Genomic DNA, 40,538 nt, shown 5'->3' with positions numbered 1-40,538 from the left:
TCGCCAGCCCGTTCTTCCTCGGCCTTGATCACATCGTCGGCCGATGAAGACCGAGACCGCAGCCCGCGAAGCTGACCGGCCGCTACGGCACTGTTGGGGGTGCGCGTCCGGTCAGCTTCGCTCCGTCGAGCAACACCATCAAACACCAGGCGCGATCTCTTCGGCAGCCGCTTGACCACGGGCTAACGATAGTGCCAATTTGCCTTTAACGATCGGGTACTTCACCTGCGCGCGATCAGATCGGAACGCTGCGCGGCATCAGATTGGAATACCTGCGCGCGATCATTGGAATCCGCAGTCATTCCGCCGAAATTCAACCTGGACGAGTTCGACGCCTTGTTTCTATGGTGCTTCGCCGGTCCTGCTCGGGATCGGACCGATCATGCGCGAGATGTGACCGCCGTGAACGCGACAGGAAGCGAGGACATCCGGGTTGCGGTGGACGACGCACTCTACGGCTCGATCGTGGATCCGTTCATGCGGCACTTTGTGAAGACGATCGTCCACTCGTTGTCCGACGCCGAGCTGATCGATCCTAAGAATGCGGACGGTGGCACGGAAGACACGGTCTACGCGCTCTGTTTTGCTGCGCTTGCAAGTTTCCGATCTGGGACTGGCTCCGAGTGCGATCAGTTGGAAAGCCGAATTTGCCAATCTCAAGATTCTCCAAAGAACCGGGGACCCGGCTGACCGAATCTCGGCGCAACCGCTTTTCGCAAATCCTTCAGGCGACGGAGGCGGGTTCTCCTTACGGAGCTCTTCGAGCTCCATGCGCGTGTTGCTGTCGCGGTCGATCAATGCTGCGAGTATGGCTTGCTCTTTGGCAAAGCTCACTGCGTTCTCGTCAAGCATTATTTGCAGGAGCTGGGAAAGATTGCTCGCGGCGCTGACGACGTCGAGGTGAGCTCGCCACCGATCCATTTCGCGTTCGGGCAGGGTGAGATTGTAAGATAGTTCATATGGCGGACCTGCCTTAAGTCCGCTTTCCTCAAGATCAAGTTCGACCAGCAACTCGCCGATGGACTTCAGATGGCTCATTTCGCTGAAAGTTGCGCTGACCAGCCAGCCGTGACTCGTACGACTTCCGTTCGGTGAAAAAAGGTCTCCATCCGAACTCAGGAAATGCCAGAGATACCCCAGTAACAGCCGATAACGAAGGTTCAACAACTGCGCCCAAGCGCGCGGGCGTGGGGCTACGATGGGCGAAACGCCCGGCCGCGACAGTTCGGTCGTCGGGTTAGTCGGCACGCGATGAAGATAGACTTGCTTTCCTTGAACTGCTCCAGCTTCTTGTAAATGGACAAAAATCGCTGGAAGTGTGATGCGATCGGCCCGGCTTGATGGCCTTCACCCTGTTTAGCGATTTCCGCAAGCAATGCGCGCGCCTCAGCCAGGCCTTTTACGGGACGCACAAGGGGATCGAACGCAATCGCACCGTGATCCGTGCCGCCCCATTCCTTGTCATGGCCTTGAGAGTCGACTCTCGCGCCGTCGAAGTCAGAATCGACAAGTCCGCCACCAGCTCCTGCGTCAAACAATGTCAAAAGGCGTTCGAACAGAAGCCCGACGCGATTGACCTGCTGACCATGCGTTAGATCAGCCACAAGCTGCCGATCGGCCTCCGGAATCTCGCTGAGCGCCGGCATTTCAGCGGCAATGTATTTGTTGAGGGACGCCGAAAAGAGTTCCGCTAGATTGTCCGTCGTTTCGTCGACAGAAAATTGCGCGCTGAAGTAGCTCGCCGCGTATTCGTCCCAGCATGCAGCAGCAGTGCTACCGAGAACATTACGCCAAGGGTTTGAGTATCGCGTCTGCATCAAAACGTTCGGGAACGCTTCGTCGCGTGCTTTCAGGTCATGGACGTGGCTGCTCTCATGCGCGATGAGGTGAAAAAGCTCGCGATTAATCTCAGCAGCCTCGATCCCACGTACAACATTGGCATCGTAGACCATATGAGCTTTGACAACTCAGTTCCGTAGTACGGCTGGGGTCATTGCAACGCCCAGGCCGTAGGCCGCCGACGTTGGGGTGAGGGTTGCTGTTCCTCAACACCCCTGTCAACGTTTGCTAGCGCCTCTTGATAATTGTACGCGACGCACACTGCATCCAAACGTTCCAAATCCAAGCGTTCCCCGATCACATGCAGGTAGGCTTGCAGCCTCCCGGCAAATGTGTGTGCTGCTTCCCCGCTTTCGAAGCCGCTAAGCGTCATCGGGAGCGCATCGGGCACCGTGGACGGAGCCGCAGTGGTCATCGCTGCTTCTTCCATTGGCATCTGCGCATCCTGGCTATCCAGAATAAGTATTGAACCTGCCGTGTTTCACGCCCCGCATATACGCTCGTCATTCCTTGGAGCGCAACACCTCTCCGGCTATGTAGGCTCAATGCTAGGCCCCGATGATGTCCGTTGGCAGGTCAACCCGCGATCTCGATCGCTCTTGAAGTTGGGTGCCGGAGCGCTCGTCTGAGCTCAGCGAACTGGTGGAACATGACAAACAGCGCGATCACTCCGGCGCCGAGCTCAGCGATTGCCTGACTGGCCAACAGTCCGTTGAAACCCGATATGACCGGGAACAACAGTACGGCCGGTATGAAGAGATAGCCGTGCCTCGCCAAGGACACAACCAGACTAAGGCGTGCTCTCCCGAACGACTGAAGCATCGTCGTCACGAAACTCTCAATACCAAAAAGCCCAAAAAAGAAATGGAAGACGATACAGGTCGAGACGGCAATTTCCGTAACCTTCTCGCTATCGCTGAACAGCCCGACCAAGGGTCGGGCAAAAATCACAACGGCCGCAGAGTACGCAACCGAAAGGGCGACAGTCATGGAGAGTATGAACTTCGCGGCCTTCAATACGCGAGCAAAGTCGCCTGCGCCCCAACCGAAACCCAGGATAGCTTGAGAGCCTATACAAAGGCCGGTGACAGGTAGTGCGCCGATCGTCAGAAATCGCACGGCTATTCCTACGGCCGCGATGGAATCGTCGCCGAACGGCGCAGCAGCTCCGTACAAGAGCATAGAGGCAATGGCTGATAAAATACTTGTCATGGTTGCTGGCGCTCCTATGAACGCGAGCTGTCTGATGCGACTTGTTCGCAATGAGATGTTAGATATCTTGACGAGGACTATCCCGCGTCGCTTCGAAAAATACGCGATATAAAGGCTAATAGCGGCTATCTGAGATACCAGTGTTGCGAGGGCTGCGCCTCGCACACCGAGGTCTAGTAAGAAGATGAAGGCCGGATCGAGCATGCCATTCAGCATGAAGGCGGTGATCATCGTCCACATGCTGAATCGTGTGTTGCCCTCGGCTCTGACGATGAAGCCGTTAATGATGTTTAGAAGCATCAGGGTGTATCCGAACAAAAGCGTCGCCGCATAGTCGAGCGCCACGGGCATGATGGTTGGAGTTGCCCCGAGCGTCGCAAAGATCCCTCGCAGGTTGAGAAGCAGAGCAGCCGTAAACATGATACCGATCGGAGCGGCGAGCGCGAGTGCAGTACTCGCGCCTCGACTCGCCTCCAGGTACTCACCAGCACCAAGATGCCGAGATATGAACGACGCTGTTCCAACACCGATCCCCTGACCGACTGCCGTGAGCAGGACCACGACAGGCAAGGTCATGCTGACAGCTGCGATCGCCTGCGCGCCAAGTGCGCCAACAAAGATCGCGTTGACGACCTGCTGTAACGCGTTGATCGATAAACCAACAATAGACGGAATGGCGAGCCGCAGGATAAGGCTCGACAGATTAGGATCCGATAGATCGATGTGCTGTTTCTTCTTTGCCATCCCATCGCGATTGTTCTCGATGGCGAGTTCCGCATCCGGCTCATTCATGGATGAAAGTGTCGCCAGCTCTTCCGAATTCGCTGATCGTCTGCAACAGCTCCTGTTGCAACACCGTGCAAAGATTACGGGTCACCTCATAGCCGACCTGGGTTGGATCATACCTCGTTTCGATCTGTAGATGGCCGGCTTGATAACCGACATCGAACCAGAAGAGGTGACTCACGGCCGCTTCATCCATGTCTTCGCCGATCCAGAGTGGACAAGGTTCCTTGGCTAGGAGACGGCGAGGAAAATGGCGCTGCAAACCCGCTCGATAATTCACTCCTATTCTGGGTAAGGGCAGACGATCGATCCGGCTCCGCACGGCTGGATCTCGGTTTAGGAATTTCATGGCCCGAAAGCCTATTCCCCTGCGCGGCAGGGCATTGCGCTGGCGGTATATTGAACGAGCACGATCGAGACGGGGCTCCGTTCCGGTGAGACCCAAGGGAAGCGGAACGAGCTCGCTGATATGGCCGATGATCTGCGATGGATCGAGATCGTCGAACAGCCGACCTCGGGTCGAGGTAAGGCTATCAATCCAGAGCGAATAGTTGCCGAAAACGCGTCCACAGGCGCCAGATATGGCGGTAAGAAACACGTCAAAGTCCTGACAATGCGCCGATCTGGCTGCAATATTGAGGAGATCAGCTGTCGCTTCTTTGTCAATCTCCAGATGGTACTTGGCCTGATCTTCCCAAAGGGATCGGCAATTCGCTTCATCCATGCGACCTTCAAGGCGTGCATAGTGAAGCTCTCTCGCGGTCAGTTCCGAAAAGCTCGCGCCGCCCGATGACGTGTCGCTGACGTGCAAATTGAACTGATGGTAGTCAATCCTCTCCCAGTATTCGAGTTCGGCTGGCGCTTCGCTGTTCGCGTAGTGCTCAAGGCGCTTTAACCATGGAGAGAGCATTTGTATGTTCTCGGGACTACTCACAGCGTGGCCTGAGGCAAGGGCGTTGTACGCCGCATCCAATGCTTCCAGGAACAGTCGATAGCCTATCCCGTCGGCTACGAAATGATGCATCAGAACCAGCAGATAGCAATCGCCGCTTTCCGATGTGCGGAACACTGTGACGTTAACAAGAGGCGTCTGGCCGTCAAACCGAAACATATGTTGACGTCTTGCTGAGATGCTCTCGATTGCCTTACGCTGCCGTAGGCTGGTCATTCCGACAAGATGGATCTCCTCCACGAGGCGTTCGGCCACGGAAGCTCCGATCGTCAGACGTAGACCATCGTCGGTTCGGGCAATACGGAGCCTGAGGCCTTCGTGCCTATCCATGACATGGGCAAGGGCGCGCTCCAGCAGCTGGATATTCAGGACGCCGCCGGGCAGGAAGAACAGATCGCCTATGTTGTAGTGCTCATCGAAGCCGACAAGAGGGTTCCAAGATGCGATTGCGGGGATAACTGGCAATGAGCCATCTGCGGAAGGGAAGGTAGGGATTGCAACCGCCGCTCCATCTGCCGCCAATTCCCTAATGGTCGGTGTTCGATAGAGTTGGTCAACAGTAAGAGTCAGCCCGGCTTTGCGCGCCAGCGTGACGCAGCGCACGCTCAGAAGAGAGTCTCCGCCGATATCAAAGAAGCTCCGATCAATTCCGACCGACTTGGCGCCTAATAGATCCTGCCAGATCCCAGCAAGAATACGCTCCTTCCTCGTACGGGGCTCAGCAGACGGATCAGGCCCGACCTCGTGGTAACGAACGGACGACAGGCGAGCACGATCTATCTTTCCGTTCGTCGTAACGGGGATACTGTCAACCAAACGGAAGGCGGTGGGAATCATGTAGGACGGCAATGTGTGCCGCAGGTGGGTGACAATATCTCCAGAGCTTAGACGGTCGCGAGCGGGAATCACGCTGGCGATCAAGCGACGATGGTCATCCATGCCTTCTGCGACGACCGCGGCCTTTGCGATTGCCGGATGAGACTCAAGGGCCTTTTCGACCTCCTCCAGCTCAATGCGATAGCCCCGTACCTTGATCTGATTGTCCGATCGGCCACAAATCTCGAGAAGGCCTCTGGTTGAGATGCGTGCGATATCGCCGCTTCGATAAAGAACGCTGTATTGTCCGTCACCATAAGGATTCGGCACGAAACAACGGCTTGTCCGCTCCTGATCCCGCCAGTACCCAGCGCTCACGCAGCGTCCAGCGATGCAGAGTTCGCCGGTGGCTCCGACGGGGACTCTCTTCAACCGGGAATCGAGCACATAGAGTTTGACGTTATTGATCGGGCGCCCAACCGGGACGAGCGACGAGCCGTCGTCGGCATCCGATGTCTTGTAGACTGCGGCGTTGGACGCACATTCCGTAGCACCATAGAAGTTCCACAACGGCACGTCCGGGAAATACGCACGCCAGCGAACGGGGAGCGAGGAAGGCATCGGTTCGGCGCTGCTTGTGACCAACCGCAAGGCAGTCGGTCGCGGCTGCCGTTCTTGGGAAGCAATGAGGCCGGACAGGAGTGGCGGTGAGGCAAATAAGTGTGTCACGCGATGTCTCGCCAACGTGCTCAACAACAGATCTGGATCCAGCAACTGCTTTCGGGTCAGGATCAGCGCGGACACACCTCTCAGAAGCCCCCCAAAATACTCCCAAGCAGACGCAACAAGTGAGGCGGACTTCTGGACAACCATCACGTCGGTACCGTCGAAGGGAGCGCTTCGCCACATCCAGTTCAGTCGATTGAGAATTGCCGATTCCGGTATAAGGACCCCCTTCGCCTTTCCGGTTGAGGACGACGTGTATATAAGGCTTGCAATTCCCTGATCTGATGGTTTGTCGCTGCACTCAAAATCGTGCGCGGGCGCGCCGCACCATTCTAGCGTCAATAGACAAATCGACGGCATTTCAAAACCAAGGTCTGTGGTATTTGCGTGAACCAAAAGCTTTGCCTGACTATCTCGCAGGATATGTTCGATCCGATCACGCGGATAATCCGGCGATATGGGGACAACGATGGACTGCAAGGCTCGTGCCGCAAGAATAACAGCGGCCACGTCAGGCGACCGGTCGACCAGCATGGCGACCATATCGCCAGCCCCCACGTCAGAAGCCCGCAGTAACGACCTGATTGCTGTTACGCGCTCACGCAGCTGGCCAAATGTGATCTCACCGAAATCACCAAAATATGCCACCTGGCTGCGATTAGAGACGCTGATTTGCTCGAACGCTTCGACGAGCGGACATTCAGTCTCATATGGCTGCGCCGAGCCATCCAGCGAGTCCAGCATAGTGACGTCCGACGCGCTGAGGCAGCTCAGATCTTTAATGGGCGCAAGGGGCTTCTCAACGCAGGCTGCAATCAGACACCGCAGATTGTCGGCCATGCGGACAATCAGATCGCTGGAAAATATGTCCCCCGCATACGCTAGCTGGAGGGCAATTTCATCGCCCTGATCTTGTGCGTACAATGTCAGATCGAATTTTACATAGCCGGTATCGTATTCGCGGAATCTCAGATCCAACTCATGTTGGCCAGGTGGCTCCGCGGCCTCGGAGTACATGTTGAACATGACCTGGAAGATCGGTGATCGTCCCGCTTCGCGATATAGCCGGGTATCCCTTACCATCCAGCCGAACGGATATGCCGAATTTGCGATGGCATCGCTGACCAGGCCCTGGATGCGCAAGGCATGAACCGCAAAGGACTGGCCGACATCGATCGCGGTGCGGATTGGCAGCATATTCAGGAAAAAGCCAACAATGTCAGCGCTGCTAGGTTGATCCCGTACGACGTGCGGTATGCCAATGATAATATCGTCCTGACCGCTATACATTTGCAGCAGCAGCTTGAAGCATGCGAGGAGGGTTGTCGACGTGGTGCACCTATGTCGGCGCGCAAACTCCCGTACCTGATTGGAGAGCTCTCTGCCAAGCAGCACCGCATGCGAGGCGCCGCGGTGGGAATTTGTCTGCGGCCGCGCTCGTCCCGTTCCAAGCGAAAGCACCGGCGGATCATCACCAATCTGACGGCGCCAATAGCTACGTTGGTTCGCCAGCGCCTCTGGAGAAGCGTGTTGTTTTTCCCAGACCGCGTAGGTCGAGAGTGAGGCGCGGTTCTCTGGCAAAAACGCCGCGGCATCTACGTACGTTTGTCGAAGGTCCCTGAGCAGAACGGAGATCGACCAGGCATCGATAATAATTTCGTGAGCGGTGATCAGTATGAGATGGTTGTCAGGACCAAAACGAATCATGCGCGCGCGAAACAGATGGCCTTGTCTGAGATCAAAGCTGCCGTTCAACTCTGTTCGGCGTAACTCTGCGATCAGCTCCTCAGCTTCCTGCGCCGTGAGATGAGATGCATCAGCCAATTCAAGACGTGCGCATTGCGGAGCCTCAAAAAGCTGAACCGGACCGTCCTCGTCGATGAAGCGTGCCGAAAGTGCCTGATGGAAATGAACGACATCGGTCCAGGCGCGATTGAACGCGGCCAGATCGATGATGCCTCTTATTCGTAGGCCGCCTTGAATGATGTAGTTCCTAGCAGACGGATCGAGCTGGGAGAGAAACCATAGGTGCTCCTGAACTCGCGTCAGAGGCGATCGCGTGAGCTTTCCGTACGTCGGGGCTGTGCACGGTTTGAATTCGAATCGGGTCGAGATCGAAGCCCCAAGAGATCGTATCGTTCCATTCAGGACCAGCCTGAAATCCGTTCTCACTCCGAGCTGGGTCTGCAATTGGCCCAATATGAGCATTGCCCGGAGCGAGTCTCCGCCGAGGTTTATGAACTGGTCATTCACGCCAATGTTCTCAATACGCAGAACGCCGGACCAAATTTGACACAGCTGGGCTTCGAGCTCTGTTCGCGGCCCCTCGAATGGCGTCGGTAATGGAGGGCGAACACTGGTCGGGTCCGGCAATGCTCCAAAATCGACCTTTCCGTTTCTGGTCCGTGGAATACCGGCGACGTGGATGATCCTTTCTGGGAGCATGTAGGTGGGAAGCGCTTCGGCAAGAAAGTTCTGAAGCTCGCCTTCCGTCACTTCAGCCGGAGCTGACACATACGCGATGAGTCGTCTCGATCCAGTTTCCCCCTCGGCACTGGTTATGTCTCTCGCCATAAGCTTTACGCCTGCGCAGACGGAGGCGACCGCGACGGCGCCACGTACCAAATGATGAGCGGAGAGGCGGGCCTCGATTTCTCCCAGCTCAATTCTGTGCCCACGGATTTTGACCTGACGGTCCCGTCGACCGAGACATTCCAAAAGGCCATCGGAACGAATGCGCCCGAGATCACCTGTCCTGTATAGGCGCCGGAACGAGGGGTCGTTCGAGAACGGGTTTGGCCCAAAGGCATCCTTGGTGCGGACATCGTCATTGACGTAACCAGCAGCGACACCAACGCCGCCAACACAGATTTCACCGACCTCTCCCGTGTTGCATAGCCGCGATCCGTCGGCGACATAAACCTCAAGGTTAGAAATCGGCCTGCCGATCGGCACATAAGTGTCAGCCACCGCAGGCGGTACGGAAACCAGATTATGCGTAACGCCGTCCGCGCACTCGGTCGGCCCGTAGTGGTTGAGAATGGGGACCCGCGGATATAAGGCAAGCCACGCGCGCGCCAGTCCGGGTGTTAGAGGTTCTCCAACCGTAGAAATAATCCGCAGACTGTCCAGAGCTCGCTCAGCCGCCGCAAGCGACTGCAGATATTCAACAAATATTGCAAGCATAGACGGAACGAATTGAACAACCGACACGCCGTATCCTTGAATTGCTTTGAGAAGGGATACTGGCGATTTCAGTGTCGCATCATCAATGATCGCGATACAGCCTCCGACGCAAAGCCCTGCCAGAAGCTGCCACAGCGAGATGTCAAAGCAGTGCGATGCGGTCTGCGCGATGCAATCCGTCTGAGTGAGGGGTAGGGCATCAATCTTTGCCGCCAAATGATTGTTTAGGGCTGCGCGCGCGATCATTGCGCCCTTAGGCTGGCCCGTCGAACCAGACGTAAACAGAATGTAGGCGAGTCCATCCGCGCTCGATGATGGCACGAAAGACGAAGTCTGGCCCTCACGGAGCGCCGCCTCTATCGGCATGAATTGCGTGGTGCCTTTGCTGCTCGCCTGGAACAGGCTGGGCGAATCCTGCTGGTCCGGGCCAATAATCAGAGCGCAGCGACTCTGCTCAATCATGAACGATGTACGCGAAGCCGGTAACGATGGATCGAGCGGTAGGTACGTTGATCCGGCCTTCAAAATTGCGACGACCGCCGTCCCCCAGTCGAGGTCCCGCTCACCCCAATAGCCGACGACCGCACCCTGAGCGCCATGCTCTCGTAATCTCCTTGCGAGGGCATCCGATCTTAATCGCAGCGCCTTGTAGGTGAGTTCGTCTGCGCCGCACCTCAGCGCAATCCTCTCCGGATCCGATCTTGCAAGGCGATCGATCGCCGTGATCGCGTCGATCGGTTGACGTTCCACAAACTGAGTTTTGCCGGATAGATTTCCGGTAGGCATACGCGTCCCCTCATTCATCGCCTTCTGGGGCCCTTAACGCAGAACACCGATGATCCTGATTGAGGGTGTGCATTGCGTAGCCACCCTGGTGTCTGCCGGTCATAGTGTGCCGTTTTGCCCGTTTCTTAGCTTCCCATCCTTTGCGTTCACTACTGTTTCCTCGATGATCGGTAGGGGACCACGGCGCACGCTAGGGCCTCAAGTTGGCGTTGGCATCTACCGGATCTTGTAGTAGACGAGCGATAGTCTGCATGGTACCCGCAACCAACGCGCCCAGAGACTCGTTCCGGCTTGTGATTTCTTGCGTTTGTAGGCGCCTGGACTATGGTTTGGTGCTCTCCTCATGAAAGCGGACTTGGCGCTCGCCGGGCTGCAGATGCCTGCGGCGCCCAAGCGGCGACATCGATTGTGCAAGGACCAACACAGACGCGTGTTACCGTTTCCACGAGGCCGGCGTTGTTTGCATAGCCGCTGAAGGGCAATCGTTAAGCGCTCAAACGTTTTGACGCTCTTGGCTATAACGAGATAGCTATGGGCAGCGTAACGTGTCGTGGGCATGCAAAATCATCCACCGCGAGGTCCTTGGTCTGCTGATGTTCGCAGTCGTCCGCCTTGGTGCACACGAAAACGCGCTCAGAAGCGTTTGGTGTGGACGCGCAGGCAACGTCCAGTCTACCCGAAAGGGCGTACCTATACGGCTTTCCGAACCGGAATTGAGTGTAGCCTCCACGAGATGCATGCTCGGCAAATCATTTTCGCGCGCGTCAAAGAAGCTTCCGTCTCACCGCCTAGAGCAGAACCGATACGAATAATGTTGCGGCAAAGCCGCTTAGCACTACGGCGAAACCGGAGCCGGACTGTTATTACCGCGCGGGTATTCGTGGTTAGGTGGAAGACGCTGATGACGAGCCTTTCCTGCGTGTGCTGCGTTGCGTGACTGATCGCTCGTGACGATTTTTCCCATGAGCCGGAGTTCGATAACGCGCGGCGTAACCGGTGCGATCCCTGTGCGGGTAGACGGGCCCAGCGTCCAGGCCGGCTCCGCTCGTCGGTAATGTCCATTGGCTTTCACCGTTTCGCATGAGCCTCGATAGGTGAGATCGAAATTCTGTCCAGGCCAACAAAAGTCTCCGTACTGCTGCAGCGGGAAAGGCGGCTTTCTGCTGCGCAGCATACTGTCGGACGCGCTACAGCGTGATTGTCAGCTTCAAGACCACTGTCCACAACTTGACGCATGCACCGGGTACGAAGTAGCTGGAGACCCCTCAATTTCCAAGCGGCACGCTGCTTGCTTCATTCGCAGTGCGATCACCGATGCCAGCTCGAAGGCGCTCGGTTGTGGATCGGGAGAGCGCCGCGGAGTGTTTGATGCGATCTGGAGTTCGTTTTTGGGGAGCGACAACGATTGCGCTGGTTGCAAGCGGTGCAGCCAATTCGGCGGACCTTGAGCCAGCAATACAACTGCCACCAGCCCTGTGGAGCTGGTCCGGAGGATATATAGGCGGGCACGTCGGCGGTGGTTACGGCCAAAAATCCTTCAGTAGTCCCTACGGTCCGTCAGCCTACAGCGGCGTCGTCGATAGTCCTGTGTTCCTGGCAAGCGGCCGGATCGGCTACAACTGGCAGAAGAATAGCTGGCTGTGTGGCCTCAAACTCGATGCCAGCGGTGTTGTCTCGAACGGCACAAATACCTACCCCGCCGCCTGCGGCACAGTACTGAACGCAAACGGGGCCGGTCGCCTCGGTTACGCTTTTGGCGGGCAAGGCCACACGCTGGCCTACCTCAAGGGAGGCGTGGCTTGGCAAAACAATCGAGGCGACGTCATCAATAACAACGAGTTTGGCCAATGTGGGCGGCGGCACGCTCGACTTTTACAAGGCGCTCGACGAGGTCTTTCCCGGCACACGCCACCAGCGATGATGGGTGCACAAGACCGTGAACGTCCTGGACAAGGTCCCACTCTCGGTGCAGGCCACCATGAAGAAAGATTTGCGCGAGGTCTATTGGGCGCGACCCGAGCATCCGCAGAAGGGGCGATCAACGTCTTCCGAGAAGTATTGCGCCAAGTACGGCCGGGTCGTCGAATGCTTGGTCAAGGATCGCGACGCACTGCTGGCCTTCTACGATTTCATTGCCGATCATTGGATCACTTGCGCACCACGGATCCCATCGAGAGCGTGTTCGCCACCGGGCGACGCAGAACCGTGCGGACGAAGGGCTCCTTGTCGCCAATCACCGTCAGGCCGATGGTGTTCAACCTGCTGATCGCCGCATCAAGGACCTGGCGGCGGCCCAAAGGCACAAATCAGTTGCCCAAGGTCATCGCAGTTGTCGGATTCAACGGCGGCATTGAGGTCATGCAAGTGCCGGCAAACCACGCCGTCTGATCACCTCGCCACCTAAATCCCGAATGGCTCATCTTATTGGGCCGATAATTCAATGGAGATTGCTTAATGATTATCGATAACGAGAAGGAAGCCTCACCGGCTCTGTCCACCGGTGCGACGCATATGCTCATCGACCTATGGGGAGCGAAGAACCTCGACGATCCGGCAGTTGCGGAAGAGGCAATCCGAAAAGCCATCCGTGCGGCGAGTGCGACATTACTGCACCTTCAGGTTCATGAGTTTGGTCCGGGTCACGGTGTCTCCGCAATAGCCTTGTTGGCTGAATCGCACATTACCTTACACACTTGGCCTGAGAGGTCCTACGCTGCCGCCGATGTTTTCGTATGTGGCGACAGCAATCCTGCGAGCGCCGTGCCAGTTCTAGTTGAGGCCTTTCAGCCCGAACGGTCTGACGTTCGCAGCTTCCGGAGAGGTGTGTCAATCAAGCCAACCCGTTGAAGCAGATGGTCGATCTCCTTGGAATAGCCGGTCATATTTCCGACCGCCCGGCTGAGGGTATCGAGCTCACTGCCGCAATCGAAAAACATCTTGGGCTAACCTCTAGCCGAAATGGACCCCGGTTTTGGGACCACGTGCTTAGTTGGAAGGGGCTGCTCCGTTTGATAGACGGAGCGCATGATGACGACGAAGACGAGACGCAAGATCGACGCGGCACTGAAGGCAAGGATCGCGCTGGAAGCCGTATCGAAATAGAGTTCCTACCGATCGGCCCGACACCGGCGATGCGATCGTGGTGCGCGAAGACCCGTTGTTCGGTCACAGGTTTGGGCGGCTACGCATCGACCTCGGATTCGATCGCAAGGTCACCGACGTCGGTCGACCGATAAAATCTTCCCAGAAGCGCGCGTTGGGATCGCGCGCAAAAGGTCAGCCGCATCGAATACCGAGAGCCAAGCCAAGGAGCTCAGGTATTGACGCGACTCAAGATGCTCATGTTGACCGCTTCGCTATCGGGGCTGGCCTTGTTCATTGCCTTGGGGGATTGTGAGGTCAGTCTGCAAGAGAATTGCTCAATGAAGGCTTTTCTCGATCCCTTGCGGTGGCCTCGATCTTTTTTGCGCCGAGATCGTCACCCTAGCCGCGCAGTTCGGAGACATTTATGACGAAGGTAGATACCGTCTTGTCTTTCCATCGCTGGAGGATTCGGACGACTCTAGCGATTGCGGCCGCATTCTGCAGTTCGCTGGCTTGGTCGGCTGAGCCGGCAAGAAGGAGCGGCTACGCAATCGGTTCGGAGCAATGCGGCAGCCGAGGGCTGTCTTTTCCCAGGCTGAAGATCGACATGAAGAAGGGGTTTTGTGCGGGACTGGTCCTGAGTGAAGAGGACGGGCTGAGGTTTCCGCGTTCCATCGTGCAAATCCCGGGTCACGAGCAATTCGTTATTTCCGACATGGGAGGGTGGAATCGCTCGGATGGCCGGATGCTGCTGCTCGACCCGCGCGCGGCGGAAGGCAGGCGGATCAACGAAGTTGTCACCGACCTAGAGTATCCGTTCGGTCTTGCGATCGGCCCCGACAAGAAAGTCTATGCTTCAACGGCCGAGACGATCTTTCGTTTTGATCCGCTCGCGGCTGACCCGAAGAGCACGATTGAGACGATCATTCACGGCCTTCCGGGCCGCCGGATCGCGCTTCCCGACGGGACCAAAGTCGCGGAGAGCAGCCATTCGCTCAAGCATTTCATCTTTGACAAAACGGGGCGCATATTCGTCAATGTCGGATCGCACAGCGACGACTGCATCACGAAGCCTCCGATCACCAAGCCGTGCCCGGCCGGCGAGGGCTCATCGCCTCTTGCTTCGATCTGGATGTTCACGCCGCCGTCGGGGGGCGTCTTCCCCGCTCTCAGGCCCAACGATCCCAATCCGCCGCGCGAGATTTACGCGCGGGGCCTCCGCAACTCGATGGCGCTCGCCGTCCACCCCCGCTTCCCCGACGCGGGCTATGCCTTCCTACAAGGCGAGAACGCGAGAGACTTGCCGGACATCTTCAAACCCAACGAGGAGTCAATGTGATCGAGAAGGGAAAGCACTACGGCTGGCCGTATTGCTACGACCTTTCGACGCCAAGTCCCGAATTCAAGATCGTGCTGCAGGCGGGGCCCTATAAGGATCTCTGCAACAACGCGGCGGTCTACAAGCCGCCGCACACGCTGCTGCCGCCGCACGGCGCGCCACTCGGTATACTGTACTACCATGGCAGCAAGTTTCCGGAGCTTGAGGGGAAGCTTCTCGTCGGACTGCACGGCTACCGTCCGACGGGAAGCCGTCTTCTCATCTGCAATGTTGACGGCTACGGCTTGCCGAAAGTCAGCCCGCCGCCCGTGCGCTATCAGGTGAGCTGCGGCGCGGAGCCAAGCCGCGCCTTTCAGACCGACGCGGGGAACGCCGCGGCCGCTGCCTATGAGGAGCTGATATCCGGCTGGTACAGGGTGAACGGCGCGCGGCCGCAAGGCGCGCCCGTTGGCATGACCGTCGCGGCCGATGGCGCGATCTGGATCGTCGAGGACAAGAACAAGTCTGTCATCCGCATCGACCGGGCCTCGGGCGATCCGCCTGATTCGCTGCCATGCGGCATGCGGACGTCGCAACAGATTGATGAGCTAGCGGACTTCGTCGCGAACGATCCCAAGAACCGGACGCGGCTCACCGCGATCCGGACGGGGCTCATCGAGAAGCATTGTGTTGGATGCCATTCGGATTTTGGCCTGAAGCAGGGACAGCCGGACGCAGAGAAAGATCAAACCGTGCTGCGCTTCATGCTGACGCAGGACGGATGGATTTATCCGGGCGACCCGGACTCCCGCAAACTACGCACCCGGCTGCGCGGATTTGGCACGGAGAAGCTGATGCCGCCGGGCGGTGAGAAGCTGCCGCAGACGGAGCCGGGCTATGCCCGGGTTTTGGACCTTGCCGATTATCTGGCCGGCACGATGGTTCCCGGAACAAGAATGAGGATCAAGCCCGGCACCGTTCAGAGGACATTTTTCAGCAAGACCGATAAGGAATGCGGCGAAATTCCGACAACAAAGGTCGTCGTGGTGACACAAAAGAACGCCGTAGCTAAACCCGGCTTCAGCCGGTTCTATCGGCCTGCCGATATTTTCCTCAACGGCGAGTGTACCGATGCAGACGGCTACTACATCAGGCAGGAGCTTCTGGTGCCTTTGCTGTAGCGCAATTCTGATGCTGGCCGCGGCGACATCTACGCCGGCCGAAGAGAAGCTGTTCGAAAGCGTCCAGGTCACGCCGGTGGGCGAATACACGTTCGGCATCGAAGGGCCCGCCGTTGATCTCGACGGCAATCTCTTCGTCGTCAATCTCGGCAGGCAGGGCACGATCGGAAAGCTTGCGCCCGGAAGTGCGGCTTCCGGGAAGTTCATCGATCTTCCTAAAGGTAGCGTCGGCAATTCGATTCGCTTCGCCCGCGACGGGACGATGTTCATCGCGGACTACAAGAACCACAACATCTTCGTGATGAAGAAGGGCAGCATGAAACCCGAGGTCTGGTTTCGTTCCGACCTCATGAACCAACCCAACGACATTACCATCACGCGCGACGGCACAGTCTACGCGAGCGATCCGAATTGGAAGGGTCGCAGCGGCCAGATTTGGCGGATCGCGAAGACAGCAGAAGGATCCGTCCAGGGCTAGGTCATGACCGCGCCGCGCGCCCTGGGGACAACGAACGGCATCGATCTGAGTCCCGATGAAAACACTCTCTATGTCGGGGAATCAGGCAGTGGCCAAATATGGGCGTATGACATTCGCGGCAACGAACTCGCCAATCCAAAACTCGTCAAGACATTCGAGCGCGACACGATCGATGGGGTGCGTACAGACATTGCCGGCAAACTTCTGATTGCCCGTATCCTGAAAGGATCAATTGCCGTCTTAACGCCTGACGGGACCGTGCAGAGAGAAATCATACTCAAGGGCAAAGAGCCTTCAAACCTCGCCTTCGGCGGCAATGACGGCAGGACTGTCTTCGTCACGCAGCGGCACGGCGGCTACATCGAATCTTTCCGCACAGATCGAGAGGGTCGCGAGCATTGCCTCCAGAGGCCCGATTGCTAGGCTTGGAATTGCTTACGCGGTGGTGTTCTTTCATGCCAGACTGGCAATCGTGAGGTTGGCGTGTCGCGTGACGGAAATGGGCGTGACCAACCGCCATTGCCGTTGGGAATGGATGCACCACGACGATCTTGTCAGCATCTTCTCACTCCACTGGAATTAGAGCGGGTTCCGACAGGTTGAATCGTTTGGGATTCCCAAATCAGGCTGGTTCTGATTCAAGCTGCCTGCTGGCGAAGGAGGCCGGCGGGTATGGCAACATCTCTTTCGGTCGATCTTCGTAGGCGTGTGGTCGCCGCCGTTGAGGGCGGCATTGCGCTGCCTTGAATCCGGTAGGCGCGAACCGCACGAAGCGACGCTGACGGTCTTGATGAATGAACTGGCGGCGGCGGGAATCGTGTTCACTGAAAAGGGCGTCGAGTTTCGGAAGTGGCCGCCGAAAGCGTAAGTGCCGACCGGAATCAAACGTTTTCTTTGGACGGCGAGTAAGGGATCCTAAGCTGCGAGCTATCACGTACAAAAACGCCAAAACGACTCTACCAGGGCCGAGGACGAAGAAAGCGGACAAGCCGGTCGCTGAAGGCGAAGAAGGGAGTGTAACCCAAGCGGGCGTAACCCGCAAAAAGCAAAATGACTCAGAGCGATTTCCGCTCTGAGTCATTTGCCGTGACGAGCTTACATCCGGCTTCGTCACGCACGATTCATGAACTCTAGGGCGCTAATAACGGCGAAATTTTGGAGTTGCCTACATTGCCATTCTCGATGATCGTGTTAGAAACCCGTTTCGCAAAAAGCTAGGAACGACAATGGCGAAGCAGGCAAAAAAGATTGCTCCTCGCGAGTATACAAGGGCCGATGTCAAAGAACTACGCGCGCATTCCAAGGCGAAGACGCCCATAGCTAAGATCGTAAAGCAAACCAAGCGCACCGAAGGCTCGTTGCGCCAGAAGGCGCGAAGGCTAGGTATCCGATTAGGTCATCGTCGATAGGTTAGCGGGTCGCGTCGACACCGTTTCCGCGACAGGAGTCGCGGGTTGTGTGTGGGTCATGAATTGCCTTTGAAATAAAAAGGGTCGCCAAGGCGACGGCCCTTCTTACCGAGTTACTTCGATGAGTCCCAGCCGTAGATGTTGCCCGCCCATGAGCTGAATGAATCAGCCTATTCGTAGGTTTTCCGCTGACTCTTTGCCTCGGCTTGTGACGACATCAAAGCTAACCTTGGCGCCTTCGGCGAGGGAGGTGAAACCTGCCTTTTCGACTGCCGAAATATGAACGAAGACGTCCCTGCCGCCAGCATCCGGCTGAATGAATCCATACCCCTTAGTTGAATTGAACCACTTTACCGTCCCCATCGCCACTGTAACTTCTCCATGTTAAAAACAAAAGTAGAACCAAAAATTCGTACAAAAGTGAGGCCAGCTGAGGCAATGCGCTTGACGCTAGCGGATCTGCCTCGGTTGCAGCCCCCGATTACTTCCGGCCGTCTCATTCCTAGGCGCCAACAAAAATCTCTTTTTCTCGCCTGCTCGTTCCAGAGGTTTTGCTTTTCGTCGTCGCTGTAGAATCGATACACAAAATAGCTGTACGAGCCGTATTCGTCGGTCTCGCCGCTGTTCAGCCACGCGCTCTCGATTGCTTCCAACGCGTCTAGCGTGATCGGCCGTAACATGTCGCGCCGCCAGAACATGGAGTCAGGATAGCCGTGCTCATTCCACAACGCCTCTAGCTCGTCGTCAGGGCGGAACATAAAGAGTCCTTGCGTTCTTCACCATCGAGCCATGCGCGAGCTTCGGGAGTCAAACCAGACTTGCTGTTAGTTCGCTTCTTCATTGCCTCGCCTCCTCCTAAATGCTAGTTTTCGTTGATGCCCGCCGCGCGCTATCTCGCAACGCCAAAGATCATCCAGAAACGTTTTGCGAGCGGCTTTTGCGTCAATGTCACGCGCCATGTACCTGAAAGCCTGCTACTCCCGAGTAGCGCCCGCCGCACGACGCACGACGTTCCCTGATCAATCCCTGAAATCTCTCGTCTTGGCCGATCGCTGCGGCGCAACGGGTTAGCGTCGAGTCGTACATTCCTTCGACGCTCGCCGATATTCCCAGTTCGCGCGTTCAAGTTCGGGTCGATCAAAGTCGATCTGGGGATAGCCAACGCAGAGATAGCCGATGAATTTCCAGGACTCCGGCACTTCAAGGATCTCGTTGATGCGGGCTGGGTTCAGGATCGACACCCAGCCAAGCCCGAGGCCTTCGGCGCGCGCGGCAAGCCACATCGAGCAGATGGCCGCAACGACGGAATATTCGACCGTTTCCGGCATCGTTGCTCGCCCGAGGCCATAGCCCATATCGCTGGCCTTTTCGGCGAACACGGCCAGGTGACCCGGCGCCTCTTCGAGGCCGGCGAGCTTGAGCATCGCATACTGCGCCGCGCGTTCGCCTGAATAGGATCGCAACGCATCGGCGTTGCACGCCTTGAAATCCTCGATCGCGTCGCGGCGCCTCGCTTTGTCCTCGACGATGACGAATCGCCAGGGTTGGCTCAGGCCGACCGACGGGGAGAGACAGGCGATTTCGATAAGCCGCTCCATCGTGCCGCTCGGGAGCGGATCGGCACGAAAGCGCCGCACGTCGCGGCGCCATACGAACAGCTCACGCAGTTGCCGGCGAAAGGATTCGTCGAAGGAAACCATCGGGACTCACGGTGCTGGATGAAATAGTGATGCGGCGATCAGCAGCATGACGATTTCGCCGATCTGTACGAAGGCGCCCAATATATCACCCGTTTGCCCCCGATTTGTCGTGTGGCAAGCCACGCCATCATCACCCGGCCAGAGAAAGCAGGATTGGGACAAGCACCGCATTGCCCGGTCCGAGACCTGAAGCGAGGCAGAGCGCCGCGAAGCCAAGAGCGATGAGAGCACTTTGCGATGGCGGTCGTCCGGCCTGGGCCGAAAGCCCATCCGATCTCGACGGCGGGACCGGCCGCATGAACGCCGGTACGCCCGCGCGCGCTGCTGCATGCGCGAGGAGGAGGGTGATCGCGACCTGTCGCGGCTCGGCAATGGTCGCCAGCGCGCTCCACCGTAAGGCGAGCAATGTCACGAGCGCGCACACGCCGTAAGTCCCAATGCGGCTGTCGCGCATGATCTCGAGCTTCCGGCCCGGCTTCCACCGAGCCCGTCGGCGGTATCGGCAAGGCCGTCCTCGTGTATGGCGCCGGTGACAAAAACCGTGGCCGCCAACGCAAGCATGGCGGCCGGGCCAGGCATCAATTCCAACCAGCGCGCAATCGAATATGCTCGATCTCGCCAAGCACATCGTGAACCAGAAGTCCGGCCGCATTGTTCGACATGTTCTGCGGCTTGAACGGAAGCACCCGATAGCCGCGGCGGGTCGCCGCCCGCAAGGCCGGCGACAATGAGCGACTTGCCCACGTCGGAGCCCGCCCCCTGGATCATCAATGCGCGTGCCATGGAATCGGATTCTTGGTTGCTTCTCAGAATTCGACGCTGGGCTGAGCCTTGATGCCGGATCGGAAGGGATGCTTCACCAGCGTCGTCTCGGTGACGAGGTCGGCGCGTCGATCAATTCTTGCTTGGCATTGCGCCCAGTGAGGACGATATGCGTCCTCGGCGGCTTTGAATTCTTCAGGAATTCAACGACTTCTCCGATCTCGAGATAGTCGTAGCGAAGCGCAATGTTGATCTCGTCGAGAATGACCATACGCAGGGCTTGATCGGCGATAAGTCGCTTGGCCTTCTCCCGTGCGGCGCGGGCGGCCGCGATGTCGCGGGCGGTCCTGTGTTTCCCAGCCTTCACCCTTCGCATGGAACTGGCACAGTTCGCCAAAATGTCCGGTCAGGCGACGCTCGCCGGTGTCCCATGCCCCTTGATCAATTGCACGACGGCGCAGGGAAAGCCATGCGCGACGCACCGCATGATCATGCCGAAAGCCGACGAGGATTTCCCCTTGCCCGCGCCGGTATGGACGATGATGAGCCCCTTCTCGCCGCTCATGGCGGCCATCATCCGGTCACGCGCAACTTTTGCTTCGCTTTTTGGTCGCATGGCGGGCATCCAGCCAGGTTTCGGAGATCACGGTTTCGTCCTCAGCGGCATCAGATTTGCCCGTCATCTGAACGTTCCTTTGGCTTGACAAGTTGCGCGCTTGGGCAAATGGTGGGGTGGTGTTGGTTCCTGTCCTACGACAGGCGAAGAGGGAATGCGATAGGGCTCTAGGCCTCGAAGCTTGAGCCTGATACGCAGCCGCCCCCGCGACCGTGACCGGAGAGATCTCCAAGAGCCACTGACCCGTTAGGGGTTGGGAAGGTGGAGATCGAAGGGAAAACCTGCTCCGCAAGCCGGGAGACCTGCCAACGCAGAGATTTGAGACCGGCGGACGGGGTGCTCCGCGACGGCTACGAACCGCTATGTCTACGGTTCGTGCGCCTCATCGCCTCCGCCAAAATGTCGAGGAGGGCGATGACCGTCACGCTTCACGTCTGCATCACCTGCCGTGCCGGCCAATCCCTAAGAGAAGGCGAGACCACGCCAGGCACGCGTCTGCACAGCGCCATCCTTCAGGCTGGCGTGCCGGAAGGCGTGAACGTCGTTCCGGTCGAGTGCCTGTCCGCCTGCGGCCAGGGCTGCTCGATTGCTCTCAGCGCGCCGGGACGCTGGTCCTACGTCTATGGACGCCTGTCCGATGCTAACGCGCCGGATGTTGTTGCCGGAGCTGCGGCCTATGCAGCGACGCCCGACGGCATCGTGCAGTGGCGCAGCCGGCCGGAGATTTTCCGCAAGCAATCGCTTGCCCGCATTCCAGCCATCGCCGTCCTGCCGGTGGCCGCAGAATGAACGCGCTCGCCAAGGTCCCGGTGACTGTCGTCACCGGCTTTCTCGGATCGGGCAAGACGACGCTGATCCGGCACCTGATCACGAACGCGAATGGCAAGAAGCTCGCGGTGCTCGTCAACGAGTTCGGCAGCGAAGGCGTGGACGGAGAGATCCTGAAATCCTGCGCGGATGCCAATTGTCCGGCGGAAAACATCGTCGAACTCGCCAATGGCTGTATTTGCTGCACGGTGGCCGACGATTTCATTCCCGCCATGGAGCAATTGCTGTCGCGCCGCGTGAAGCCTGACCATATCCTGATCGAGACATCGGGGCTGGCCTTGCCCAAACCGCTACTCAAGGCGTTCGACTGGCCGGAGATCCGTTCACGGATCACCGTCGATGGCGTGATCGCACTGGCCGACGCGGAGGCCGTGGCGGCCGGCCGCTTCGCGCCGGACCCCGCCGCGTTGGAAGCCCAGCGCGCCGATGAAAACGTCGATCACGAGACGCCGCTTTCGGAAGTGTTCGAGGATCAGATCGCTTGCGCGGATATCGTGCTGCTCACCAAGGCGGACCTTGCCGGCACGGAAGGGCTTGAAGCGGCCAAGGCGGTGATTGCCGCCGAGATGCAGCGTCGTGTCCCGATGCTGCCGGTCGTCGACGGCGCGGTCGATGCGCGTGTAATCCTTGGTCTCGAAGCGGCGGCAGAGGACGATCTCGCCGCGCGCCCCTCTCACCATGACGGCGAAGAGGAGCACGAGCACAACGACTTCGCCTCCGTTGTCGTCGAGCTTCCGGAGGTCGGGGATCTCGATGCGCTGGTCGCGTCGATCCAGGGGCTTGCGCGGGAACAGAACGTGCTGCGCGCCAAGGGCTACATCGCAGTCGCGGGCAAGCCGATGCGATTGCTGCTGCAATCGGTGGGCGAGCGGGTGCGACACCAGTTCGACATGCCCTGGGATGCGCGGCCAAGGCAGTCGAAGCTGCTCCTGATCGGTGAACACGACGATATCGATGAGGCCGCCATCAGGGCGGGACTTGGTGTCTGATGCACGTCGTCTTTCGCGAGAGCCGCGGTCTTGAGGAGACCGCGACGCCTAGAGATCTCGGTCAGGACCCGGCCGACCTTGTCGTGCTCTCGTTCTCGGACAGCGATCTCGCCGCCTTCGCCGCCGGCTGGCGGCGCGGCCGCGCCAGCCTGCCGTCGCTCCGGCTTGCGAACTTGGCGGAGCTGCGTCATCCCCTGTCGATCGACACCTATGTCGAGCGGACGCTGTCGCATGCGCGTGGCATTCTCGTGCGTCTGATCGGCGGTGAGTCCTACTGGTCGTACGGGCTGGCCGCCCTGCATCAATTGGCCAGGCAGCGCGGCATTGCCCTTGCTGTCCTTCCGGCTGATGGTCGCGCCGACCCGGGGCTTGATGCATTCTCCACGTTGCCGGCTTCGACACTCGGTCGTTTGAAAGCATTGTGCGATAAGGGCGGTGCGACGGCGGCGCAGGCCGCGATCGCGCAGCTCGCGCTGGCGTCGGGTCTTTATGCGGGGCCTGTCATCGGAGAGATGGATATCCCGGAGATCGGTCTCTACGATCCGGATTGCGGCGCAATCGCGGTGCTGCCAAATGCCGATTGGCGGCCGTGCGCGCTGGTCGCTTTCTATCGCTCCTATCTCACTTCAGCCGATACCGCGCCGGTCGACGCGCTGATCGCAGCGCTGCGGCAAAAGGGTCTTGATGCCTATGGCGTGTTCGTCACCTCGCTGAAGGCTGCTGGTGTGGCGGATTGGTTGAGAGCTCATTTCGAGCAACGTCCTCCGGTCGTCATCGTCAATGCGACCGCCTTTTCTGCGGTCGGCGACGACGGCACCACGCCGTTCGATGCCGCATCCTGCCCGGTATTCCAGGTCGCATTGTCGATGGCGCAGCGCGACGGTTGGGCGGAGTCGCTTCGCGGCCTCTCGCCGGGCGATCTGGCGATGCATGTGGCGTTGCCGGAGGTTGACGGCCGGCTCTTTGCCGGCGTGGTCAGCTTCAAGTCGCCGAGTGAGCGTGATCCCGATTTGCAATTCGCCCGTCTCGCGCGCAGGCCCGATGACGAACGCGTGTGCGCTGTCACCGACCGGGTGACGGCCTGGCACCGGCTTGCGAACAGGCCAGCAGGCGAGAAGCGGCTGGCGATCATACTCTCGAACTATCCCGGCCGTCCGCACCAGATCGCGCATGCGGTCGGGCTCGACACGCTCGCTTCGGTCGAAATGCTGCTATCCGATCTCGGCGCCGCCGGTTTCGATGTCGAAGCGGCAGAAACGCTCGGTGATGTTCTCTTGCGGGAGGAATTGACCTTTGGCGTTGCCCACTACCGCGCGGCTCTGGCAAAGCTTCCGCGCCCGTTGCAGGACGACCTTGCCGACGCCTGGGGTGCACCGGAGGACGATCCCCGCTGCCGCCGCGGCCAGTTTCATTTCGCCGCGATCCGGCGCGGCAAGATCATCATCGCGGTCCAGCCGGAACGCGGCGATGTTACCAATCGCGATGCCGACTATCACGATCTCGCGCGTCCGCCGCGCCACGCTTATGTCGCCTTCTACCTCTGGCTCAGGTACCAAGACATCGACGCCGTCGTCCACATGGGTGCGCATGGAACGCTGGAATGGCTGCCTGGCAAGTCCGTTGCGCTGTCATCCTGCTGCTGGCCGGAAGCTTTGGTCGGCAATCTGCCGGTGGTCTACCCCTTCATCGTCAACGATCCCGGCGAGGCGGCGCAGGCCAAGCGCCGGATCGGCGCCGTCGCGATCGGTCATCTGCCGCCGCCCCTGGCGAAGGCCGCCTTGCCGGAAGGCCTGCGCCGGCTCGAGCAGTTGCTCGATGAATATTCGACCGCCGAGGGTCTCGATCCGGCGCGGCGCCAGCGCCTGATTGCGGCAATCCGCGATGAAGCGCATGTCGCGGGGCTGGAGGACGATCTCGGCCTTGGCGCGTCGGCAGCGCCGGCCGAGGCGATTCCACGGATCGATCGTTTCGTCTGCGATCTCAAGGAAAGCCAGTTCGGCGACGGCTTTCATGTGTTCGGCCGCGGGGCATGTGGTGAGGCGGAGAAAAGCGCGCTGCTCGATGCGCTCTCCGGCAGGCGCGTTGCGCCGGGGCCGGCCGGCTCGCCATATCGCGGGCGCGGCGATGTGCTGCCGACCGGACGTAATCTGTTTGCTGTGGATCCTCGCGCCGTGCCGACGCCGTCGGCGCATGCGCAAGGGATCAAGCTCGCCGATGAATTGCTGCGCCGTCACCTGCAGGATCACGGCGACTGGCCCAAGGGCCTGGTGGTCGATCTCTGGGGATCGTCGACCATGCGCACCGCGGGCGAGGATTTTGCGATGGCCCTGCACCTTGCGGGCATCGCGCCGCGCTGGGATCACGCTTCGGGGCGGATGACGGGTTACGACATCATCGCGCCGGCGGTGCTTGGCCGGCCGCGCATTGACGTGACGATTCGCGTGTCAGGGCTGTTTCGCGACGTCTTTTCAGGCCTTGCGCAATTGTTCGAGGCGGCGACTGAAGCGCTTTCTGAGCGCGCCGGGGAGGGCGACGAAAATCCCTATCGTCATCGTGCGGCGCGCGTGTTCGGCCCGCAGCCCGGGCAGTATGGCGTCGGTATGGCATCGATGCCGGATGTCTTAACGCAAGAATCGCGCGAGGCAGCCGGTGAAGCCTGGCTTTCGGCTTCGTCCTGGGCGTTCGCGTCCGACGGCACGATGCGGCCTGACCGCGCAGGCATCGAGGCGAGGCTCGTCGCCGCCGATGCCTTCGTCCATGCACAGGACCTGCCGGAAACGGACCTGCTACTAGCCGCAGACTATGCCGTGCATGAGGCGGGCGTTGCGGCCGCGGCGGCGCGGCTGAGCGCGGTTGTCCCGTCGCTCTATCACCTCGACGCCACGCGTCCGGATCAGCCGCACGCACGCTCGTTGACCGAGGAAATATCCCGCGTTGTGCGTGCGCGCGCCGCCAATCCGAAATGGATCGCAGGCATGATGCGCCACGGCTTTCGAGGTGCGGCCGAAATCGCCGCCACGCTCGAACATATGGCCGCTTTCGCCCATCTCGCCGACGCCGTGCCTCCGCATCTTTTCGATCTCTATTACGACGCGACGCTTGGCAGCGACGACGTTCGCACTTTCATGGCGCGCGAAAATCCGGCTGCGCTCGCGGCGATCGAAACTTGCTTCATCCGTTTGCGTGAGGCTTCGCTCTGGAGGACGCGACGCAACTCGATTGCAGCCGCGCTACGGGAGGCTTCATGAGCGCCGTTGCGATCAAGGGCTGGTGCCCCGGCGCCTTGCGGCCGATGCGGTCGGGGGATGGGCTCGTTGTTCGCATCCGGCCACGTGACGGTAGGCTCGACGCGAAGCAGGCGGCCGGAATCGCGGCGCTGGCCGAGCGCTATGGTAACGGCCTCATCGATCTGACCAGCCGGGCCAACGTCCAGATCAGGGGTGTCAGCGATGAGGGCCATGGGCCCCTGATAGACGGGCTCGCGCGGCTGGAGTTGCTCGATCGTGATCCGGAGTCCGAGGCGCGGCGCAACATTCTGGTGACGCCGTTCTGGACCAGCGGCGATGACACCTTTTCGCTTGCCGGGGAGCTCGAACAGGCTCTTGCCGGGAGTCCTGTTGGACTTCCGACCAAATTCGGCTTCACCGTCGATTGCGGGATAGAGCGCGCGCTGGCCAGCGCCTCAGCCGATGTCCGCATCGAGCGCAGCCTCGCGGGTGAGTTCATTGTACGTGCCGATGGCGCGGAGCATGGTCGTCCCGTCGCGCGGAGCGAAGCCGTGCAGGTCGCGCTCGCGCTTGTTGAATGGTTCGTCAACTCGGGCGGAGCCAAGGGCGGGCGAGGGCGGATGGCGGCGCACATCGCGACTGGCGCCAAACTCCCCGACGCGCTTCGTGGCCACGCCGAGCCGGCCCGCGTAATCGCGGTCCCGCGTCCGGGACTTTATCCGCAAGGCGCGATAGTCGGCGCGGCTTTCGGGCAGCTGACACATGCCGCGCTAACCTACCTCGCCGGATGTGCGCAAGGGCTGCGAATGACGCCGTGGCGCATTATCCTCGCGGAGGGGTTGCGCCAAATGCCTTACTGCGAAGGCTTGGTCACGCAAGCCGACGATCCGATCCTGCGCGTCGTCGCCTGCAGTGGTGCGCCCGCGTGCCGTGAGGCACATGCCGATACGCGTGCACTTGCGGCGGCGCTTGCGCCGCATATTGCCGCGGACAGCAGGCTTCACGTCTCCGGCTGTGCCAAAGGCTGTGCCCATTCGGGGTCGATCGCGCTCACCCTTGTTGCGACAAGCGAGGGATTTGATCTCGTCCGCGGCGGCTCGACGCGGGATGCACCTGTTGCGCGCGGACTGACCGGTGCCGGCATCGTCGCGGATCCCTCTATGTTGGTGGGAGGGGCTGATGCCGCACATCTATGAGACCGATGGGGCGGCGATCTATCGGCAATCCTTTGCGACCATCCGGGCCGAGGCGGACCTTGAGCGCTTTTCAGCCGACGAGGAGCCAGTGGTCGTGCGCATGATCCATGCGGCGGGCATGGTGGGTCTCGAAGAGCATATCCACTTCACCCCCGGCATGGCGCGCATCGCGCGGGCCGCGCTGCAGAGTGGCGCACCTGTCCTCTGCGATGCGCGCATGGTGTCTGAGGGAATCACGCGCGCGCGTCTGCCGGCCGGCAACGCCATCATCTGCACGCTCGACGATCCCGCGGTGCCCTCGCTCGCGCAATCCATGCGCAATACCCGATCAGCCGCAGCATTGGAGCTGTGGCGACCGCATTTGGATGGTGCGATCGTCGCCATCGGCAATGCACCGACCGCGCTGTTTCACCTCCTCATCATGCTGGAGGATCGCAACTGTCCAAGGCCGGCGGCGATCATCGGTTGTCCGGTCGGCTTCGTCGGCGCGGCTGAAGCCAAGGCCGCGTTGCTGGCCGATCCGCCCTCGCCAGCGCTGACGGTCGAGGGACGCCTTGGCGGCTCCGCGATTACGGTCGCCGCCGTGAATGCGCTGGCAAGCCGGAGCGAATAGCCATGGGGCGTATCATCTGTTGCGGCCTCGGGCCAGGCAATCCGGACTTGATGAGCGTGCGCGCCGATCGCGAGGTCCGCGCAGCAAAGCATGTCGCCTATTTCCGGAAGAAGGGGCGGCTCGGCCAGGCGCGCCGCATTGTCGAGGGCATGCTGGCAAAGGACGTCCGAGAATATCCGATGGAATATCCGGTCACCACGGAGATTGCCTTCGACTGTCCGGAATATGTTCGCCTCCTTGCCGGCTTTTACGACGAATGGGCGGAGCGCCTTGCCCGGCTCGCGCGCGCAGTCGATATTGTCGTGCTCTGCGAGGGCGATCCCTACTTCTATGGTTCATTCATGCACCTGCACGCGCGTCTGCAGGGCCGAGTCGAGATCGAGGTGATCGCGGGCATTCCGGGAATGGCCGGCTGCTGGAATTCGGTCGGCATGCCGATCGCCCTCGGCGACGACGTGATGACGGTTCTGATGGGCACGCTGCCGAAGGACGAACTCGGACGCCGCGTGCGCAATTCGGATGCCCTCGTCATCATGAAGACCGGACGCAATCTGAAAAAGGTGCGCCGCGCGCTTCAAGCCGCCGGCCGCCTTGACGAGGCGTGGCTGATCGAACGCGGCACCATGCCGGGAGAGCGCGTCGCGCGCCTGAGGGATGCGGACGAGACCGAGTGTTCCTATTTCGCGATCGTGCTCGTGCATGGGCAGGGACGACAAATGGAGTCGGCAGAATGACCGGCACATTGACCATTGCGGGACTTGGACCGGGCGATCTGGCGCTGGTCACGCCGGAAGTGTCGGCCGCGCTCGCTGCGGCGACCGACATATTGGGCTATGCGCCCTATGTCGCGCGCGTTGCCCCCCGTGAGGGGCTTACGATGCATCCATCGGACAATCGCATGGAGTTGCAGCGCGCAGGCAATGCCTTGCGGCTGGCATCGGAAGGGCGCCATGTCGTCATGGTTTCCTCCGGCGATCCCGGCGTCTTTGCGATGGCTTCCGCGGTGTTCGAAGCGCTCGAAGCCTCGCCGCAATGGCAGGGGCTTGCAATCCGCGTTCTGCCCGGCGTGACCGCGATGCTGGCAGCGGCCGCGCGCGCTGGCGCGCCGCTCGGCCACGATTTTTGCGCGATCAATCTCTCCGACAATCTGAAGCCGTGGCCGACGATCGAGAACCGCCTGCGGCTTGCAGCCGAAGCCGACTTCGCGATCGCGATGTACAATCCGCGTTCGGCGAGCCGGCCGGAGGGCTTTGGACGCGCGCTCTCGGTTCTAAAGGAGGCAGGCTGCGGCGAACGCCTCGTGATCTTCGGGCATGCGGTCAGCACGCCTGAGGAGCGAACCGAAACCGTGATGCTGCGCGAGGCGCGGCCGGAGATGGCTGGCATGAGAACGCTTGTCATTGTCGGCAATTCGGCGACGCGCCGCGTTGGTCGCTGGGTCTATGCGCCGAGGCATGCCCGATGACCGAGCCATTGCATGACCTCGGCCACGCTTTCTGTGCGCGGCCTGTCGGGCAATTCGGGTCGCGCGAGCATGACAACGGGGAGGCCAAGCTCGCGAGCGGCGTCGATCTTGGCACGCGCGCCTGTTCCCCCGGAATTGCGGGCAACGATCCATCCGATGCCGCGCGAGCGCATCATCTTCAACTCGCCGGCAAGTGTGAATGGTCCCCGCGACACGATGACGTCGACGTCCGGAAAGAGCAGCGGTCCATCGGGAGGATCGACAAATCTCAATGTGTAGGCGTGCTGCGGCTTGGTGCTGAAGGCTGCGATGTGCTGCCGGCCGATCGCAAGGAACACGCGCGCGCGATCGTCCGGCAACGCCGCGACCGCGGAGGTGATATCCGCGACCTCGATCCAGGTGTCGGCGGCTGCTTTTGCCCAGGGCGCTCGCTCGAGCGCGATCAGCGGCGTTCGGGTTGCTGCACACGCCGCTACCGCGTTGCGGCTCATCTCGGCCGCGAAGGGATGGGTCGCGTCGACGACGTGCGTGATTCCTTCCCGACGAATGTAGTCGGCAAGGCCGCTCGCGCCGCCGAAGCCGCCGGTGCGGGTCGGCAGCGGCTGGTTCGCAGGGGCGCGGGTGCGGCCCCCGTAGGAATAGACCGCGTCAAACTCCGCTCGCGCCGCGGCGTCCGCGAGCATATTGGCATCGCTCGTTCCGCCCAGAATGAGGGCGCGCATTATGGATAATCCCTGGCTGACCATTATCGGCATTGGCGAAGATGGCCTTGCCGGCCTCTCGGAAGCAAGCCGAAAGGCGCTTGCGGAAGCCGAGACGGTCTTTGGCGGCGAACGGCATCTGACGCTCGCCGGCATTGGCAAGCGCGGCCGTCCTTGGCCGATACCCTTCGACACGGACGGCGTGCTGGCCTGTCGCGGCCGCCCGACCGCGGTGCTCGCCTCGGGCGATCCCTTCTGGTACGGCGTCGGAACCAGTCTCGCGGAGCGGCTGAACAAGAGCGAATGGATCGCGCATCCCGCGCCTTCGACATTCTCGCTTGCCGCTGCCCGGCTGGGATGGCGGCTCGAATCCATCATCTGTCTCGGGCTTCACGGCGCGCCGTTCGAACGCCTGGTGCCGCATCTGGCACGCGAAGCGCGCATCATTTGTCTCGTGCGCGACGGCAAGGCGGCCGGCGATCTGGCCGAATGGCTCACGGCACGCGGCTGGGGCGAGTCACGGCTGTGGGCTCTCGCCGCGCTTGGCGGCCCGCGCGAATCCGTGACGCAACATCGTGCCGACAGCAACGCGGCCGATCCGGGCGCAGGTCCGGTCGCAGTTGCGCTCGAAACCAATGGAAGGGGCGGAGTTCCGCGCAGCTCCGGCCTTCCGGACGCGCTCTTCGTGCATGACGGCCAGATCACCAAGCGGCCGATGCGCGCGCTCGCGCTCTCCGCGCTCGCGCCGAAACCGGGCGAGAGGCTATGGGACATTGGTGCGGGCTCAGGCTCGGTCTCAGTGGAATGGGCCTTGTGTGGGGGGACGGCGATCTCAATCGAAGCGCGAGAGAATCGCGCTGCGAATATCCGGACCAACGCCGCGGCTTTCGGCCTCACGCATCGGATCAGGGTCGTAGAGGGGACGGCGCCTGATACCATTTCAGGCCTCGAGACGCCGCAAGCCGTCTTCGTGGGTGGAGGGCTCAACGCCGCGATGTTCGATGCGGTCTGGTCGCGCATTGACCCGGGAACTCGGATGGTAGCCCATGCCGTTACGCTGGAGACTGAGGCGTTGCTCTTGGACCTGCACCAACATCACGGCGGCCAATTGATGCGGATCGAGATCGCGCATGCGGGCGCGCTCGACCGCTACCGGTCCTGGGAAGCGGCGAGGCCGGTGGTGCAATGGAGTACGGTTAGGTGAAGGTTGCGGGTTTGGGATTCAAGCGTGACGTCACACTCGCTTCGCTGCGCGAAGCCCTCGTCGCTGCGGGCGGTCCTGACGGTCTAGCGGCAGTCGCGACCATCAGCGACAAGGCCGAAACGGCTGCGTTCAAATTGCTGGCGCGTGAACTCAACGTGCCGATCAGGCCCGTTCCCGTCAATGTCCTGGCGGGCATTGCCACGTCCACACAGTCCGAATTCATCAGGGCGAAGTTCGGCACAGGTTCCGTCGCTGAAGCCGCGGCGCTTGCGGCAGCCGGCCGCTGCGCGCGCCTGATTGTGACGCGGACGGTTTCGCAGGACCGGACGGCCACGGTAGCGATCGCGGAAGGAGACGGCGAATGACGGTGCATTTCATTGGCGCAGGACCAGGCGCCGCCGATCTGCTCACCTTGCGCGGGCGCGATCTCATCGCCGCCTGTCCGGTCTGCCTCTATGCCGGTTCGCTTGTGCCGGAGGGTGTTCTTGCGCATTGCCCAAACCGCGCGCGGATCATCAACACTGCGCTGCTGTCGCTCGACGACATTATGACGGAGATCGTGGCCGCGCATCGTGAGGGCAAGGACATTGCAAGGCTGCATTCCGGAGATCTCTCGATCTGGTCTGCGATGGGCGAGCAATTGCGCCGCCTGCGCGCGCTCCAAATTCCCTATTCGATCACGCCAGGCGTACCGGCTTTTTCCGCTGCTGCGGCGGCGCTCGAGGCTGAGCTGACGCTGCCGGGTGTTGCGCAATCCGTCGTCTTGACGCGAACGCCGGGCAGAGCGAGCGCGATGCCCGAAGGCGAAAAACTCGCGAGCTTCGCGGCCACCGGCGCGGTGCTCGCCATCCATCTTTCGATCCATCAACTTCCCAGGGTAATTGATGAGCTCGCTCCGCACTACGGAGCAGACTGCCCGGTAGCAATCGTCTGGCGCGCAAGCTGGCTGGACCAGCGCATCATTCGCGCCACGCTGGGTACGCTCGATGCCGCTATCGGCACCGAGCTCGAGCGCACGGCGCTCATTCTGGTTGGCAAGACGCTGGGCTCGGAGCAGTTCGCCGAGAGTCGGCTCTATGCGGCCGACTATGATCGCCGCTATCGGCCGCTCGGCCTAACGCCGGGCTTTCCGGAGGTCTCCTGATGACGCGGAGCCTCGTTATCTCCGCACCGGCATCCGGTGTCGGCAAGACGACAGTGACGCTGGCGTTGGCGCGGGCCTATCGCGATCGTGGGTTGAAGGTCCAGTGCTTCAAGAGCGGTCCCGATTACATCGATCCCGCGTTTCATACGGCGGCCACGGGGCGCGCCTCTGTCAATATAGATGGCTGGGCCATGCATCGTGAGGCGATCGAAGCGCTCGCCTCACGCGGTGCGGATGCGGACCTCATTCTGGCCGAAGGCTCGATGGGCCTGTTCGACGGCGTTGCTGCACCGGGCGTTTCGAGCACTGGCTCCACCTCCGATATTGCCGAGATGATGGGCTGGCCGGTCCTGCTCGTGATCGATCCCTCCGGCCAGGCGCAAACGGCCGCGGCGGTCGCTGCGGGACTGCGCGACTTCCGTGCGGGCTTGCGTCTTGCGGGCGTCGTTCTCAACCGCGTTGCAAGCGCGCGACACGAAGACCTCGTGCGCCGCGCCATGGCGCGTGTCGGCATTGCCGTGTTCGGTGCGTTGCCCCGCTACGCCGCGATCACATTGCCGAAGCGGCACCTGGGTTTGGTGCAGGCTGAGGAGCAGGCAGAACTCATCGACCTGATCGCCGAAGCAGCGCGCTTCGTCACCGGCCATGTCGATCTGGATGCGCTGTTGCAATCGGCGGCATGTGCCTGGGCGGCGCCACGCGCGGTGCGCCGCCTCAACATCACGCCGCCCGGCCAGCACATCGCACTGGCGCGCGACGCCGCATTCTCGTTCGTCTATCCGCACTTGCTCGAGGCCTGGCGTGCCGCCGGTGCCGAGATCTCAACCTTCTCGCCGCTCGCCGACGAAGGTCCCGACGCCAGCGCCGACGTCTGCTGGCTGCCAGGCGGTTATCCGGAATTGCATGCCGACCGGCTGGCGGCCAACACGCGATTTCGCGGCGCGCTACGATCCTTTGCCGAGACACGGCCGGTGCATGGTGAATGCGGCGGCTATATGGTGCTGGGCACCGCCTTGACCGACGCCGACGGCGTACGCCACGAGATGGCGGGATTGCTCGGCCTGGAGACCAGCTTTGCCCAACGCCGCATGCATCTGGGCTACCGGCTTGCGGAGCTTGCTATGCCGATGCCCGGATATCAGACCGGCGCACGTCTGCGGGGCCACGAATTTCACTATTCCGCGATTGTCTCGCAGCCGGATACGCCCCTGGCGGTCGTGCGCGATGCGACCGGTGCGGTCGTTGCGGAGACGGGCTCGCGGCGCGGTCACGCAACCGGTACGTTCTTCCACCTCATTGCGGAGGACAGGTGAGCGGCTCTGTTTCCTTTGTCTCGGCCGGTCCAGGCGATCCCGAGCTCCTGACGCTCAAGGCAGCATCGCGTCTGCGCGCCGCCGATGTCGTGCTGTATGACGACCTTGCCTCGGGCGCAATCCTCGATCATGCCCGCCCAGGGGCCAATTTGGTGGCGGTCGGCAAGCGTGTGGGACGGCCCTCGGCCAAACAAGAGCACGTCAATCGGCTGCTCATCGACTACGCCGCCGCAGGTGCCCGCGTGGTCCGGTTGAAATCGGGAGATGCAGGAATCTTTGGCCGGCTCGAAGAGGAGATCGAGTCGCTGCGCACGGCGGGCATCCGCTACGAGATCGTTCCCGGCGTTACCTCGGCCTGCGCTGCGGCAGCGCACGCCGGCATGCCGCTTACCCGACGGCACACCTCGCGCCGCGTCCAGTTCGTGACCGGTGCAGATGTCACTGGCCAGTTGCCGCCGAATCTCAATTGGGCGGCGCTGGCCGATCCGGAATCGACGACGGTGATCTATATGGGCAAGCGCACGTTCCCGGTCCTTGCGGCAAAGCTGATCGAGCACGGCACGGCCCCCGATACACCGGCGCTGTTTGCCGAATCGCTCGGCCGTGCCGAAGAGCGGCTTGTCCGCACTACGATCGCGAAGCTCGCTGAGCAGCTCGCGCAAAGTGGCGCCGCAACGACAGCGGCCGTCATCCTGTTCGGCGCGTTGGTCGGAGAGTATCCGCGATGATGCCGTCACCCGCCCGCGCGTGCCACTTGACGCCTCCTCGTCGAAACAGGCACAGAGAACGGGCATGGTGCTCGAAGCGGCGCAAGGCGCCGGAGCATAATCGGGAATGGGGTAGGGCGGACCCAATTGCGGCGCTCGCCCCGCGACTGTAAGCGGTAAGGGCCTCCGATCCGCCACTGGGCCGTCAGGCCTGGGAAGGCCAGGGACCCGTTCCGAACCGCGAGCCAGGAGACCGGCCCTGCAGTTTTTGACGCTAACGCCGTCGGGTGTGACGGCAGAAGGGACGTAGATCATGCATATCGAACCAGGAATCGTTACGGGTGCCAAGCTCGTGCTGAGCTACGCGACAGGTGCAGTCGCCGGCGGATGCGCGCTGAAGCTTGCGGCAGACACCGTGCGCGAGCAGGGGATCGTTTCATTCGCGGTGCGCACGGTCGCAGCAACGGTCCTGGTCTTCTCGTTCTTCGAACTCCTGCCGCATTTCCGGGTCGGCGTCTCGGAGGTGCATTTCATTCTCGGTTCGACGCTGTTCCTCGTATTCGGCGCAACGCCGGCCGCGTTCGGGCTGGCGCTTGGTCTTCTGCTGCAGGGGCTGTTCTTCGTGCCGACAGACTTGCCGCAATATGGCATGAACGTGACCACGCTGCTGGTGCCCTTGTTTGCGATCCAGGCGCTGGCCGGGCGCATCATTCCCCGCCACACCGCCTATGTTGATCTGCAGTATCGGCAGGCCCTGGCGCTTTCGACCGCCTATCAATCCGGCATTGTGGCATGGGTCGCGTTCTGGGCGCTGTATGGCGCGGGCTTTGCGGCCGAGAACCTCACCGCCATCGCATCTTTCGCCGCTTCCTACGCTCTCGTCGTGGTTATCGAACCGCTGGCCGATCTGGCCGTACTGGCATTGGCGAAATCGCTGCGAAGTGTGACGGCAGACGGCCTCGTCACCTACCGCCTGCACAACGCCGCATAACAAGACGTGAAGGGCGGTCGCAGGCTGCGGACGCCCTTCGCATAAGCTATGCTGACGCTCTCCCTGATAGGCATTGGCTGCGGCGATCCCGAGCAGCTTACGCTTGCTGCGATCCGCGCGATCAATGCTGCCGACCTTGTGCTGATTCCGCGCAAGGGCACGGTGAAGTCCGACCTCGCCGACCTGCGCCGGCTCATTTGCGCGCAAGCCCTGACGAACAGCCGCACGCGCATCGCCGAGTTCGATCTGCCCGTGCGTGATGCGGGGCAGGAGGACTACCGCAAGGGAGTGGACGAATGGCACGATGCCGTCGCCGCAACCTGGTCGCGGGCAATTGCGGACCATCTCGGTAGGGGCGGGCGCGTTGCCCTGCTGATCTGGGGCGATCCTTCGCTGTACGATTCAAGCCTGCGGATCGCACGAAGGCTCGATCCGCTGCCGACCATCCAGGTGGTGCCGGGCATCACGTCAATCCAGGCGCTTTGCGCCGCGCATTCGTTGCCGCTGAACGACATCGGCGAACCCTTCCTGGTGACAACAGGGCGGCGGCTGCGCGAAGGCAGCTGGCCGCCCGGCACGGACACCGTTGTGGTGATGCTCGATGGCGGCGCAGCGTTTCAGTCGCTCGACCCGAAAGACTTGCACATCTGGTGGGGCGCTTATCTTGGCATGCCTGCGCAGATCATCATGTCAGGTGCGCTCGCCGAGATCGGGCCACGCATCGTCGCCGCGCGACAAGCAGCGCGCGCAAAGCACGGCTGGATCATGGACAGCTACATTCTCAAGCGCTGCTCGTAGCGCTCCTGGGCGTGAGCTCGCTCGTCGCCGACGACAACGTCCAACAGCAGGACAACATGCTACCCGAGTGGGTTTATCAAGAGTGCCCCGGCGTTTCGGCCATCCATCGCGATGCAGCCTTGGCCCGGCAGACCGAACTTACCAAGCCGACCGGCGCGCTATCTAGGCCGCCTCGAACACCTCGCGATTGAGCTGGCCGGTCTGCAACAAACCGACCGGCCTCGCGCTGAGCGCGTGCCGATCATCGTCTTTGCCGGCGATCACGGCATCGTCGCCCAGGGCGTATCGGCCTATCCCCAGGAGGTCACGATCGCCATGATGTCCAACTTCGCGTCCGGCGGCGCCGCGATTGCGGTTCTTGCGCGCGAATTGGGTGCAAGTTTGGAGGTGGTTGACGCGGGCACCCTTGCGGAACAGCCCCAGCCGCGCACCGTGACCGATAAGCCGCGACGGGGAAGCCGCGACTTCAGCTTGCAAGCGGCACTTGAGCCTGCAGAGCCGGCGTTTGCCTTCGACTGCGGCAAGCCCGCGGTCGCGCGCGCCGCAACAACGGAGCCCGATCCTTGGCGAGATGGGCATCGGCAATACCACGACATCGGCGGCGATCGCCGCGGCCCTGCTTAGAAGGGGCGTGAGAATATCTTCTGTCGGGCCCGGATGGTCTTGCGCGTGTGTGCGACGGGGCACCATGGCGGCACGTTGTAAACTCTCCGCCAGGAGACATTCCAAGATCAGCAAGCCCGGCGCGCTATGCCGGGCGCGCTTGGTCTAGATGAGGGCAAAGCGAACCCTCGGCGGCCAAGGCGGCTAATGAGAACTTCCGTTCGAGGATCACGCATCTCGAATGCTCAAGCGCTTCGGGGGCGTGAAGTATCGATATTTGCCGGCGAGCGTGCCGTTAACGAACTGAAGGCCGTGATCGCCATAAATCATATCCTCACGCACGTAGCCGTCGGCTATGGCTTCTTGATTGTTGCCTCCGACTGTCTTCTGAGCGATTGTCATCACATGCCTCCCTGACGGCGGGCCGAGCATTTCAATTGCGGCATCGCGTAGTGTGCCAAGTTTCAAGGTATCAAACTGTTTGGCCTGAATCATTCCGGCTGCCTTGATGGGCTCAGCTCTCATTCGCGAGAGATTTTCAGATCCAATTGGCTTACGCGCCACAACTTTCTCGATGCAGTGAGAATGAATTGGAATGCCGGGGTGCGAGTCCCATTTAATGTAATGATCGGACCGTAAGATCTCCCAGCCGGCTTTCGTATAGATAGCCTCAAGCTCTCCACGCGAGAACGACTTCTTGTGACCACATGCCAAACTCTCCTTGGGAATAGGATGGTCTGCTTGATCGAGAGTGTTTGTGAAGCAGTGGAAGCCTCCAGGCCGCGTCCGATCCATTAAGACCGTCACGAGCGGTTTCCAGACGGCCCGTTCCGTGAAATGCAACACGGATTGCGCTATAAAGACGTCGAGGTAAGCAGGCGACTGGAACTCTTCAACAGGAGCGACACCGCTCGTTATATTCACGCCAAGAGCGCCTGCGAGCCGGTTCAGTTTGGAGATGGCGGCTTCAGATATATCGCTTGCGATTACCTGATGACCAAACTGGGCCAAATAGAGGGCGTTGCGCCCCTCGCCGCAACCCAGCTCGACAATCATACTCTTCGCGCGCAGAGCTGGGGTTATCTCGAAGATTTCGGGACTCGGACCACCCATACACGACACGTCGTGGTCGGCGTAGCCCAAATCCCACCAAAAGGGTGAATGCTTCGCCAGTTTTTGCATGCCGCACCTCACGTTGCCTGATATTGTTCCTCAAGGGCCACCATCCTGCCGGAGTAAAACATCCGAGCCACAATGCTGGAATACTTAAACCCCGTTCGAGTCAATTGATAAGCATCACCATCTGCCAAATCGACGAGTTGCAAAGATTCGAGCGCTTTGAGTTCTTCGCCAAAATCGGCCGCCAGCGCTCGTCCGAATACTGCAGCGTAATTCTTTCTGCTCAAAGCTGACAACGTGAGGCCAAGCAGGACGTAACGATGCCCAAGATCTTCCTGCGTCAGCCTGATTCCGTGCGACGCTATCGCGTCGGGATCGAAGGGGCGAGCGGAGAAGGCGTTGATGATGGGCGAAGCCGCACTCCAGTCTACGGCATAGTCCGTGCTACAGTGATATTGCCCAAAATAGCTTCTGGCGCCAGCCCCCAATCCTAGCAGGGGCGTTCCCTTGAAGTCCGACACCTCCTGCCGGTAGGCATGATCGCCAGCGATCTTGGTGAAGCGTGTGAAGGATTCCTGACGGTAACCTTTGGACGCCATCAGAGCAACGTTCTGATCGTAGACCTCATACTTTTCCGCCTCAGAGAAGAATAATTCAGGATTGTGCGCCTTCGAGGTAGTGATGCTCGTCATCGGACGAACAACAACGGGATACAGAGAGAGTGTCTGCGGCTCATAATCGAGCACCCGGCCAAGCGAAAAGATCCAAGAGTCACGGGTTTGACCACGCAAGCCGTAGATCAGATCAAGATTGACGTGAGAAAAACGCTCGATGAGGGCTTTGATTGCCGCTTTTGCAGTCTCGACCGAATAAGGCCTGCCAGAGTGCGCAAGCTCGCCGGGTTCCATGCTTTGGATGCCCATGCTCATTCTGTTGACGCCAAGTGCCTTCAAGCAATCCAGAAGGTTGTTGTCGAAAGAGTCTGGCGTGCTCTCGACCGTAGTCTCACATCGCGGGCTTCGTTTTGGAAAGGCTGCATCAAGGGCGGCGAAAAGCTTACCGAATTGATGCTGCGTCAGCAGGGTTGGAGTTCCGCCGCCGAAATAGATACTTACAACCTCTCGATCTCCGAAGTATTCTCCATATCGCGCGATGTGCTCCACCAGTCGACCAACGTAAGACTCCCGGGTCTGCCGTCTGTGGCGCGTTGTAAGAAAGAGCGTGCAGTAGGTGCAGCGATAGCGACAGAACGGAATATGGATATAGATGTTGATTTGCTTTGAGCGATTAGCCTGCTCAACGACATCAGTTATGCGAAGTGGTTGGGAAAAAGCCCGATATGCTCGCTTCGAAGGATAGCCATAGACATAGGTTGGCAGCTCCTTCTTCGCTATGTTTGTCCGAAGAAATTCCAGACAATCCATGACTTAACCCGTTGATTGCCAAAGCCGATGAATGCCTGAACGCCGTCTTCTCGAACGCCACAAGTTCATTCGTTATGACAATTAGCAGTTTCCATGGAAGCTGCTAATCCGCATTCAGTATGGCGCTTGCGCCACTTATGTTCTTCAGATCCAACCGTGCGGCTTATGTGAAGAAACCAAACGCCCGCATATATGGCTACAGCGGCTGCGACGCCCACCATTCCGCCAACTGCTCCCACAAACAGCCAAGACCACCCCTCCCGAAGTTGCGGACGCTTTCTTCAGGAGTTTTTCGGTTACACCATACGCCTGACATATCGGTCTTCATTGTTGGCCTCCTTCTCAAATGCGAAGATCAGTCAGTGATGCCGGTTGGCAGCTTCTGCCGCCGCGCAAGAGAGAAACTCAAGAGTCGTGCCAACTGCGCAGGAGGGCCCCAGAAAAGTCGTTCTGCATTTTGTTCAACAGCTTAACTGCGAGCGCGGCGACACGTGGGCCGAACATCACGTGTCGCGGACGCGACAAACCCGACAATAGAGGGCAACGCAAGTCACGTCGGGAGAGCGGCCACGAGTAGATCGTGCAAGAAGCAGGGGGCCGGTGTTCACCTGGCGTCGGCAAGCGCGCCAAGGCCGCCTGGGCGGTGACGCCGTGCCGGCTCTTGTCGCTCAGCACACGACGGACCAGCGCCCGAATCCGCCTCAGCGGATGGTTCGTCGGCACCCGTGCTTCGGGCGAGATGTACGAAACAGTCGGCCCTGATCTACAAATGCACCGCGCATGCCAGTGCCCCCTGATTCGTGATAAAAAATTGAATCAGCAAATCCTCGCTAGCGCGAGGGGTTTTTCAGCAGACTGCTAGTCTTACTGAGTCAGAAAGTCGCGGGCCTATTTGAAGGTGAATCAGCTACCCGGAGGGACTCAGGGAGGAATTTTAAATGGGTAGCCGAAGCAAGGATGGAAGTGAAGCGCGATTTGCGGCTTATGTCGACGGGTTGGTGAGCGTCATCGGGCATGCGGATCGGGCGAAGCCGCTACGCGATTACTGTGTTGGCCTGATGCTGCCCGGTGAGCGCAAGAGCGTAGAGCCGATGGCGGCGATCACGTCGCCGGAGCGCACAGCAGCCCAGCATCAATCGCTGCTTCATTTTGTGGGCAGGGGCGGATGGTCGGACGAGAAGGTCATGGCCAAGGTTCGGGAGATGGTGCAGCCGAAGATTGAGCGGCACGGCGCGATTGAAGCTTGGATCATCGATGACACTGGCTTTCCCAAAAAAGGCCGGCATTCGGTCGGCGTGGCGCGTCAATATTGCGGTCAACTTGGCAAGCAAGACAATTGCCAGGTGGCAGTTTCGCTGTCGATTG

Annotated in this window: 27 protein-coding genes, 7 pseudogenes and 2 riboswitches; of the genes and pseudogenes, 21 read left to right on the top strand and 13 right to left on the bottom strand. The window is 60.4% G+C overall.

Annotation, left to right across the window (positions count from 1 at the left end):
- Positions 1-342: 342 nt before the first annotated feature.
- From J6497_RS34655 to J6497_RS34640, 4 genes are all read right to left on the bottom strand, one after another.
- Positions 343-1,164 carry a hypothetical protein gene (locus J6497_RS34655; RefSeq protein WP_225708698.1) on the bottom strand — a complete coding sequence of 274 codons (822 nt, stop codon included), beginning with the start codon at positions 1,162-1,164 and terminating at the stop codon, positions 343-345.
- A 29-nt stretch (positions 1,165-1,193) separates the two neighbouring features.
- Positions 1,194-1,952 carry a ferritin-like domain-containing protein gene (locus J6497_RS34650; protein ID WP_225708697.1) on the bottom strand — a complete coding sequence of 253 codons (759 nt, stop codon included), beginning with the start codon at positions 1,950-1,952 and terminating at the stop codon, positions 1,194-1,196.
- 463 nt (positions 1,953-2,415) lie between these two features.
- Positions 2,416-3,843 carry an MATE family efflux transporter gene (locus J6497_RS34645; RefSeq protein WP_225708696.1) on the bottom strand — a complete coding sequence of 476 codons (1,428 nt, stop codon included), beginning with the start codon at positions 3,841-3,843 and terminating at the stop codon, positions 2,416-2,418.
- Positions 3,836-10,303: a non-ribosomal peptide synthetase gene (locus J6497_RS34640; RefSeq protein WP_225708695.1), complete on the bottom strand. Its 6,468-nt coding sequence runs from the start codon at positions 10,301-10,303 to the stop codon at positions 3,836-3,838. Before J6497_RS34640 ends, J6497_RS34645 begins: the two co-directional genes overlap by 8 nt.
- Before the next feature lie 1,825 nt (positions 10,304-12,128).
- Between J6497_RS34640 and J6497_RS34635 the strand changes: the two are divergent.
- The 4 genes and pseudogenes from J6497_RS34635 to J6497_RS34620 form a co-directional block, all read left to right on the top strand.
- Positions 12,129-12,691: pseudogene (locus J6497_RS34635) on the top strand (transposase); the annotation flags it as partial.
- A gap of 66 nt (positions 12,692-12,757) precedes the next feature.
- Positions 12,758-13,150: an adenosylmethionine decarboxylase gene (gene speD, locus J6497_RS34630; protein WP_225708694.1), complete on the top strand. Its 393-nt coding sequence runs from the start codon at positions 12,758-12,760 to the stop codon at positions 13,148-13,150.
- 661 nt (positions 13,151-13,811) lie between these two features.
- Positions 13,812-15,886: pseudogene (locus J6497_RS34625) on the top strand (PQQ-dependent sugar dehydrogenase).
- Positions 15,887-15,896: 10 nt separating this feature from the next.
- A pseudogene (locus tag J6497_RS34620) lies at positions 15,897-16,787 on the top strand (SMP-30/gluconolactonase/LRE family protein).
- A gap of 1,151 nt (positions 16,788-17,938) precedes the next feature.
- On the opposite strand, the gene J6497_RS34615 reads toward J6497_RS34620, so the two are convergent.
- The 6 genes and pseudogenes from J6497_RS34615 to J6497_RS42480 all read right to left on the bottom strand — a co-directional run bounded on the left by J6497_RS34615 (position 17,939) and on the right by J6497_RS42480 (position 20,611).
- Entirely contained in the window at positions 17,939-18,142 is a 204-nt protein-coding gene (locus J6497_RS34615) for a cold-shock protein (RefSeq protein WP_225708693.1), read from the bottom strand.
- Positions 18,124-18,531 (bottom strand): hypothetical protein, encoded by a 408-nt coding sequence (locus J6497_RS34610; protein WP_225708692.1) that lies wholly within the window; start codon positions 18,529-18,531, stop codon positions 18,124-18,126. The genes J6497_RS34615 and J6497_RS34610 overlap by 19 nt, the downstream gene beginning before the upstream one ends.
- A gap of 309 nt (positions 18,532-18,840) precedes the next feature.
- Positions 18,841-19,473: a 5,6-dimethylbenzimidazole synthase gene (gene bluB, locus J6497_RS34605; protein ID WP_225708691.1), complete on the bottom strand. Its 633-nt coding sequence runs from the start codon at positions 19,471-19,473 to the stop codon at positions 18,841-18,843.
- Between the two features lie 130 nt (positions 19,474-19,603).
- Positions 19,604-20,034 (bottom strand): annotated as a pseudogene (locus J6497_RS34600) (adenosylcobinamide-GDP ribazoletransferase).
- Between the two features lie 83 nt (positions 20,035-20,117).
- Positions 20,118-20,256 (bottom strand): annotated as a pseudogene (locus J6497_RS34595) (nucleotide-binding protein); the annotation flags it as partial.
- Between the two features lie 23 nt (positions 20,257-20,279).
- Positions 20,280-20,611 (bottom strand): annotated as a pseudogene (locus tag J6497_RS42480) (cob(I)yrinic acid a,c-diamide adenosyltransferase).
- Between J6497_RS42480 and J6497_RS42475 the strand changes: the two are divergent.
- From J6497_RS42475 to cobJ, 8 genes are all read left to right on the top strand, one after another.
- A complete protein-coding gene (locus tag J6497_RS42475) occupies positions 20,610-20,939 on the top strand; it encodes a hypothetical protein (protein WP_446479934.1) in 330 nt (109 codons plus the stop codon). The pseudogene J6497_RS42480 and the gene J6497_RS42475 sit on opposite strands and share 2 nt — an antisense overlap.
- 18 nt (positions 20,940-20,957) lie before the next feature.
- Positions 20,958-21,175, top strand: a riboswitch (cobalamin riboswitch).
- Between the two features lie 90 nt (positions 21,176-21,265).
- Positions 21,266-21,640, top strand: coding sequence for a DUF1636 family protein (locus J6497_RS34585; protein ID WP_225708690.1), 375 nt, complete (start codon positions 21,266-21,268; stop codon positions 21,638-21,640).
- Positions 21,637-22,668 (top strand): cobalamin biosynthesis protein CobW, encoded by a 1,032-nt coding sequence (gene cobW, locus J6497_RS34580; protein WP_225708689.1) that lies wholly within the window; start codon positions 21,637-21,639, stop codon positions 22,666-22,668. The genes J6497_RS34585 and cobW overlap by 4 nt, the downstream gene beginning before the upstream one ends.
- Entirely contained in the window at positions 22,668-25,916 is a 3,249-nt protein-coding gene (cobN, locus tag J6497_RS34575; RefSeq protein ID WP_225708688.1) for a cobaltochelatase subunit CobN, read from the top strand. Before cobW ends, cobN begins: the two co-directional genes overlap by 1 nt.
- Positions 25,913-27,091, top strand: a complete 1,179-nt coding sequence (cobG, locus tag J6497_RS34570; RefSeq protein ID WP_225708687.1) for a precorrin-3B synthase — start codon at positions 25,913-25,915, stop codon at positions 27,089-27,091. The genes cobN and cobG overlap by 4 nt, the downstream gene beginning before the upstream one ends.
- Positions 27,075-27,704, top strand: a complete 630-nt coding sequence (locus J6497_RS34565; protein WP_225708686.1) for a precorrin-8X methylmutase — start codon at positions 27,075-27,077, stop codon at positions 27,702-27,704. The genes cobG and J6497_RS34565 overlap by 17 nt, the downstream gene beginning before the upstream one ends.
- A 2-nt stretch (positions 27,705-27,706) precedes the next feature.
- Entirely contained in the window at positions 27,707-28,438 is a 732-nt protein-coding gene (locus J6497_RS34560) for a precorrin-2 C(20)-methyltransferase (protein WP_225708685.1), read from the top strand.
- Entirely contained in the window at positions 28,435-29,169 is a 735-nt protein-coding gene (gene cobJ, locus J6497_RS34555) for a precorrin-3B C(17)-methyltransferase (protein WP_225708684.1), read from the top strand. The genes J6497_RS34560 and cobJ overlap by 4 nt, the downstream gene beginning before the upstream one ends.
- Here the strand turns inward: cobJ and J6497_RS34550 are convergent.
- Positions 29,145-29,894 (bottom strand): cobalt-precorrin-6A reductase, encoded by a 750-nt coding sequence (locus J6497_RS34550; protein WP_225708699.1) that lies wholly within the window; start codon positions 29,892-29,894, stop codon positions 29,145-29,147. The two genes, cobJ and J6497_RS34550, sit on opposite strands and share 25 nt — an antisense overlap.
- Between J6497_RS34550 and cbiE the strand changes: the two genes are divergently transcribed.
- The 8 genes and pseudogenes from cbiE to J6497_RS34510 form a co-directional block, all read left to right on the top strand.
- The gene (gene cbiE / locus J6497_RS34545) at positions 29,893-31,074 is read left to right on the top strand and encodes a precorrin-6y C5,15-methyltransferase (decarboxylating) subunit CbiE (protein WP_225708683.1); all 1,182 of its coding nucleotides are present in this window, start codon (positions 29,893-29,895) and stop codon (positions 31,072-31,074) included. The genes J6497_RS34550 and cbiE overlap by 2 nt on opposite strands.
- Positions 31,071-31,439, top strand: a complete 369-nt coding sequence (locus J6497_RS34540) for a cobalamin biosynthesis protein (RefSeq protein ID WP_225708682.1) — start codon at positions 31,071-31,073, stop codon at positions 31,437-31,439. The genes cbiE and J6497_RS34540 overlap by 4 nt, the downstream gene beginning before the upstream one ends.
- Positions 31,436-32,218: a precorrin-4 C(11)-methyltransferase gene (gene cobM / locus J6497_RS34535; protein WP_225708681.1), complete on the top strand. Its 783-nt coding sequence runs from the start codon at positions 31,436-31,438 to the stop codon at positions 32,216-32,218. Before J6497_RS34540 ends, cobM begins: the two co-directional genes overlap by 4 nt.
- Positions 32,218-33,531 (top strand): cobyrinic acid a,c-diamide synthase CobB, encoded by a 1,314-nt coding sequence (locus tag J6497_RS34530; RefSeq protein ID WP_225708680.1) that lies wholly within the window; start codon positions 32,218-32,220, stop codon positions 33,529-33,531. Before cobM ends, J6497_RS34530 begins: the two co-directional genes overlap by 1 nt.
- Positions 33,528-34,259: a uroporphyrinogen-III C-methyltransferase gene (cobA, locus tag J6497_RS34525; protein WP_225708679.1), complete on the top strand. Its 732-nt coding sequence runs from the start codon at positions 33,528-33,530 to the stop codon at positions 34,257-34,259. Before J6497_RS34530 ends, cobA begins: the two co-directional genes overlap by 4 nt.
- Positions 34,260-34,307: 48 nt before the next feature.
- Positions 34,308-34,514, top strand: a riboswitch (cobalamin riboswitch).
- 37 nt (positions 34,515-34,551) lie between these two features.
- On the top strand, positions 34,552-35,229 hold the full coding sequence (locus J6497_RS34520) for an energy-coupling factor ABC transporter permease (RefSeq protein WP_225708678.1): 678 nt from the start codon (positions 34,552-34,554) through the stop codon (positions 35,227-35,229).
- A 48-nt stretch (positions 35,230-35,277) separates the two neighbouring features.
- Positions 35,278-36,027 carry a precorrin-6A synthase (deacetylating) gene (gene cobF, locus J6497_RS34515; protein ID WP_225708677.1) on the top strand — a complete coding sequence of 250 codons (750 nt, stop codon included), beginning with the start codon at positions 35,278-35,280 and terminating at the stop codon, positions 36,025-36,027.
- 56 nt (positions 36,028-36,083) lie between these two features.
- Positions 36,084-36,649 (top strand): annotated as a pseudogene (locus tag J6497_RS34510) (nicotinate-nucleotide--dimethylbenzimidazole phosphoribosyltransferase); the annotation flags it as partial.
- Positions 36,650-36,858: 209 nt separating this feature from the next.
- Here J6497_RS34510 and J6497_RS34505 read toward each other — a convergent pair.
- Entirely contained in the window at positions 36,859-37,812 is a 954-nt protein-coding gene (locus J6497_RS34505; RefSeq protein WP_225708676.1) for a methyltransferase domain-containing protein, read from the bottom strand.
- Between the two features lie 8 nt (positions 37,813-37,820).
- The gene (locus tag J6497_RS34500) at positions 37,821-39,173 is read right to left on the bottom strand and encodes a coproporphyrinogen-III oxidase family protein (RefSeq protein WP_225708675.1); all 1,353 of its coding nucleotides are present in this window, start codon (positions 39,171-39,173) and stop codon (positions 37,821-37,823) included.
- A 938-nt stretch (positions 39,174-40,111) separates the two neighbouring features.
- On the opposite strand from J6497_RS34500, the gene J6497_RS34490 reads away from it, so the two are divergent.
- The coding region (locus J6497_RS34490) for a transposase (protein WP_225707876.1) at positions 40,112-40,538 on the top strand (427 nt) is incomplete at its 3' end.

This window comes from Bradyrhizobium cenepequi, assembly GCF_020329485.1.
GTDB classification, from domain to species: Bacteria; Pseudomonadota; Alphaproteobacteria; order Rhizobiales; family Xanthobacteraceae; genus Bradyrhizobium; species Bradyrhizobium cenepequi.
The sequence above is the reverse complement of the archived record's forward strand: the minus strand, read 5'-3'. Positions and strand labels throughout refer to the sequence as shown.

Excerpts from the sequence above, each read along its gene's own strand:
- J6497_RS34650 (WP_225708697.1), bottom strand. The coding sequence starts at position 1,952 with ATGGTCTACGATGCCAATGTTGTACGTGGGATCGAGGCTGCTGAGATT.
- J6497_RS34645 (WP_225708696.1), bottom strand. The coding sequence starts at position 3,843 with ATGAATGAGCCGGATGCGGAACTCGCCATCGAGAACAATCGCGATGGG.
- J6497_RS34640 (WP_225708695.1), bottom strand. The coding sequence starts at position 10,303 with ATGCCTACCGGAAATCTATCCGGCAAAACTCAGTTTGTGGAACGTCAA.
- speD (WP_225708694.1), top strand. The coding sequence starts at position 12,758 with ATGATTATCGATAACGAGAAGGAAGCCTCACCGGCTCTGTCCACCGGT.
- J6497_RS34610 (WP_225708692.1), bottom strand. The coding sequence starts at position 18,531 with ATGTTCCGCCCTGACGACGAGCTAGAGGCGTTGTGGAATGAGCACGGC.
- bluB (WP_225708691.1), bottom strand. The coding sequence starts at position 19,473 with ATGGTTTCCTTCGACGAATCCTTTCGCCGGCAACTGCGTGAGCTGTTC.
- J6497_RS42475 (WP_446479934.1), top strand. The coding sequence starts at position 20,610 with ATGGAACTGGCACAGTTCGCCAAAATGTCCGGTCAGGCGACGCTCGCC.
- J6497_RS34585 (WP_225708690.1), top strand. The coding sequence starts at position 21,266 with ATGACCGTCACGCTTCACGTCTGCATCACCTGCCGTGCCGGCCAATCC.
- cobW (WP_225708689.1), top strand. The coding sequence starts at position 21,637 with ATGAACGCGCTCGCCAAGGTCCCGGTGACTGTCGTCACCGGCTTTCTC.
- cobN (WP_225708688.1), top strand. The coding sequence starts at position 22,668 with ATGCACGTCGTCTTTCGCGAGAGCCGCGGTCTTGAGGAGACCGCGACG.
- cobG (WP_225708687.1), top strand. The coding sequence starts at position 25,913 with ATGAGCGCCGTTGCGATCAAGGGCTGGTGCCCCGGCGCCTTGCGGCCG.
- J6497_RS34565 (WP_225708686.1), top strand. The coding sequence starts at position 27,075 with ATGCCGCACATCTATGAGACCGATGGGGCGGCGATCTATCGGCAATCC.
- J6497_RS34560 (WP_225708685.1), top strand. The coding sequence starts at position 27,707 with ATGGGGCGTATCATCTGTTGCGGCCTCGGGCCAGGCAATCCGGACTTG.
- cobJ (WP_225708684.1), top strand. The coding sequence starts at position 28,435 with ATGACCGGCACATTGACCATTGCGGGACTTGGACCGGGCGATCTGGCG.
- cbiE (WP_225708683.1), top strand. The coding sequence starts at position 29,893 with ATGGATAATCCCTGGCTGACCATTATCGGCATTGGCGAAGATGGCCTT.
- cobM (WP_225708681.1), top strand. The coding sequence starts at position 31,436 with ATGACGGTGCATTTCATTGGCGCAGGACCAGGCGCCGCCGATCTGCTC.
- J6497_RS34530 (WP_225708680.1), top strand. The coding sequence starts at position 32,218 with ATGACGCGGAGCCTCGTTATCTCCGCACCGGCATCCGGTGTCGGCAAG.
- J6497_RS34520 (WP_225708678.1), top strand. The coding sequence starts at position 34,552 with ATGCATATCGAACCAGGAATCGTTACGGGTGCCAAGCTCGTGCTGAGC.
- cobF (WP_225708677.1), top strand. The coding sequence starts at position 35,278 with ATGCTGACGCTCTCCCTGATAGGCATTGGCTGCGGCGATCCCGAGCAG.
- J6497_RS34505 (WP_225708676.1), bottom strand. The coding sequence starts at position 37,812 with ATGCAAAAACTGGCGAAGCATTCACCCTTTTGGTGGGATTTGGGCTAC.
- J6497_RS34500 (WP_225708675.1), bottom strand. The coding sequence starts at position 39,173 with ATGGATTGTCTGGAATTTCTTCGGACAAACATAGCGAAGAAGGAGCTG.